Annotated in this window: 34 protein-coding genes; 33 read left to right on the plus strand and 1 reads right to left on the minus strand. The window is 34.0% G+C overall.

What is annotated here, in order from left to right; genetic code table 11:
- Nucleotides 1-610 precede the first annotated feature (610 nt).
- From AVL50_RS18035 to AVL50_RS18170, 29 genes are all read left to right on the plus strand, one after another.
- Nucleotides 611-1534, plus strand: a complete 924-nt coding sequence (locus AVL50_RS18035) for a hypothetical protein (protein WP_157491406.1) — start codon at nucleotides 611-613, stop codon at nucleotides 1532-1534.
- Between the two features lie 194 nt (nucleotides 1535-1728).
- Nucleotides 1729-2031 carry a hypothetical protein gene (locus AVL50_RS18040; RefSeq protein ID WP_062617888.1) on the plus strand — a complete coding sequence of 101 codons (303 nt, stop codon included), beginning with the start codon at nucleotides 1729-1731 and terminating at the stop codon, nucleotides 2029-2031.
- Nucleotides 1965-2303, plus strand: a complete 339-nt coding sequence (locus AVL50_RS33050) for a hypothetical protein (RefSeq protein WP_157491407.1) — start codon at nucleotides 1965-1967, stop codon at nucleotides 2301-2303. The genes AVL50_RS18040 and AVL50_RS33050 overlap by 67 nt, the downstream gene beginning before the upstream one ends.
- 518 nt (nucleotides 2304-2821) lie before the next feature.
- Complete coding sequence (locus AVL50_RS18045) at nucleotides 2822-3235, plus strand: hypothetical protein (protein WP_157491408.1); 414 nt, start codon at nucleotides 2822-2824, stop codon at nucleotides 3233-3235.
- Nucleotides 3236-3491: 256 nt separating this feature from the next.
- A complete protein-coding gene (locus AVL50_RS18050; protein ID WP_062617890.1) occupies nucleotides 3492-4229 on the plus strand; it encodes a hypothetical protein in 738 nt (245 codons plus the stop codon).
- Nucleotides 4219-4635, plus strand: a complete 417-nt coding sequence (locus AVL50_RS18055) for a hypothetical protein (protein WP_062617891.1) — start codon at nucleotides 4219-4221, stop codon at nucleotides 4633-4635. The genes AVL50_RS18050 and AVL50_RS18055 overlap by 11 nt, the downstream gene beginning before the upstream one ends.
- A 312-nt stretch (nucleotides 4636-4947) precedes the next feature.
- Nucleotides 4948-5445: a hypothetical protein gene (locus AVL50_RS18060; protein ID WP_157491409.1), complete on the plus strand. Its 498-nt coding sequence runs from the start codon at nucleotides 4948-4950 to the stop codon at nucleotides 5443-5445.
- A 284-nt stretch (nucleotides 5446-5729) separates the two neighbouring features.
- On the plus strand, nucleotides 5730-6155 hold the full coding sequence (locus tag AVL50_RS18065; RefSeq protein WP_062617893.1) for a hypothetical protein: 426 nt from the start codon (nucleotides 5730-5732) through the stop codon (nucleotides 6153-6155).
- A gap of 27 nt (nucleotides 6156-6182) precedes the next feature.
- Nucleotides 6183-6467 carry a transposase gene (locus AVL50_RS18070; protein WP_062617894.1) on the plus strand — a complete coding sequence of 95 codons (285 nt, stop codon included), beginning with the start codon at nucleotides 6183-6185 and terminating at the stop codon, nucleotides 6465-6467.
- A complete protein-coding gene (locus AVL50_RS18075; RefSeq protein ID WP_157491410.1) occupies nucleotides 6437-7414 on the plus strand; it encodes an IS3 family transposase in 978 nt (325 codons plus the stop codon). Before AVL50_RS18070 ends, AVL50_RS18075 begins: the two co-directional genes overlap by 31 nt.
- A 127-nt stretch (nucleotides 7415-7541) precedes the next feature.
- Entirely contained in the window at nucleotides 7542-7823 is a 282-nt protein-coding gene (locus tag AVL50_RS18080; RefSeq protein WP_062617895.1) for a hypothetical protein, read from the plus strand.
- A 147-nt stretch (nucleotides 7824-7970) separates the two neighbouring features.
- On the plus strand, nucleotides 7971-8477 hold the full coding sequence (locus tag AVL50_RS18085) for a hypothetical protein (RefSeq protein WP_062617896.1): 507 nt from the start codon (nucleotides 7971-7973) through the stop codon (nucleotides 8475-8477).
- A gap of 116 nt (nucleotides 8478-8593) precedes the next feature.
- A complete protein-coding gene (locus AVL50_RS18090; protein WP_157491411.1) occupies nucleotides 8594-8992 on the plus strand; it encodes a hypothetical protein in 399 nt (132 codons plus the stop codon).
- A 565-nt stretch (nucleotides 8993-9557) separates the two neighbouring features.
- Nucleotides 9558-10028: a hypothetical protein gene (locus AVL50_RS18095; RefSeq protein ID WP_062617898.1), complete on the plus strand. Its 471-nt coding sequence runs from the start codon at nucleotides 9558-9560 to the stop codon at nucleotides 10026-10028.
- Nucleotides 10029-10370: 342 nt separating this feature from the next.
- Complete coding sequence (locus AVL50_RS18100; RefSeq protein WP_062617899.1) at nucleotides 10371-11063, plus strand: hypothetical protein; 693 nt, start codon at nucleotides 10371-10373, stop codon at nucleotides 11061-11063.
- Between the two features lie 6 nt (nucleotides 11064-11069).
- Nucleotides 11070-11630, plus strand: coding sequence for a hypothetical protein (locus AVL50_RS18105; protein WP_062617900.1), 561 nt, complete (start codon nucleotides 11070-11072; stop codon nucleotides 11628-11630).
- Between the two features lie 357 nt (nucleotides 11631-11987).
- A complete protein-coding gene (locus AVL50_RS18110) occupies nucleotides 11988-12425 on the plus strand; it encodes a hypothetical protein (RefSeq protein ID WP_157491413.1) in 438 nt (145 codons plus the stop codon).
- A gap of 648 nt (nucleotides 12426-13073) precedes the next feature.
- On the plus strand, nucleotides 13074-13739 hold the full coding sequence (locus AVL50_RS18115; RefSeq protein ID WP_157491414.1) for a hypothetical protein: 666 nt from the start codon (nucleotides 13074-13076) through the stop codon (nucleotides 13737-13739).
- A 745-nt stretch (nucleotides 13740-14484) separates the two neighbouring features.
- Nucleotides 14485-14976 (plus strand): hypothetical protein, encoded by a 492-nt coding sequence (locus AVL50_RS18120; protein WP_157491415.1) that lies wholly within the window; start codon nucleotides 14485-14487, stop codon nucleotides 14974-14976.
- Between the two features lie 384 nt (nucleotides 14977-15360).
- A complete protein-coding gene (locus AVL50_RS18125) occupies nucleotides 15361-15645 on the plus strand; it encodes a transposase (RefSeq protein WP_062617894.1) in 285 nt (94 codons plus the stop codon).
- Nucleotides 15615-16592 (plus strand): IS3 family transposase, encoded by a 978-nt coding sequence (locus AVL50_RS18130; RefSeq protein WP_157491416.1) that lies wholly within the window; start codon nucleotides 15615-15617, stop codon nucleotides 16590-16592. The genes AVL50_RS18125 and AVL50_RS18130 overlap by 31 nt, the downstream gene beginning before the upstream one ends.
- Before the next feature lie 20 nt (nucleotides 16593-16612).
- Nucleotides 16613-17344, plus strand: coding sequence for a hypothetical protein (locus AVL50_RS18135; RefSeq protein WP_062617904.1), 732 nt, complete (start codon nucleotides 16613-16615; stop codon nucleotides 17342-17344).
- Between the two features lie 218 nt (nucleotides 17345-17562).
- Nucleotides 17563-17994 (plus strand): hypothetical protein, encoded by a 432-nt coding sequence (locus AVL50_RS18140; protein ID WP_062617905.1) that lies wholly within the window; start codon nucleotides 17563-17565, stop codon nucleotides 17992-17994.
- A 530-nt stretch (nucleotides 17995-18524) separates the two neighbouring features.
- Nucleotides 18525-20801, plus strand: a complete 2277-nt coding sequence (gene bglX, locus AVL50_RS18145; RefSeq protein ID WP_062617906.1) for a beta-glucosidase BglX — start codon at nucleotides 18525-18527, stop codon at nucleotides 20799-20801.
- Nucleotides 20802-20846: 45 nt separating this feature from the next.
- Nucleotides 20847-23810: a TonB-dependent receptor gene (locus AVL50_RS18150; RefSeq protein WP_063850789.1), complete on the plus strand. Its 2964-nt coding sequence runs from the start codon at nucleotides 20847-20849 to the stop codon at nucleotides 23808-23810.
- 10 nt (nucleotides 23811-23820) lie between these two features.
- The gene (locus tag AVL50_RS18155) at nucleotides 23821-25341 is read left to right on the plus strand and encodes a RagB/SusD family nutrient uptake outer membrane protein (RefSeq protein WP_062617908.1); all 1521 of its coding nucleotides are present in this window, start codon (nucleotides 23821-23823) and stop codon (nucleotides 25339-25341) included.
- A gap of 89 nt (nucleotides 25342-25430) precedes the next feature.
- Nucleotides 25431-26528: a LamG domain-containing protein gene (locus AVL50_RS18160; RefSeq protein WP_062617909.1), complete on the plus strand. Its 1098-nt coding sequence runs from the start codon at nucleotides 25431-25433 to the stop codon at nucleotides 26526-26528.
- Nucleotides 26528-27856, plus strand: coding sequence for a glucoamylase family protein (locus AVL50_RS18165; protein ID WP_082795905.1), 1329 nt, complete (start codon nucleotides 26528-26530; stop codon nucleotides 27854-27856). The genes AVL50_RS18160 and AVL50_RS18165 overlap by 1 nt, the downstream gene beginning before the upstream one ends.
- Nucleotides 27857-28535: 679 nt before the next feature.
- A complete protein-coding gene (locus AVL50_RS18170; protein ID WP_062617910.1) occupies nucleotides 28536-31325 on the plus strand; it encodes a triple tyrosine motif-containing protein in 2790 nt (929 codons plus the stop codon).
- 527 nt (nucleotides 31326-31852) lie between these two features.
- Here AVL50_RS18170 and AVL50_RS18175 read toward each other — a convergent pair.
- Nucleotides 31853-33205, minus strand: coding sequence for a PP2C family protein-serine/threonine phosphatase (locus AVL50_RS18175; RefSeq protein ID WP_172826877.1), 1353 nt, complete (start codon nucleotides 33203-33205; stop codon nucleotides 31853-31855).
- Between the two features lie 1250 nt (nucleotides 33206-34455).
- On the opposite strand from AVL50_RS18175, the gene AVL50_RS18180 reads away from it, so the two are divergent.
- The 4 genes from AVL50_RS18180 (at nucleotide 34456) to AVL50_RS18195 (ending at nucleotide 44534) form a co-directional block, all read left to right on the plus strand.
- Nucleotides 34456-35976 (plus strand): alpha-L-fucosidase, encoded by a 1521-nt coding sequence (locus AVL50_RS18180; protein WP_062617912.1) that lies wholly within the window; start codon nucleotides 34456-34458, stop codon nucleotides 35974-35976.
- A gap of 263 nt (nucleotides 35977-36239) precedes the next feature.
- Complete coding sequence (locus tag AVL50_RS18185; protein WP_062617913.1) at nucleotides 36240-37850, plus strand: sulfatase; 1611 nt, start codon at nucleotides 36240-36242, stop codon at nucleotides 37848-37850.
- Between the two features lie 124 nt (nucleotides 37851-37974).
- Nucleotides 37975-40494: a glycoside hydrolase family 2 TIM barrel-domain containing protein gene (locus tag AVL50_RS18190; RefSeq protein WP_062617914.1), complete on the plus strand. Its 2520-nt coding sequence runs from the start codon at nucleotides 37975-37977 to the stop codon at nucleotides 40492-40494.
- Between the two features lie 677 nt (nucleotides 40495-41171).
- On the plus strand, nucleotides 41172-44534 hold the full coding sequence (locus AVL50_RS18195; RefSeq protein WP_082795907.1) for a two-component regulator propeller domain-containing protein: 3363 nt from the start codon (nucleotides 41172-41174) through the stop codon (nucleotides 44532-44534).
- The last annotated feature ends 358 nt before the right edge of the window (nucleotides 44535-44892 follow it).

Here is a 44892-nt window from a genome sequence, read left to right on the forward strand (position 1 = left end):
ACTTTGGCTTTAAATTCTGAGGTGAATTTTCTTTTACTTTTCATAACACTGCAATTTACTTAATTATTAATTTAGATTGCAGTCCGTTTTGATGGGGTAACTATAATATATATGGATTTCAATTGTATAAAAATATTAAGCAAAATGATTTTTTAGAGAAGAAAAATGTATTCGGTAATAAAAAAACTGAGTTTATAAAATGGGTGAAATATGAATTTTTTAAATAAATTACCCACTGTTCGATGTGTTTAGTCGATAGGCGTCACTGCGAACTTTCTCACAGTTTAAGCTTGTAACTTATAACAACAAACCAATCTTCTTCTGACTCAAGTATTAAGCCGATACTTGTGTCTAAAGATCGGGAAAGTCTCCTGAATTCCGATCCAACAGAACTAAAAACTTTCACGATAGAATTACAAATTCCACAAAACCTTTCATCAGTAAAATATTGACCATTAATTTGTGGGGTAGGTAGTCAATCAGTTCTTTCCAATTTAGAGATTCAAGAAATTATATTACATTTACATTTGTATCCTCTTTTCTATAAGAATGACTATTCATTTCAAAAAAAGTAAGCTATTTATATATTTCTACTAAATCAACATCAAAAATGTACCGTCAACTACTCATCATTATTCTTCTATTTTCGTTAATGTCATGTGAGAAAACACAGAAAAAAACAACAGTTGTTTCTGCACAAATAGAAGCAAGTGTAGTACAGGAAGAAAAAAATATTGACACCATCACTTCTGTTAAGGAAGTAATTGAAATTATAGAAGATAGTACTGAGATTGAAGATGTGGTGGTTGAGGAAGAAATTAAGGAGAGGAAAAGGCTTGAGATTGATTCCAACTTTGTGGATTTTACTCCTAAATTACGCACGAATTCTTCTTTTAAAGTAATTATGCTAGGTTCTTATCATGGTGATGAATTAGATATGTCTTATGGAACAGAGCAGTGGATAGGTGTTTTTGCTGATTCTTCCAATTATTATTTAAAAAATGTAGAAGTTGATTTTAGTAAAGATATGGATCCTGTTATGGATTCAGAAGGAGATAGTTCTGCAATTAAAGTAAGTGTGAGTGAGGAAGATGAATGTTTATTCTTATTTTCTGGTTTTTCTTTAGAAGATAGGACTCTTCATTCGATTGATTCTTTGAAAGATATGAGATGCCCACTTTCGGGTGATTCTACTATTTTAAATTATAACGATACTAAAATAAAATTATATGCCACAGGTGATAAACAGCTTTTAGGTGGCGATTTTTATGAACTTGCCAATTATCGATTATTTATAGATAATGAGGACACTACCACAAAAACACCGCAGTTATTATTTGCTTGCACAAGTTTTGATGATGCTATGCCTAACTTACTGTGGGTAGGTGATATAGATAATGATGGGAAATTAGATTTTCTTTTTGATCTCTCTTCACATTATAATGCTACTTCTTTAAACCTATTTCTATCTAGTTTAGCAGATGACAATGAATTTTTAGAACTAGTAGCAATTTTAAATACAATAGGTTGTTAAAATAGAATAAAGCTCTTACCTCAACCGTTTCTCATTATTTTAGTATTAAGCCATAGGAATTTCTTAGAACTATTGAATTGAATAAGTTTGTAACTAGGACAACAAGCTACATACTTGTGGGGTTTACTCCAACTAGAGGTAAACTTATGGACCTCCAAAAAATGATTGATCAACACAAAAGAAACAAATAAGTTATGAGTAATTTAGATTTAACCTTATCAAAATTTAAAGATAACCTAAATAGTTATTTATCATTAGACAATGATCTAAAGTTTTTTGATGAAGAAACTAACTTAGAAAACATATCATATCTTAATGGTGAGATAAAAGAATTTTATGAAAAAGTACAAATTGATGAACCAATTTATATGGGTTATATTATTGGTCATAATATATTACCAATAAGTAAATTAGATATATCTCAGGAAGGTTGGAAGTTTATTTTTTTAATGGTGAGAGAATCGAGGATACTAAAAATTGGAATTCTGATTGGTTAGTTATCGGTTTCTATAATGAAGACGCAATCTTTGTTGATACTTCTAAAAAAAATTGTCCTGTATATGGATCAATACAAAAAAATAATTTTCTTTTGTCAGATAGTTTCTTTGAATATTTATCATTGCTTAATAAAATTATGGAAATCGAATTGGAAATACCAGATCAGTGTGGTTTTGATGAAGAGAGTTGTGAGCCAATTGAAGAAATAGTATTAAAAATTATAGATCTCAAACCTCAACAAGGTTTCCTAGAGTTTTTCTTATATAATTAGGGAATGCCTCCACTGTCCGTTGGTACTGCCTTAATAGTCACGTAAATTGATGTAATTTTTCTAAGATTGCCAAAAACGTTTCGTTACTGCTGGTTCCTCAATTTTTTTTGCAAAATGAACTTTGCTAAGGTCCCACATTGTTCGTTTTGTTCACCCGACAGGCGTCACTGCGAACTTTCCCACAGTTTAAGTTTGTAACTTATAAAACAATAAAGCTAACCAATCTATATGATGGTAGATTGACTTGGGCAATTAGTATTAGAATGTAATTTGAAATAAGCATAATCCCGAATAAAATAAATCCGTTTTGTAATAATTAAGGATTGAATTCATGCAGATGTTAGGACTTACATTATGCATGTAGATGCATGTATGTTTGTTCAAAACAAGATGAATAATAATATGAGAACTATTTTTACAACTGGCTATATTATTACTTTGACAAGAAAGTTGCTAGCAAGGTATAGGAAGCAAACAGACCAAATACCTTCCCAATTTTATAATTATTGAATGAAGAAATGAGTGTAATAAATAGTATATATCTTTTTTCAAAAAACTCTTTTGGAGGAATTGATATTTTGACAAACAAGTTTGAAGGAAAAGTGATTGAGTCTGGTATTCAAGCATCCTTCTATAATGATTCTTTTAAGCTCGATGAGGAATGGGGGTGTTACTGTAACGTGTTAAATATAGACGGGGAAACAATTTCAGAACCTTTAAACTTTGAGGTGAGATGTTACTTTGATGAGTCATTAATATTTTTGGTAACATTGGAGTCAGATTATTCTTCAACACCTATTTTAATGGGTGAATATGATATAGATTTACTTCTTAAACACTTGAAGTTTATTTTTGGAGCAGACGAAATAGATTTCGCGGCGGATGACGATAGAAATGTGAAGGAAGTCTACAAATTTTTTAAAGATAAATAATTGTGTTTTAAGTACTAAGTCAAAAATAAATCATAGTTAATTCTAATTTATTTTTTGTGAGTACAACGCTAAAAAATGTATTAATAGTGGTTCTATTAAAAGTTTTTTTGATGGAAGTAATCGCAAAACAATAAATAGAATTAGTATGAGATAATTTTGAATTTGTATTTAGTATTTATAGTAGTTCTCTAACACGAAAAAAAGACAAGCTATTCCAAATTTTAAATAACAAAGCAATCAGTAATAACTAATAATCATGTTTCAATATATCAGATTTTTATTATTAATATCTTTATTTTTATGGTGTTTTTTTCTGTGGGGAAACATCAGGTGGTTATTTCCCTATACAGGATTGGCAGGCCTCATCACACCATTTGTTGTTTTGATTACAGCAGTTATTTCTACTGCTCTATTTTTTCTATTGTCTGGTCGGTTAAAAAATGTGGTATATACTCTACTCTTGTTTATTGTATTTTTTATTTGTCAATCTTATATAGTTTTATCGACTTACCCACAAGGTTATGGAGGTGATGTTTTTTCACAGATGTTATCAGCCAAAAAGGCATACGATTGTTATGATTCTATTCAAAAAGATGACTTTATAAATTTAAATAGATTTAAGAGAGTGGTATATATCTATAAATTCCATGATGAATTACCAGATGAAAATGTACTTCTTTCAATATCTAAGAACGGAAAAAGTAATTATTATTTAATAGAGGTATATGATAATAAAATGACATATGATAAAAGCAAACTTGGAATTATAGAAACAGATAGTACAACAATAATTGAAGAATATCTAACAAATGGTCTAGTTCGATCTCATATTGCCTCTGAAGGTTGCTTGAGGCATCATGATGGAGGAAGTTTTAAAGAGCAAGACTTTATTATTTCTGTTTCAAGAGATGAATTGTCGGATAATTTTGACACAGGGATAGAGGAGCTATTATATGACCAATTAAAATCTAATCTAAGAAAAAATGATGGATGATATTTTTGAAACTATAGTGTATGCTATGGAAGAGAATGATGAAGATATGTTTCTAAGAAACATATGCGAAATTGACATAAATGCAAAAGGTTTTAACGGCTATAGTCTACTTACACATGCTTTTTGGAGTTCCAACTCTTTTTTTGTAGAGAAAATAGTTAAGCTTGGTGCTAATGTTAATAATAAAGTCAATGGAACGCCAGAGATTTTTCATTGTGTTGATGCAATAGTGCAAATTTCAAATAATAGTGATGCAATTGATGATATTGATAAATTAGAAATATTGGTAAATGCAGGAGTGGACCTTTCTCAGAAAGATGATAATGATGAATCAATATTGGATTTCACTAAAAATTATTCAGGTAAGTGTTATCTCTTTCTCAAACAAAAAATCTATAATACTTAACCTCTTTTTTTCAAAATAGTATACTCTACTAGAAGGATTTGTGCCTTATATTCATGTGAAACCCTTCCCCCTTATGACTCAAGTATTAAGCCGATACTTATACCTAACAATTAGGAAAGTCTCCCGAATTCCGATCCAACAGAACTAAAAACTGTCACGATAGAATTGCAAATTCCACAAACCCTTTTATCAGTAAAAAATGCTCATTAATTTGTGGGTAAAAGTCAACAGATATCTTCCAAATATAGCCAAAAGTGACACCTTTGGCTTTACACTTATGCCAGAAGGAATGTTTTAACAAAAAAAATGAAAATGAACTTTATAGAAGAAATTAATCGAATTAAACCCTCTAAGACAGAATTATTATCTAATTATGATGATAGGGAATATGTTGATTATCTTTTAAGTACATATGATTTTGCAACAAATGAAACTGATTACAGCTCTATAATTAGTCTGATTTCTACTAGCAATATATATAAAATTGATTTCGCTGGAGTGCATTTAAATAAGGTTTTGAATAGTGTAGAAGTAGAAGGCTCGAAGCTGATTTGTATAGCTTTATTTCAAGACAATTATTTATGTATTAATGATAATCATGATAAGCTTTTTTACATTGATCTAGAGATTTCAGCATCACCACTTTTTGAATGTGATTTTGATTATGAAAGTTTTATGAATTTACTTTTACTCTTTTTTAAGCTCGATGTATATATTTCATTCAGAGGGGGTGAAAAAAATGAAGTAACGTTTGAGATTTTACCTGAATACACTAAGCTAATAGATTTAATTAGAGAGCAATATGAGTAATTCCCCACTGATCTAAGCATCAGGCCGTAAAGCGTTATTTAGAGTTGTACAATTGAATAAGTTTGTAACTTAATAAAAATAAAAAGGAGTTTTTATCCCTTCAAAATATAAACATAAGTGGCATTTTTGATTTAACCATTTGGATTAATGGAGTGACCAAATTGAAGCCCAAACACATATAGGTGAGGGGGTGTTTTTTAGGTGAAGTTTTATAGTGAATCTTTAAAAGGGTGAGAAAAATTATTCTTCAGGTAATGTAATAGTATAAAAATATAACCGAAATAATGATTAAAATACAAACAAGAGATTTAGAAATTCAGCTAGTAAATAACTTATTGAAAGATGAACTGTTTAAAAATTTTGTGTACTTAAAGAGTAGACATTTATTAAAAAATAAACAAAATGGTTTTTCTATTGTCATGAATCCTAGAATAAGTATTCCAGATACTAATGGTGATGTTTTTATTACTGTACAAGTTAGGTTAGGTGTTAGGTATGATATTGTTCATCAATGGTTAGAAAAATTTTCTAATAAACATCAGATTAAGGATTTAAGAATAAAAGAAACACATTATGAATTTGTAAATAAGACAAGTAGTGATTGGGTGAGGGTAAATCGAAATGGAACTGATCTAAAATTAAAACTTGATTTATTGGTAGAACAAATAACAACTCATATAGTTACCCCATCAAAACGGACTGCAATCTAAATTAATAATTAAGTAAATTGCAGTGTTATGAAAAGTAAAAGAAAATTCACCTCAGAATTTAAAGCCAAAGTAGCTTTAGAAGCCATCAAGGATTTACAGACTACAACAGAATTAGCCCAAAAGTATGATCTTCATCCTACTCAGATCAGTACATGGAAAAAGGAATTTCTAGATGGTGCATCCAGTGTTTTTGAAAAGTCTAGAGAGAAAAAGAAGCTTCAAAAAGTGAGTGAAGGGAAAGAAGATGAGCTTTATGCAAAAATTGGTAAACTTCAAGTTGAATTGGATTTTTTAAAGAAAGCCTTGTCGTAAATAAGTCGTTATCAGAACGGAGAAAAATTGTCGACAAGGCTCATCCAGAGCTAAGCATCACACGTCAATGTCAGCTATTAGGTTTACAAAAATCTAGTTATTATTATAAACCAAAAGGAGAGTCCGCACAAAACCTTGAGTTAATGAAGATCATAGATCAGCAGTATACAAAGCATCCTCACATGGGGGTTCCGAGTATGACTACTTGGTTGCGTCTGGATCAGGGAATGTTAGTCAACCATAAGCGTATCGCTCGATTATACCGTATGATGGACCTGCAGGCGCTTGTTCCTGGCCCTCATACTTCAAAAGGTGTAAAAGAACACAAAAAGTATCCCTACCTCCTTCGTAATATGGTCATTAATAAAGTAAATCAAGTATGGGCAACCGATATCACCTACATTCCAATGGAAAAGGGTTTTATGTATTTAATGGCTGTAATTGATATACACAGCCGTTACATTGTAGGCTGGTCTCTTTCCAATACAATGGAAGCGGAATGGTGCAAAGAGACGATACAGGAATGTATAGAAGAGCATGGAGCACCGGAAATTGTCAATACAGATCAAGGGGCTCAATTTACAAGTGATGTATTTACAGAGTACTTGATTAGTCAAAGTGTAACCATCAGTATGGATGGTAAAGGAAGAGCAACTGATAATATATTTATAGAGCGTTTTTGGCGAAGTTTGAAATATGAGAAAATATATAAACATTCTTATAGTAATGGCCATCAGTTAGCTTTAGGGGTAATAGAATATATGTCTTACTATAATCACGAAAGACGACATAGTTCAATTGATAATCAAAAACCTTTCTATATCTTTGAGAAGGGTCGCCGAGACACAAGCTCAAAACCAAAAGAAAAACCACATTCTATGAGTTGTAAAGGCCAAGATGAATGGTCTGCCGCAGGCGCAACACAGACCAGCCTTGACAAATCATAAAATGGGTTTTAATAAAAGGTTTGAAGCTGAATCTCTCAAAAAAAGATAATTATCTTTTCCACTTAGACAGTCCAAACTAGTGGGGTAACTATATCATTTTCTAAATTTTTACGAAAGAAATAATTCCTTGGATAAATATTATTTAAATAATATCTATCCAATTAATAATAAAAATGACCTTCTCGAGCGTATTAAAAAACCCTTTGGTGGTATTTGGATGTTTGAATTATTGAAAGTTATCAGAATTGTTGCTTTTGAAGAGTATCCAAAAATCAAGAAAATTGTTTATGATTATTACAATGAATTGTTAGAAAATGAAGAAGTCGGTGCTGTTCTTCTGAGTAAAAATATCTGTAGTATAAAACATGAATTAGATTCATTTTTCACTGTTCGTAATATGAAAGTTTAACTTCATTACGAACCATTCTTATGTATCAATTTATCACTTATTCTATTTATAAAAAAAATAAAAATACATAACCTCCTCTTTTCAAAATAGTATCCTTCTCACTGCATATCAAGAGCAGAAGAAAAAACAGACAATTATATATTAAATATGGAAAATTACATTGATACGTTTGTAAACACTTATAATAATTATTTGACACTTGAGATGAATATATTTGATGATGTGAAATTAATTATTAAAACTGATTATGAAGGCGATAAGACAGCAATTGAATACTTTAGAAATGGTTTTGAGTTTCCGGCGAAATATGGATTTGTTGATTTTACTTTAACATTTTCAGAAATGGATTTTAATCATCAATATTACCACTTTGCTAATCATAATAACTATAATTTATTTTATGTCTTAGATCGCCAATCAGGGGGTGTATATCTTTTGGACCTATCAGGGGAAATTAAAATGTGTTGTGGTATTGATGCAGAATCTTTTTTTCGTTCAATGATAATCGTTATTGAAGCTGAAATACAAAAAAGCACATTAGGTGTATATGAACTCGATAGCTCTATTGTTGACAAATATTTCAAGGAATGTCTTGCATTGAATAATAATGATCCGTCAGTATCTGAGTTCTATGATTTAATATTATGTGTATGATCATTGTTGCAGTCTGTAAAGTTAAGTTGATACTTTTAATTATTTAGAGTTATGATTTAAATGTCTTTCTAATATCACCTAGAACAGAGCAGAAATTAAAATATATATTAAGAATAATGAGTCAATTAAAATGTAAATGTGGTAACGTGCTATCTGATGTGTCAGATAGCTTACCCTATAAAGGTGAGATAATACCAGATCGAGCTTTTTATAATTTCTTAGATAAAGTAGAAAACTTTATTGAGACATTAATTGAGGCAACAAATTCAGGTAAAAGGATTGAGTGGATAAGAAAGCATTTTTCATCCCTTTCTTATCCAGAAGATTTAGATGACACCCAAATGTTATGTGATATTCATGGCAACTATTATTCAAAGATTAAAAAAGATATTTATCAGTGTGATAAGTGTAACCGTCTCTGGATTCAACAAAATAATACGGAGACATTTATTTCATTTGTCCCTGAATCTGATGGTGATGAATGGAGTAATGTGTTGCTTCCTTCATCTACTTGATTTTGAGTGAAATATGGAGTTTTAACTTAAAATGTTTGTAACTTATTACAATAAAAAATTCAATTTCAAGATCAAATGAACTCTCAACTCTTCAATATAAAGCATCAGATAATAATAACTTTTAATGTTAATTCTGTGATACTTTTATTTATAAAATATAGTTTAGGGAATAAGAAATCAAAAGATGTTTTAACTGGTAAAAGAAGCAATTTAGAACATGTTGGAGTTAGCTATTCTTCTCTAGTAAAAAACATCTATCCAATATACCACTGAAATAGTGATAAAATAGGTTGCTTTTTGATCGTATCAGGTGTGAGTTATAGCCATTATGAATTTTTTTTAGTTAGTTATTTCATCAAATTAAGTAGTCAAGAAGTTGAAAATGTAGTGTTTTTGTATTTTAAGTCTCAGACATGAATCAGTGTGGAAGTTCTTAGTGAAACCTTTCGGCTTAACACAAAGAATAGTGAGGGATGATCATATTCACAGTGGATTAAATCATTAATTTTCAATCATTAAATATTTGAATATGTTTATATTAATAATAATATCTCTATTTTTCAATGTGAAAAATTATACACAAAATGATTGTGTTTTAAACCTGAAAAATTATCATGTTAAAGAAATTTCTACCGGTGAAATAAATGTTATAAAATTTAACTTCAAAAAAGAGGAAATACATAAAAAAGATTATTGTAGTTTTTTCCAAAAAAGAGACATTTCACTTAGAAATGGTTACCTTTTAGGTAAACTTAGTACACTTACAGACAATACCGTTTTATTAATATATGATTACTATGAAGGGAGAGCATCAGACATTTATGCTTATTCTTACGATAAAAAAGGATACTTAATAGATATTCTTAATCTTTCAAGTGAAGAATATGAAAAATATGATTATACGTTAATAGATTACGACTCACAAAATTTCCAGGTGATAACAGTCCATGAAGATTATATCAAAGGAATAGAGGTTGCTCGTGATACTACAAGTTACACCTTAAGTGTTGATGGTTTATTTATAAAAAATAAATAGTGAACCCTTCTTCTGGCGCAAGTGTTAAGCCGATAGGCGTCACTTGTGTCTAACAATCGGAAAAGTCTCCCGACTTCCGAGTCAACAGAACAAAAAAACTTGGAGGATAGAATTACAAATTCTATAAATCCTTTTATCAGTAAAAAATTGACCATTAATTTGTGGGGTAGGGAGTCTACAGACTCCGTCCAAATATAGACACAAGTGACGCCTTCGGCTTAACACTTGCGCCAGTGGGGGTATTGCAAAGGAAAACAATGATGTAACTTATATATTGTAAATATGAATAGACTCTTATATTTAATACTAATCTTATTACATACTCAAACTTTAAACTATAGTATGGCTCAAACAAAATTGAATACTGATTCTAGATATTCTATAACTATCTTTGATAAGGATAAATTTAATACTGATTATTTAAACCATATAAAAGAAGTAATAGATGGTAAAGGATTTTCAGAAATAACCAAAATGCACGGTTCCTTAAATAATCGTGATAATGATTATATAACTTTTTTGAATCATTATAATAGAAGGTATAGTGAAGACCATAAAGAATTTTTTTTGGCTAGTTATGAAGATATAATGTATAAAACTCAACAATCAGGTTGGAGTATTTCAAATCCCAAAGATTCATTTTTATTATGGTCTATTGTTGAATATGGTCGATACTATCATGCCTCTTATTTTCAGGAAAGTTGGTATTGCGAACCTTCAATTGAATTTTCTCAAGATTTTTTAGAAAAGATATTTACAGAACTTCAATTTGAAATGTACTTTAAGAATCCATCTAGTTGTCAAAATGATTACACCAATTTGTATCATGGTTATATGGATTTTGATGTTGATGGTATGATGACTTTTATTTATCAGCTAACGCCTGAGATGGCTATAGAATTAAAAGAGCAATTACAAAAGAATAAACATTTAGTTGATGAATATTTAAACTTTGAAGTAGAAATGCTTGAAAAAATATTAGATCTAACGATTGAAGATGAAAGTATTATTTTAGTGTATGAATATTTTGATTGATCTAATATGAATTTAAGGGAACTTTCACAGGAAATTTATAGCAATGCTTCAGAAAAAGCATATTTTTATCCGGTTGATAGAAATTTTATACAGATCTATTTAGGTCGCATAAGATTATGCAATAATTTTGAATTTATAATATACAATCTTAATAATTACCCCGAGACTTATTCAGTTCAATTACTGACTTGTATACCTGAAATATATGAAGAATTTTCTTTGAATGATTGGAGCGAAATATTAACTAGATCCTCAACTTTTGGCGTTTTCTCAGCAATCGAATTTTTATTTAAGTATCTAGAAATAAATGCATTTAAGTTATATTTTGATTTGCCTCAAGTATCAATTAAAGATAAAAAAACAGTTGTCGATTATTTTGTAGAATGTGGAATGTTCTTATTTAAGGATGAAGATGACTATCAAGATTTTGAAGAAGGATATTTGGCTGAACTGAATACATTAATTTCAATAAAGGAAAAAATGTTAATTAATAGTAAACTATATTCAGCATTTACTCAAAAAAAAGATTTATATACATATTTAGATGATTATAAACAAAAGGCATAGTCTCTCTATTCTGAGGTATTGCCTTTCTTTGTTCGTCATGTGACGCGTTTAGGTTATTACGAACACCTCCTCAATAAAATAAATGCTTTTACTTTTGAACTAACAGAACAAAAATCTTCAAGATAGAATTACAAATTTTATAAATCCTTTTATCAGTAAATATTGACCATTAATTTGTGGGGTAGGGAGTCTACAGACTCCTTCAAAATATAGACACAAGTGACACTTTCGGCTTAACATTTGTGTCTTTTGGAAGAGATGAAATTTTTTTATTCAGAAGTTAGTGACCATTTGATACAGTATATTTTTTACTTGTAGTAGATCATAGTCATTCTGAATTGTAAAACTATTATGCATATGAAGTTTATTTATTCTCTCGTAATCCTTTTAGCAATATTTTCAAGTAGTTCTGCATTCAATCCATATATCCCCCCTTGGGTGAGAATACTAATAAATGAGAAGGAAATAATATTATCTGAAGAAGAGAAACTTACAATTAGCTTATTAGATATCGATAATGATAATAAGATGGAAGCAGTTTTTTTTAGAAAGAATAGCTTTATCCTTTTAAAGAAAAATGGAGAAGTAAAAGAATATACAAGTATTGTTGATTTTGAAGGAAATATTCTAGATGATTTTAGTTGGGTAGATTTTTGGTATGTAGATGATCAGTTACATGTTGATTATGATCCCTATTTCACTTCACAAGGACAAGTATTACATTTGATAAAAGAAAGTAGTGGGACAATAACTATATATTTTGAAAATAATGAAATTAGGTGGTACGGAATTTAGTTCCTTCACTGTTTTAGGGTAAAGTGTTAGTTTCCTCCTGAACTATGGTTTTCGAATAGTTTCAATTTTTAAATAACCTCATTGGCACATGTGTTAAGCTATTACTTCTGTCTAACAATCGGTGAAGTTTCCCTATTTCCGAGCCAAAAATCTTCAAGATAGAATTACAAATTCCATAAATCCTTTTATCAGTAAATATTGACTATTAATTTGTTGGGTAGGGAGTCTTCAGACTCCCTCCAAATATAGACACAAGTGACGCCTTCGGCTTAACACTTGCGCCAGTTGGATAGATAGTATAGAATTTATCAGGTTGATAAAAAAGGAAATCAAATATTTTTAGATATGAAAATAAGAAAGTTTTTAAAAGATATTAATCTTTTAAAAAGTCAATTGGATGAGAAATATAATCATCAAAAATCACTTAAGGATTGGAATATTGACTATTAATTTGTGGGGTAGGGGGTCTACAGACTCCTTCAAAATATAGACACTAATGGCAACTTCGGCTTAACTTACTCTCCGTGTAAATGTAGCTATTCCATTTATTTTTGTAGAGATGTTTTTAATCAAAGTTTAGAACTTAAAAAGTTCTATTGTTATAAACCATGATAAAGTCTATTGCACAGGATAAATTTAAAAAAAATTATGAAAAATATAGTTCTATTTCAACTAATGTTAATGTTGTTTGTTATTAGTTGTGTTAATGAATCACATGATAGCAAAAGACGTACAATAAATATCAATAGACATGTAAATCCAATGTATAATAGAATCTCAAACATAGTTGACACATTGGATATTGAAAACATTAATACGTTTTTTGATTTATCTAAATATATAAATGACCCTACTTATTTTAATAAATATCCTAAACTATCAGAAGAAGAAATTAATACACTTAACCTTGTAAAACTTAAAGATGAAAATCACTATTACTGTTATTACTCTACATTAGAAACAAATTCTGATTCATTAATTGCATTTACGGTAATAAAAAATACATTTAAACATAAAAATTCAATTCATCAAACTTTGCATACTCTTCATAAGCATAATGATGTAGTGACTAATTTAGAGCTTAGTGCTTTTGGAGCCGATTTTTTATGGTCTCTGCAAAAGTCGTCTATATTGAATTTAGATTCAACTTTAGAAATATCACAAACTGAGGTTCTAGAATCTGAGAAAATGAAAAATGGAAAAGATATTATAGAACAGGAAATAACAAAAGACTATTATAAATATAAAATGAATAAAGATTTTTCATTCACTCTACTAGAAGAAAAAGCTGATACTATTTTAATATCTAATTAAGTAGGGATCGCTACTGTTGGTCAAGTCTAGTGATAGCATCATTTCGAACTCGTGTATTGTTATAGTCTTTTACAAACAACAATAAAACTCAAGCCAATCAACCCTCACATAGATTGGCTTGTTTGTATATAACAATTAGCATATGGTTTGAAATAAGCATGCTACCGAATAAAATCAATCCGTTTTGTAGTAATTACGCATTAAAACCATGCAAGTGCTAGGATTTAAACCATGTACGTAGTAGCACTTACAGTGTGTAAGTCCTAGGACTCACACTCCGTACGTCCCGGCATGTACAGTGTGTACGTGCTGGGATGTACTATTGCAATACTTTATCTGCTAGAAAGAAGTTGTCCCATACTTATGGGAAAGAGGGTATCATAGTAATGGGAAAAGGTGTCCCCTATATATGGGAAACTCTTTCCCATGTATAGGGGAATGAGCTTTCCCCTCTGACTCAAGTATGAAGCCGGTACTTGTGTTTAACAATCGGGAAAGTCTTTCGACTTCGAGCTAACAACACAGAAATCTTCAAGAAAGAAATGTATTCCATAAATCCTTTCATCAGTAAAAATTGACCATTAATGTCTAAATTAGGAAGTCAACGCACTCCTTCCTAATTTAGACATTAATGGTAGCTTCAGTTGAGCAGTTGTGTTGGGGGTAACTTGATGTTTAGTCAAATATAGTAGGCCCACCTTTATATTATTACCTTGGCTGATGATGATATTTGAACAAGTATGATATGAAATTAACGCAAAACAGTATTAGTATAATTTTAAATCCTCAAGGAGAAAAAACGAGTATAACTTTTTTAGAGAGAGAACAAGCTATTTTATTACTAAATGTTGAAAGTGGCAGTGTATTTAGTTATAAATGTGAAAGACCAATCTACAAATTAAAAAATAATAAAATCTTATATGTTTATTTTATTGACGGTTCATCTATCTTATTTGATAATGTTGATGATTTTAAGAAAGTATTTGGCAACAAAATTAAATATGATTGCACATTAGTTAGTGGTACAAATAGACAGGTTATCAGTTATTTCTACGAATTAAAAAAAGAATTTTTGGTTGAAATATTTGATGAATTTGATTTTGTTGAATCAGATGGTTTTGAAGAAATTTACCAGAATAAATCCAGAAACTTTTTAATAAAGCATAAAGGTAAATGGATTATGAGTTTATGGTTTCCAGATACTAAATCTTTAGAATTATATTTAAACCAAGCTTAATTAAGCCGATACTTGTGCATAACAATTGGGGAGACCTCCTGACTTTTGAGCTAACAGTACAAAAATTTTCAAGAAAGAATTACAAATTTTATAAATTCTTTTATCAGTAAATATTGACCATTAATTTGTTGAGAAGGGAGTCTGGAACCCTTCGAGATATAGACACTAATGGCAACTTCGGCTTAACATTTGTACCTGTGAGATAATTAGTAAAAACACACTCAAAATAAAGAAAGCAAGCAATAAAAACTATATTAAAAGAACTCATATAATTATGGAGTGGAGTATTAAAGAAGCGATCATTGAACAATTAAGAGCAAGATTATAGTTACCCCATCAAAACGGACTGCAATCTAAATTAATAATTAAGTAAATTGCAGTGTTATGAAAAGTAAAAGAAAATTCACCTCAGAATTTAAAGCCAAAGTAGCTTTAGAAGCCATCAAGGATTTACAGACTACTACAGAATTAGCCCAAAAGTATGATCTTCATCCTACTCAGATCAGTACATGGAAAAAGGAATTTCTAGATGGTGCATCCAGTGTTTTTGAAAAGTCTAGAGAGAAAAAGAAGCTTCAAAAAGTGAGTGAAGGGAAAGAAGATGAGCTTTATGCAAAAATTGGTAAACTTCAAGTTGAATTGGATTTTTTAAAGAAAGCCTTGTCGTAAATAAGTCGTTATCAGAACGGAGAAAAATTGTCGACAAGGCTCATCCAGAGCTAAGCATCACACGTCAATGTCAGCTATTAGGTTTACAAAAATCTAGTTATTATTATAAACCAAAAGGAGAGTCCGCACAAAACCTTGAGTTAATGAAGATCATAGATCAGCAGTATACAAAGCATCCTCACATGGGGGTTCCGAGTATGACTACTTGGTTGCGTCTGGATCAGGGAATGTTAGTCAACCATAAACGTATCGCCCGATTATACCGTATGATGGACCTGCAGGCACTTATTCCTGGTCCTCATACTTCAAAAGGGATAAAAGAGCACAAAAAGTATCCCTATCTCCTTCGTAATATGGTCATTAATAAAGTAAATCAAGTATGGGCAACCGATATCACCTACATTCCAATGGAAAAGGGTTTTATGTATTTAATGGCTGTAATTGATATACACAGCCGTTACATTGTAGGCTGGTCTCTTTCCAATACAATGGAAGCGGAATGGTGCAAAGAGACGATACAGGAATGTATAGAAGAGCATGGAGCACCGGAAATTGTCAATACAGATCAAGGGGCTCAATTTACAAGTGATGTATTTACAGAGTACTTGATTAGTCAAAGTGTAACCATCAGTATGGATGGTAAAGGAAGAGCAACTGATAATATATTTATAGAGCGTTTTTGGCGAAGTTTGAAATATGAGAAAATATATAAACATTCTTATAGTAATGGCCATCAGTTAGCTTTAGGGGTAATAGAATATATGTCTTACTATAATCACGAAAGACGACATAGTTCAATTGATAATCAAAAACCTTTCTATATCTTTGAGAAGGGTCGCCGAGACACAAGCTCAAAACCAAAAGAAAAACCACATTCTATGAGTTGTAAAGGCCAAGATGAATGGTCTGCCGCAGGCGCAACACAGACCAGCCTTGACAAATCATAAAATGGGTTTTAATAAAAGGTTTGAAGCTGAATCTCTCAAAAAAAGATAATTATCTTTTCCACTTAGACAGTCCGAACTACTGGGGTAACTATAGATTATCTCATTATGGATTTAAGGAGAAAAAAAATAAAAAAAAATCTGAAATACTGTTCTCATTTAAATTTAGTACCAAAATAATATATACTTTTCAGCTACAGTTTAATAGATATTTTAACAGGTGTACTGGCCATTTAAAGTGTGAATATAAAGATATAACAAGTTTATTAAAAAAGTTAGATAACAGTATACCTTATAAAACCTATGTAATAGATGCTGATTTAGGGGCTTATATAGAAGATGAAAAAAATGAAGGCACTTACCTTTTTTCAGATACAGTTATGTTGAAATTTGATAATACTGATGAATCTTCTGTAGAGTTATTGGTTGAAAATATTTATAATAGATATTTTTTGGAAGGTGTTGTCAAAGTAATTGAGTCTACAAATTCAATTGTAAAAATTAATGATTTACTTAATAATAATCCATCTATTGTATTAGATGATTCAAGTGTTTATTTTTCTAATATCCAACACAAATTTTGTATAGCATTAATTTCATCATGGTTGTGCGATGATCGTAACAAGTTTAAGAATTTAGAGATATATTTTAACTTTATAAAAAATGAAACAAATATCGAAAGTAATTTCTCTAAGCTCTATTTTAAACTATATGATTATTTTAAAAATGAAGGTTTATATCCTACAACATTTTGAGTTTTCCATTTTCTGAACTAACAGTACAAAAATTTTCAAGATAAAATTACAAATTCCATAAATCCTTTCATCAGTAATAATTGACCATTAATTTGTGGGGTAGGGAGTCTATAGACTCCTTCAAAATATAGACACAAGTGACGCCTTTGGCTTAACACTTGCGCCAGTGGGGGAGAAATTCCTATTGAAAAATTAAAAACAGTTATTTTAGAATAAATATGATGATAGAACAAGTTAATGTTGACTTTGAAGAAATTGATCTTTCTAATTCCTTATGTGGTGATTTAATTTTTGATAAAAATGATATTATTATCCCTGTATATGCATCTTTATTAGATAAGAAGTTTATCCCTTCTAATTTACAAGGTGGATATTTAGATTTTTCTTTTTTTAAATTCTCAAATTACTCGTCTATTCATATTACTGACTATTCTATTAAAAACCCAAAAGAGGTATCGATTATTAATGATAAAATAGATACGATTTCTATTACTCAAGATATATTTTTATTTGGAAGCGATAATGTCATAACAAGTAATTATTTTGAGTTTAAATTATGGGGAGAGAAATTTTCTTTATTGTTAAATGACAATTTTAACTTTACAAAAGAGCCCGTATATCCAGAAATACGAGGAGTTAGTAAAAAATAGTTTCCTCACTGTTCGTTGTGTTAAGCTGACAGGCATCACCACAAACTTTCTCACAGTTTAAGTTCTCAGCTTAAAACAACAAAACAAGCCAATCTACCCTCACGTAGATTGGCTTGTTTGTATATCAGAATATGGTTTGAAATAAGCCATTATATAGACTAAAATAAATCTATTTTGTAGTAGTTATCCATTAATACTTCTACCAATGGGACATCACCCACATGAATCATGTTATTTTCCTTGTCTTTCTAATTTTTAAAGAAAATACCTCCATTTCATTGATGTGATTTTATCACATCATACCATCTTATCATTGTAGTAAAATGTGACAATTAACACTTTCAAAGTGCAGATAAACAGTGTTTTATGTTTTTTTTAGAATGATGATGTCTTTTTGATGATATATAAAATTACATTTTTACACTTAATCCCCTCCATATTTGTAATCACAAAACGATCGTTAAACTGAATTTTATTTTTCGCTAAGCAAATCGTCTGAATTAGTGAAAACAACTTACTCACTTATCTGTATGAGATTTATTAATAAGACAATATTATTACTTTTTGGCTGTTCCATTTTTTTATCGTGTGAACAGAAGAAAAAAGACTTCGATTGGGAAAGTTATAGTCAAGATCCTGTGATTGAAGGGAAGGTGGACTCGGTGTTATCTTTGATGACTTTGGAGGAGAAGATAGGACAAATGACGCAGTTCTCTGGACATGGTACATTGACGGGACCGCAGATCAATGACGACTTTAAAGAGTACTTGGAAAAGGGACAAGTAGGAAGCATGTTCAATGTTTTTGGAGCGGAAGGATTACGCAAACTGCAGGAGCAGGCAATGAAGCATTCTCGTCTTCAAATTCCGATTTTATTTGCGGCGGATGTGGTGCATGGTTATAAGACAACGTTTCCAATGCCATTGGCAGAGTCATGTAGCTGGGATTTGGAATTGATGGAGAGAAGTGCTAGAATTGCCGCTATTGAGGCAACTTCGGCAGGGATCAGCTGGACGTTTGCACCTATGATTGATATTGCTAGAGACCCACGTTGGGGGAGAGTGATGGAAGGTGCCGGTGAAGATGTTTTCTTAGGAAAAGAAATCGCAAAGGCGAGAGTCAATGGTTTTCAAGGCATCAAAAGTTATAAGGATTTTGGTGATATTCATACTATGTTGGCTTGTGCGAAGCATTTTGTAGGGTATGGTGCGGCAGAAGCAGGGAGAGATTATAATACGGTAGATGTTTCGGATAGGGTATTGAGAGAAACGTATTTGCCTCCTTTCAAAACTTCAGTTGACAATAAGGTAGCCACATTTATGACTTCGTTTAATACCATCAGCGGTGTACCTGCCACTGGCAACAAATACTTGTTCAAAGATATTTTGAGAGATGAATGGGGTTTTAAAGGTACGGTGGTAACGGACTATACGGCCATCAACGAAATGATTCCTCACGGGTATGCTGAAGATCTTAAGCAAGCGGCAGAGAAAGCCTTGAATGCAGGGATTGATATGGACATGAATGGTGCGGCTTATATTCAAAACCTTAAAAAATTGGTGGATGAGGGTGCTGTAACGGAAGGTCAAATTGATGTTGCTGTTGCAAGAATTCTGGAATTGAAATTCTTATTAGGATTATTTGAAGATCCTTACAGATATATGGACACCAAGCGTGAAGCTGAAAATACCATGACTGATGAGTTTTTAACAGAAGCTTTAAAAGGTGCGGAACGTTCTATTGTATTATTGAAAAATGAGAAGGAGGTATTACCGTTAGCTGAAAATACAAATAAGCGTATTGGTTTGATTGGTCCGATGATCAAAGAAAGAAAAAGCTTAAATGGTGAATGGGCTATCAAAGGTGATCGCTCCAAGAGCGTAACAGTGTATGAAGGTGTTACAAACCTTTATTCAAAGGCTAAATTCAGCTATGCTAAAGGAGCGGACCTGATGGGAGAAAGTAACGCCAAAGAAATTCAGAAGGCTGTAAGAGTGGCACAAAACAGTGATGTTGTTTTCTTGGCTTTGGGTGAAGATTTCAACTGGTCGGGAGAAGCGGCAAGCAGAACGGATATTCGTATTCCAAAAGCACAGCGCGAACTGATGCACGCGATAAAGAAAACGGGAAAACCTATTGTTTTGATCTTATTGAATGGAAGACCATTGGATTTATCATGGGAAGATCAAAATGTGGACGCCATTGTTGAAGCTTGGTATTTGGGGATTAAAACAGGTGATGCTATTGCGAATGTATTGGCAGGAAAATACAATCCTTCAGCAAAATTGACCATGACATTCCCAAGGAATGTAGGGCAAATTCCAATCTATTATGATGCGTTGAATACAGGTAGACCGTTTGATCAGAACAATCCTCAGGATTATAAATCATTCTATTTAGATGTGGAAAACTCTCCGCTCTATCCATTTGGCTACGGCTTAAGCTATACATCATTTGAGTATGCTGATTTGCAATTGTCATCTGATGAATTAAAAGAGGGAGGAGCAATTAAGGCTTCTATCACAGTGAAAAATACTGGTAAATATGACGGAGAAGAGATCGTACAACTTTACACTCAAGACATCTTCGCATCTGTTGCTCAACCCGTAAAACAGCTGAAAGGCTTTCAAAAAATTAAACTAAAGAAAGGAGAATCGAAAAAAGTAACTTTCGATATCACTCCTGATATGCTATCAATTCTTGATATAAACAACAACATAGTAACTGAAGAAGGGAAGTTCAAAGTTTGGATCGCCCCTAACTCCTCAATTGTTCAGAATGAAGCTATTTTTTCATTCAAAAACTAAAATGAAGTTACTGCAATAACTATTATTATTTTTAATGAAATGACCATGAAAAAGTTATTACTAACACTATTTATTAGTATTTCTTGTATGTCTTTGTACGCCCAAAATGTACTTTCTGGGAAGGTGACAAGTAGTACAGGGGATGGCGTAATCGGAGCTACAATCCAGATTATTGGAACACAAAAAGGGTCAATTACTGACTTCGACGGAAACTTTAAACTCGATGGAATCCAACTTAACGATTCCATCCAAATTTCATCCATCGGCTATGTCACGGAGACAAGAGTAATTTCTAGTTTTTCACCTATTCAAGTGGTCTTGAATGAAGACATGGAACAACTTGAAGAAGTGGTGGTAGTCGGTTACGGTGTCATGAAAAAGAGTGATCTGACAGGTGCCGTATCGAGTGTGAAGAGTGAAGATGTGGAGAAAATTCCAGCTTCAAACCCTTTACAATCTTTACAAGGTAAAGTATCAGGTGTTCAGATTACTTCAGGCAATACGCCAGGTAGTTCACCGAAAGTACAGATCAGGGGTGTCGGCACCACGGGTAATTCAAGCCCGCTGTATGTTGTGGATGGAATGCTTCTGGATGATATCAATTTCTTGAGTTCTAATGATATCGAATCAATGGAAGTCTTGAAAGATGCCTCAGCAACTGCAATTTATGGTTCAAGAGGTGCCAACGGTGTGGTGATCATCTCTACAAAACAAGGTTCGAAAGGAAAAGCAAAAGTGACTCTAGGATCTTATGTAGGTATGCAACAAGTAGCGGCACGTCCTAATATGGTGAATGCACAGCAATATGCCATGCTTCAAAATGAGATCATGCACAACCAAGGTTCTGATTTGGTTTATACAAAAGATCAAATCAACAACATGGGCAACGGTACAAATTGGATTGATGAAGCCACAAGAAACGCACCGATTCAGAATTACCAAGTAGGTGTTTCAGGTGGATCAGACAATGTAATGTACAATATCACAGCAGGTTATTTCAATCAGTTAGGTGTTGTAGAAGGATCAGGTTTCGACCGTTTCAATTTAAGAATTAACAACACGTATAAGTTGTCGAAGAGAGTAAAAGTAGGTCATAATATTGCTTACTCTACTTACAATAGTGTAAGTGAAGGTGTTGATTTAGGAGATGCTTATAAAGCAGATCCAACAATGCCAGTATACGATCAGAACGGTTACTTCGGTACTTCTAATAACAATGATATTGGTAACCCTATCGCTTCTTCTTATTACAAAAATGATTTCAGTAAAGGCGATCGTTTGGTAGGTAACTTCTTCTTGGATTATGAAATTGCCAAAGGATTGATTTTCAAATCGAACTTAGGTGTTGATAGAGCAACAAATAGAGGAACAAAATATACTCCTGTATTCTTCGTGAATGGAAAACAATTCAATGATGTAAGTAGATTACAGCAAGAAGGAAACCAATATAATGCATTGCTATGGGAAAATACGGTGAGCTATATGAAGCAGATTGGTAAGCATAGCATCAATGCTGTAGCCGGTGTAACCACTCAAAATAATACCATGCAAAAGTTTGAAGGTTCAGAAAATGGTGTGCCTAATAACAGAGATATGTGGTACTTGGGTACTGGATTGGTAGACAGTAGAAATATTACACAAGAAGGAGCTGCCAACTCTTACTTATCATTCCTCGGTAGAGTGAATTACACTTACGATAATAAGTACCTTGCAACAGCCTCATTTAGAGCGGACGGTTCATCTCGTTTCGGTAAAAACAACAAGTTTGGTGTCTTCCCTTCATTGGCTTTAGGTTGGAGAATTTCAGAAGAAAACTTCTTGAAATCTAGTGAATTGATCAACAATATGAAGCTAAGAGCAAGTTGGGGTAGAATTGGTAACGACAAAATTGGAGACTATAGCCAGTACTCATTGGTTGATAATGACTTAAACCCAGTATTTGGTCCTGATCAAGGATTCCAGCCAGGTGGAACTGTAATTAATATGGCCAACTCTAACCTTCGTTGGGAAACTGTAGAGCAGTTCGATATTGGTATAGAAGTAGGTTTCTGGGATGATAAATTAACGATCGATGCAGATTACTACCACAAAATGACCAAAGACATGTTGGTGTATATCACACCTCCAGGCTTAGTTGGATCAAAAGGTGCTGTGCCTTCTAATATTGGTGAGATCTTGAACAAAGGTATTGATTTGAGTATCCAATGGAATCACAAAATTGGAGAAGTACAGTACAACATTGGAGCAAATATCTCAACCATTCACAACGAAGTAATCGCTTTAGACCCTAACAACCCTTATATTTTTGGAAGCAGCTTAGGTAACGGTCAACAAGCATCTTTAACTACGCCAGGTCAAGCAATTGGAGCGTTCTACGGTTATAAAACGAATGGTGTATTCCAAAATCAAGAGCAGATTGATAATATGCCATCATTGCCAGGGGCACAGCCAGGCGATATCATCTATATGGATATCAACGGGGACGGTGTGATTGATGAGAACGACAAAACGTTTATCGGAAGCCCTATTCCAAACTTTATTTATGGTATCAACTTAGGTATTTCTTACAAAAACTTTGACTTGTCAGCCTTATTCCAAGGGCAATCTGGCAACCAAATCTACAATGCAAAGAAAGCAGTACGTTGGGGTACGACGAACTTCGAAGAGTCTTTCTTAGGAAGATGGACAGGAGAGGGCACAAGCAACAGCGAACCTAGAGTAACCAATGGAGGTGTAAACTATGAAGTATCAGACCGCTTTATTGAAGACGGGTCTTACCTCAAACTAGCAAACATCACATTAGGATATACTTTGCCAGAGCATGTAACCAACAAAATTTTCATTGAGAAATGTAGAATTTTTGCAGCCGCATCCAACATTTACTTATACCAACCTTATCAGTCATACAGTTCAGAAATCGTGACAAGATCACCACTTGACGCAGGAATTGATTTCAATACTTATCCATTGACTGCCACTTACACATTAGGTATTAACGTGAACTTCTAATTGTACTGAAATGAAAAAATTATTCTTATATACCGTTACACTTTTACTTTTAGGTTCTTGTTCAAACCTACTAGAAAAAACACCTCAGGGACAGGAAACATCTGCGGATTATTTCAAAACTCAAGATGGAGCCTTAAAAGCCACAAATGCAATTTACGAAAGCTTGAGAGGTTGGAACACTACCGCTTGGGGTCCAATCGGGTTAGCAGACATTGCTTCTGATGATGCCGACAAAGGATCAACATCAACGGACAGTTATGATATGATTGAATTGAATAATGCTTCTTATTTACCCAACAATGGCACCATCCAAGGGTATTACAATGAGCATTACCAAGCAATCAACCGTGCCAATCAAGTGATTGTCAATGTACCTGAGGGTGAGTTTGATGAAAAACTAAAGGCAAGATATATTGCTGAAGCGAAGTGTTTGAGAGCATTCTTCTACTTCAACCTAGTAAGAGCGTATGGTGGTATGCCTATCGTGGACCGATTATTAAATCCAGAAGAGTACAAAGTAGCACGTTCGACAAGAGAGGAAACGTACGCTTTTATCATCAAGGATTTGGAAGAAGCAGTAGAAATTCTGCCCACAAAATCACAATATGATTTAGCTGAATTAGGCCGAGTGACCAAAGGAACAGCACAAGCATTATTAGCAAAAGTATACCTTTTCCAAGCATCATTTACAGGTTCAAATGAAGATTACCAAAAGTCATTGAACGCGGCGGAAGCTTTGATTCAGTCAGGAGAGTACAACTTGTACCCGAATTTTGCGGAGATCTTCAGATTGGAAGGAGAAAACTGTTCAGAGTCTATTTTTGAAGTACAAACACATGACTTCCAACAAGGAGGCGGTAGCAGTCAATTTACAGAAATTCAAGGTATCCGTTCAAATGTGTTGAATAAAGGATGGGGTTTCAATATTCCATCAAAATCACTTAGAGATGCTTTTGAAGCTAACGATCCACGTTATGATGCAACGATCATCACAGCAGGTCAGACATTGTATGACGGTGAAGTAGTACCAAGACCAGAAGACGGTATTTTCGGTGATAATTCAGATCCTGTAAGTGAATTCTATAGCTATAAAGTGTATGCTCCATCACATAATGGCGGAAATAATAATAGCCCAATGAACATCAGATTGTTGAGATATTCAGATATTGTTTTAGTGGCAGCAGAAGCTTCTACTGCTTTAGGCAACTCATCAAAAGCATTGGGTTACTTGAACAGCGTAAGAGCGAGAGCACGTGCAGGCCAAAACGTTTTACCGGACGTAACAGTGTCTGATCCAGCACAATTAAGAGAAGCGATTTGGAATGAAAGACGTGTAGAATTGGCCATGGAACAGCACAGATATTTTGACTTGATGAGAATGGATAATGTGGCTCCGGGATACGCCAAAAGCAAATTAGTTGAAAATGGCGATAACGTTTTTGATGCTGCTAAAAATAAAGTCTACCCAATTCCACAAGCTGAGATTAATGCTGTAGGAAGCGACATTTTAAAGCAAAATCCAAATTACTAATAAACACATGTAAAATGGCGTGCACCACTTCTGTAGCAAGTATCGGTTAATACTTGAAACATCGGTGCACGCTCCAAAAAAGAAATATCATGAAAAAGCAACTCTTATTTTTATTCATTATAGCCTTCGCCGCAGGTTGTGGTTTAAATCCAGATGATGTAAAAACAATTGCTTCACCGCCTACAGATGATGCAAGAGACACGATCAACGTAGAACCAGAACCTATTGAAGGCATTCAATTAGTTTCCCCTTCCAATACACAAACTCATATTACTTATGACAAAGAAGTACAACTAACTTGGACTGCCGAAAAATTAGGCCTTACTTATGAAGTGTTTTTATGGAAATCTTCAGAAGAAATGCCAGAGGCACCGTTAGTAAGCGACCTTCAAGATGATTTCTTTGTGATCACAGACCTGGAAGAAAATACAGAATACAGCTGGTTGGTGAAAGGAAATGATGTAGCCAATAATCTTATTTCTGACCCGTCCGTATTTACTACTTCTAATGTTTCATTAAAAACTGTTTTTGAGAGAAAGGTAATTGGCTTATCCTTCAATAATACCGTTGAAGATGATGACAATTTATATGAAGTGGAAAATCACAATGCAAGATTTACAACGGATAGATTTGGTAATACAAACAGTGCTTTCAACAGTTCTGATGCAACAGAAGCAGGCACAGCTGCCATTGTAACATATGACGAGAATCTTAAACCGGGTAAAATGACTGTTTCGATTTGGGTAAGACCTACTGACCTATCCAATGCCGGGTGGATCTATTCAATGCAACGTTGGGAAGGATTCAGTATGAAAAGAGAAGGTGACGGCCGAATCAAAAACATGTATTTCCACGAAACTTCGAATTGGGGTGCTGTTGATTTCTTTACAGATGAAATTGAATTTGAAAAATGGACCAACATCACCATTACAGCAGATGGCTTAGTGAGAAAAGTCTATTATAATGGTGAAAAAGTAGATGAGATCGAAGCGTTAGGTCCTGTTCACTTTAATGCAGGAATTGGCTCAAACCTGATCATTGGTGCTCAAGTAGAGAACAATAATACCAATTTACAGGAGTCGTTTAATGGAGGAATTGATGACTTCAGAATCTTCCAGGAAGCAATGACTGATGAAGAAGTAAAAACATTCTATAATTACGAATCAAACTATAACGCTAATTTATAATGCAATACATAAATATTAAAGCCCTTTTGACCTTATTATTACTCTCAATGATGAGTTGCTCAGAGGCCATCAATGTATCTCCAGAATTACCGATCTATGATGATGAAGAGGAGAAAGTACCCTTAACGGATGAAGAGTTAATGGATAAAGTACAGGAAACGACCTTCAAATATTTCTGGGATTATGGACACCCTGTATCTGCTTTGTCAAGAGAGAGAAGTAATGGAGATGATGAAATCGTGACAACTGGAGGAACAGGTTTCGGAATCATGGCCATCATTGTAGGCGTAGAAAGAGGTTATATCACAAAAGCAGAAGCTGCTCAACGCTTAGTGAAGATGTATGAGTTTTTGGAAAAAGCAGATCGATTCCACGGCGCATTTCCTCACTGGTATTATGGTTCAACAGGTAAAGTAAGGCCTTTCTCTCAAAAAGATGATGGAGGAGATTTGGTGGAAACTGCTTTCTTGATTGAGGGGATAATCACTTCAAGAAACTACTTTGATGGTGATAATGAAACAGAAGAAAAGTTACGTACGCTTGCCACTGCACTTTGGGAAGGCGTAGATTGGGATTGGTACAGAAACGGAACCGATAAATTGTATTGGCACTGGTCTCCACAGTATGATTTCCAAATGAACATGCCGCTTTACGGTTTTGATGAAACACAAATCACACACCTTTTAGCAGTCGCTTCCCCAACGCATCCCGTTCCAGCTTCTACGTATGAAACATGTTTTAAAAATGGAGAGGACAGTTACAAGCACAGCCTCACGGTAGATACAGCAAAACCATTATTCTGGGTACATTATTCATACATCGGCTTGGATCCTCATTTCACAGATGGAACAACAAGCAAAACTTACTTCGACTTATTCAAAGAACGTACCTTAGAAAACCGTCGTTGGTGTATCAAACAGCAAGTGAAGTTCCCTTATTACGGAGAAAACGCTTGGGGCTTAACAGCAAGTGATGATCCATTTGTAGGGTATATGGCACATGAGCCATCACAAAATCTAGACAATGGTACCATCACACCTACTGCCGCTTTATCTTCGATTGTGTATACACCAAAAGAGTCATTGGCCGCTATGCGTTATTTCTATGAAGAACAACCAAAATTGTGGGGTGAGTACGGCTTCAAAGATGCTTACAATCTTTCACAAGGTGACTGGTACGCAGAGTCTTACTTAGCCATTGATCAAGGACCAATCATCACTATGATTGAGAATTACCGCTCAGGTGTACTATGGAAATATTTTATGATGGATAAAGACGTCCAAAAAGGCATTGAAGCCTTGAATTGGTCTTTTTCTTCGGTGAATTAATTAGGAAAAGTGGTTTTGAGGGTGTCTCAATGTAGAGCCACAAGGCATTGTGGCTCTACATTGAGACACCCTTTCAATTTAGCATTGATGTAAACTGTAGAGACGTAATGCCTTACGTCTCACGTACCACAACACGAACCACCCTAACCGTTTTTTCTTCAAAATATACTTTAAAATAGGACCTTTTACAACATCTCACTACGTTGATCCAACAACCATAATTTTATTAATTAATTCTTCAATTCGTAGTGTGTCTTAATTGTGGGAAGTGGGATGCTATAAAAGGTTTCTTGAATAAAGGATATGATAACCAACAACCATAATTTTATTAATTAATTCTTCAATTCGTAGTGTGTCTTAATTGTGGGAAGTGGGATGCTATAAAAGGTTTCTTGAATAAAGGATATGATAAGAAAACTTTCATCTATTAGAAATCAGGAGATTTCTGATGATCAATAGGACACGAATGTCGCTGACGCTTAACATTCGCGCCAGTGGTTGTACTACATTTCCCTGGCGCAAGAGTTAAGCGTCAGCGTCTCTTGTGTTTATTAGATATTTGGAAGTCTCTGACTTCTAGAGAAAATGAGGTGATTGATTTGTTATCAATTGAAAATAGATTTTAATCAATTTAAAATTATTTATAGTTTAGCTTCAAACTATTTTACGTGAAAAATAAATGGCTTTACTATCTAAGTTACTACTAACCGCTTTATTACTTATATCTACTTCAAGTTTCGCACAAGAAACTATTGAGTTATTTACATCAACAAAGATTACCAATTACAGCAAATCAGATTATAATGCTGAGAGTCAAAATTGGTATATCACACAATCTGATGATGGTCTGATCTATACAGCCAATACTTTGGGGTTGTTAGAATTTGACGGTGAAAGTTGGAATCTTTTTCCTACCAATGAACCGTTAAGGTGTTTATTGATTCATAAAGACAAAATCTTTGTGGGAGGGATGAATACCATAGGTGTTTTTGAAAAGGAGAATGGTGTATTGAAGTTCAATTCTTTAATGCCTCAAAAGTCTTTTCATGATGAAATATGGAAAGCCATTCAGATCGGAAATAAGATTGTTTTTCAATCCTTTAATACTTTCTATATCTACGACCTCGACACGAAAGACCTTACCCGTAAAAGCCTTACAGAAGGAAATATTTCTTATGCGTTCAAGTCAAAAGACGAAACTACTTTTTACTACCAAGTTCTTTATAATCATATCAACATCACAAAAGGTTTGGTGGAGACCAATAATATCATTCACCCAGACTTAAAACATTGGATGGTGAAATACATTCATGAGGTAAAAGAAGGACTTCTAATTGGCACTTATAAAAACGGCTTATTCCTTTGGAATGGGAAGGGTTTTATACCTTATGAAAATAAGATATCAACCTTTCTAAAAGAAGCAAGACTAAACGTTGCCCAGCCTATTGATGATCAAGGAGGTTTTGCTTTCGGAACATTAGATAAGGGGATTATTATTGGAAATATTAATACAGGAGTGATTGATTATTATATCAATTCCAAAAATGGATTGCCGAGCAATAGAGTACACGCTTTACATTACAATGAAGGATTACTTTGGGTAGGTAGCGAAGAAGGAATTACTAATGTAAATCTAAAATACCCCGTTCGTTTTATCAATGATCCTTTAGCTGAAATAGGACCAATCTATGACGTTGCTATCTTTCAAGGAAAACTCTTTATCGGTACAAATCAAGGACTGTATTATACCACAGATTCTATCAATGCACCAATTCTCAAACTCCAATTATTCCCTCGCTCAAAAGGGCAAGTCTGGAATCTTTTTGTCGCCGATGATCAATTGTTCTGCGGACATAATGAGGGTATTTTTGAAGTAGGTGAGACGTTCAAAAAAGTCTATAATAACGGTGGCGGTTATACTTTCCTGAAAAGTAGACTTAATGATGATGTGATGTTTCAAACCTCTTATTATGGATTGAATATTTGGAATAAGATCAATGGGCAATGGGAGTATAGTCACACCATTAAAAAGATCAATTCACTAACAAGAGATATTATTGAATTGAATGACGGTACTATCTTACTGACTGATTCATGGAAAAATATCTATAAAATCACACTCTCAGAAGATTTAGAGTCCCTCAAATCCATTGAAAACCTTTCCACTAAAAAGTCACTAGAAAATAGTTACAAATACAGACTTTTTGATTTAGGGGATACCAAACTCTTGACCACTAATGATACTGTTGTAACCTTTAAAAATAACTTGCCAGTCAATATAGATTTAAAAGGCTTGACTTTCATTTCTCACCCTATTGATGAAGTTTCAGTTATGAAAATTGAAGGACAATTGATGCTTTATGACGCCAAAGAGGACCATTCTATTCATGTACGAAAATCAATTGCAGAATTGGGCAATAATCAAATCTACAATTACGAAAATATCATCAACATCAAGGATAATTTCCTGATCACTTTTACTCAAGGGGCAGGGTTCTTCTCAACGCCTTCCATCGAAAAATATAATTTTAAACAGCATCAACCTGACATTAGAAAAGTCACGTTTTGGTACCATAGAAATCAAGAACAACTCAGTAATATAGAAGATAAAATCCCTTTTGATTACAACTCCGTTGAATTCCAATTCAGCTCTAAAAATTACTATGAAGAATCGAATTACGCAGTTCGCCTGATAGGCTATGACAGTAATTGGGTGGAGATAGGAGAAAAGAATGAAATCGCTTACCAAAACCTTCCGTATGGCAAGTTCACTTTTGAAGTAAAAGACACCGCTTCCAATAAAATTTCGCATTATAAATTCGAAATAGACAGACCATTTTATTTGTCCAACTTAATGCTAATACTTTATGTTGTAGCCGTTTTATTATCGGTAGGGAGCCTTCATAAGTTTTATAGCTTAATGTTGAGAAAAGAGAAAATGGCCCTTCTTTTGAAAAAGAGAGAAGACCTTAACCATCAAAGAGATCTCAACGAAAAAAGAATCGCTATCCTTCAAGCCAACGAACTTCAAAAAGAGCTTCAAGATAAAAATGAAAGCTTATCAGAGTTGCTCGTTCAAAGCTCAAAAAACAAAGACGTCATCAAACAACTAAAGCATCAGGTAGATAACGCTAAGCATTTTGATTCCGCCAATAAAAGCCAAGTGATCCGCAAGCTTGACCATATCCTTACCACTGAGTTTGATGATAAAAAAGACTGGCTCACTTTCGAATCTACTTTCAGAAAAATGCATCAAAACTTCTTCTCAGACTTGAAGAAAGCACATCCTGCTCTTACCAAAGAAGACCTTAAACTTTGTGCTTATATCAGAGTAAACCTTTCCACAAAAGAACTCGCCCCAATCTTCAATATCACTCCTAAAAGTGTAGACTTAAAGAGGTATAGATTGAGAAAGAAAATGAACTTGGTGAAGGGTACTAATTTGTATGATTATATTAATCAGTTTTAGAGTGATGTCTTATTATATTTAGCACACCGTAAACTAAGTTTTCGTTATTTATGGTGTTTAGAAATCAGGAGATTTTTGATGATATGAAGGACACGAATGATGCTAACGCTTAACATTCGTGCCATTGAGCTTTCTTCCATTATAGTTTGGTAGTAGTGCTCCCCGGCCTTGAAGGGAAAAGCGTTAAGAATTTCATGAATTGAGCCGTTAAAAATGATTTTCTTGTTTGAGCAGAGCGAGTTTAAAATCATTTAGGCGAAAGGAATGGAATTTAGCTTTTGACTTCTAAGCCTTGAATTTTTTGCTTCGTTTTTGTTTTAAGACAAAAATGAAGAAGAAGGAAGGTTGAAAGTAGAACCTTCAAAGCTTATAGAAATGTTGAGTGAAAGTTGACGATAATTTAGCTAGATAAGCATAGTTTCAAGTGTTTTGGTGTAATAGTATTTATCCTGTAGCCATAAAAAAAACCATTGAAAATCAAGCTCTCCCAATTTCCAATGGCTGTGTATGAAATAGGTACTTATGCTTTAATTCAAATTAAAAGCAAGTACAGTAATGTCATCTTCTTGATCATCAGCGATTTTTTCACTGATATATTCTTCAATATTTTCGGTCCAATCCTTTTCGTATTTCCCATAGAAGTTTTGTGTCATTTTCAATAAGTCTTCCGTTTTTTCAGAACCGCTGATTTTCGTTAAACCATCGGTAAACATCACAATAACATCATCTGGAGATAAGGCGTATTCGACGTCTTTGAAATTCTTAATCAAGTTGAATCGATCTCCAATAGGGGTGTTGGTATATGGAAGTTCGTTGACATGATCATCCTGTACCAATATACCACGCCCATTTGCTGAAGTATAGATCATATTACTTCCTTGGAAATAGGCAATAGACAGGTTGACTTCATGCTTGAATTGCTCTTTGTCATCGATCTTGTGATTGAACTTATTGATAAGATAATCATGTAGGTTATAGATCAACAAACTAGGGTAGAAAGGCAGTTCCTGAAGGGAGTCAAAATAACCAGAGATAACCATGGTCAATAAGGTTGCACTTATGGCATGGCCTTTACAATCTCCTACAACTACTAAAGTTGTTTTATTATAGTCGTTGACATAGTAAAAATCACCACTGATGGACTCTTTTGGCTTGTAGATCAATGTATGTTCATTGAAGAAATCTTTTAAGGTCTCATTTCCAGGGAGGGTGATTTGTTGTATTTCAGAGGTGTATTTTAATGCTTCTTGAATCACAAAAAGGTCATTTTCCGCTTTAACCCTTCGCTGTTCCTCTTCCAATGCTGTGGTTTTTGTTCTTTCTAGCACCAACTCATGTTCACGTGTCGAAATCAACTCTTCTTGTTGCTGACGTAACTCTTCTTCTTGTTGTAAAATTTCATCATTATATGCTTGAATTTCCTGATCTGCCTTATTACGTGCTCTTTCGTATTCGAGGAGTGTCCAGGCGACATCCAAACTTACCCCAATAAACACTAACGTAAAGAAAAGATACCCTTGAGAGGACTCCATATCCAAAGGTGTGAAAGGAGATAAATTGTAAATGGATGAGACAGTTAAGCCTATCGCGAGACATAAAATCATAAAAGAGTAGATGGTGCCTGTTTTGATATTAAAAAACAGAAATCCCATACTCATTGGAGGAATAAAGAAGAAAACCACTGGGGAAATAATACCGCCTTCCATAAAGCAGAGAACGGTAACAATGGTAGAAAGTAATAATACCTGAACGTGTAATATCCATTTCCGTCTCTTGGGTGGAAATAAGACAATGGCAACCTGAATCAGCGACAAACTTGTCAAAACTATTGCTTCAGACTTTAAATCAAAAAATAAATGTACCCCAATAAAAATGATCATTAAAACTAAAAACACACGGCTCTTAATCTTAAAAAAATTGTATACATCAAATTTCATATTTACTTAATACTTTAGTGAAGTAAGTGATAATAATTAAATCGGCAATACGCAGTAATAACATCTAGAGCTCTCATAACGTTCTAGCGTTGGTCATAGTAGTACAATAGCGTAATTAGCAGTAATAAAATTGAAATACTATTTAAAAATAAGAATGACAGTATTGCACCAAATTTTTAAGAAGTATCGTTAATCTTTCAAATTTCAGCTTCAAATATAATATTGTAAAGTTATTGTTGTAAATATCTAAGAATATTTTGTTGCTTTTAAAATGGAAAGTATTGGTAATCTAGTATTTAAAATTGTATTTCGATTTTCTAAAAAGTGAATATATACTCATTTTTTAAGGCTTTTTTATGAAAAATTGAAAATAGAGCTGTTCTTTAAAATGGTATAATAAGATATACTATGCTTTTTAATTTTCTGTTTTGAAGTCTTATTCTTAGAAGAATCTATAAAGTAATACTAATCTATAATCATCAATTAATACAATTTTAAGAGTAGCTCATTTTCTAATGAGTGAAAGACAATTTTTAGGAAGGAAGACTAACTTTTAAAAGGAGGAAGTTGTAACATCTTTAAAGTGATTTTTCGTGTAAAATGAAAACGCAAAATTGTACCTGTGGGTAATCAGTATCTTTTTTTGAAACGTTATAGAAATTCTAAGTTTAACGAGATGTCGTACTGTCTATATTAAATCTATTAATGAAGAGTGTAAATTTTATTGTTTATATGGGGTGTAATTTTTTTACCACACTTCTAATACCTTAAAATTGATTTAGTTTAAAGTATGAATTAACTGATGGTGATTTTTTACACAACTATACCATCAAAATGAAATGAAACAACTTCTATCAATTCTCTAAACTTTTGGAGTAAAAAGTAGAGTTAAAAATGAATTCTTTAAAGAAGATCGAAATCAATGAATAGGTTTATATTCTTCACATATATTTTTTTCAATCTGTTCAGTGTTTCTCAGGTAACGGCTCAAGTATTACCGGAGGCATCCACGAATCCAATTGTTTCTGGGTTTCACTCGGATCCATCAATTTACAAGGTGGGTGATAACTATTGTATGGGTTATTCAAGGTTACTTCACATGGGAAGAAAAGTAATAACACGGCTTCTTTTGAATGGTTTGAGAATAAAAATTAGAAATAAAATTAACTGAATTAATAGATATAACTACAGAAATGAATCGAATTAGATTAATTACACTATTTGTCTTTGCACTGTTCATAGGAGCATGCAATAAACAACAAGAGCAACCTAAAGAAGCTAAAAAACACTTTGAGCCAAATTGGGAATCACTAAGTCAATATGAGTGTCCTGAATGGTTTAGAAATGCCAAATTTGGTATATACACACACTGGGGTGTTTACTCGGCTTCTATGGCTACGGGTAATTCAGATTGGTACGGTAGAAATATGTACAATGACTGGCACCCGAATTACAAATTCCATAAAGAAACGTACGGAGATCAGAAAGAATTTGGCTATAAAGATTTAGTGCCGAAACTGACAGGCGAGAAGTTTAATGCTGACGAGTGGGCTGAATTGTTCCAAAAAGCAGGGGCACAGTTTGCAGGACCGGCTGGAGAACATGCTGACGGTTTTTCGATGTGGGATTCTAAAGTGAACCCTTGGAACTCTGTGAAAATGGGTCCGAAAATCGATGTGGTTGCGGAGATGAAAAAAGCGGTAAAGAAGAGAGGAATGAAATACGTGGTCAGTTTGCATCACTCTTGGCTTTGGGGTTGGTATCCTACTTGGGATGAAAACACCGATTGTGCTAACCCAGAATTTGCAGGTTTATATGGTCCTAAAATCCCTGAAACTTCTCGTCTTCTTAAGATTGGAGATGAAAAAGGATCTTACCCAATGCCTAGTCCTGAGTTTGAAAGAATTTGGTTAGAAAAAGTAAAAGAAGTAGTGGATGGTTACTCTCCTGATTTACTTTGGTTTGATAACAGAGTTAGAATTTTGTCGGAAGATATCAGAAAGCAAATGGTGGCCTATGTACATAATCACAGTGCTCAAAATAATGTAGAAAGAGTATTTACGTTTAAGCGCCCTGACTTCCCATTGGGTGTAGGAACGGTAGATTTGGAGCGTGAACGTATGCCGGATATCTATCCTGATCCATGGTTAACGGATACATCTATTTCAAAGTCTTCTTGGTCTTATGCATCAGACTTAAAATGTTATCCTACGAACCGTTTGATTGATGATCTTGTGGATATTGTCAGTAAAAATGGTTGTCTGTTACTGAATGTTGCACCACATCCTGATGGTACAATTCCTCAAGAGCAAAAGGAGCGTTTGTTGGAGATGGGTGAGTGGTTAAAGTTAAATGGAGAAGCAATTTACGATAGCCGTCCTTGGTTGATTTTTGGAGAAGGGCCAACGAAAACAAAAAGTGGTCACTTAGCCGATCAGAAATTTGATGGTTTTGGAGCTGAAGATATCCGTTTCACCACAAAAGGAGATCAGTTATATGCTATTGCATTAGGCTGGCCTGAATCAGGAGTATTGCCTATCAAATCATTAGGTTTAATTGCTTATAATTCAAAAGTAAAAGATGTAGAATTGATTGGTCACAAAGGGAAATTGCAATGGGAAAGAACGGAAGGTGCATTGAATGTAACGCTTCCTAAAGATAAGCCATGTGATTTTGCTTATGTATTTAAGATCAATTTTAAAGATAATAAATAACCTGGAATTGGTTTTTATAATGGATTTTGTCATGGTTCGTGAGCCACAAGGCATTGTGACTCTACAGGGCGATAGATTTTCAATTTTTAGATTTAGATGAATTGAATCCTTTGTAGGGACGTTGCATTGCAACGTCCTCACGAACCATTTTACGGATCATATCACAATCCATTTTATTCATAAATACTTATTACATAAACTGGCTCAAAACAGACTGAGCACCATCATTAACATTAGAAATAGACATTATAATAATAACTGAAATGAAAATATCTATTCTTAAAACACTCACAAAAACAGGAATATTACTCACATTCTTGTTGTCTTCAGCAATCTCTTTTGCTCAAAAAAAGCAACCTAACATCATTTATATAATGTCTGACGATCATGCGGCACACGCCATTGGCACGTATGGAGGAAGGTTGTCATCATTAAATCCTACGCCCAACTTGGATAAGCTGGCAGATGGCGGTATTCGTTTTAATAATGCTTTTTGCAACAATTCAATTTGTACACCAAGTAGAGCCTCTATTATCTCAGGACAGTATCCTCAAACCAATGGCGTTTTGGATTTGGATATTCATTTAGATCCTGAAAAGCAGTATTTGCCTAAGGAAATGAAAAAGCTAGGGTACAGCACGGCCATCATTGGTAAATGGCACTTGCATATTGAACCGACTGCTTTTGATTACTATAAAGTTTTGCCGGGGCAAGGAAAGTATTTTAATCCAACATTCCATGAGAAAGGAAAAGGAGAGTGGCCTAAAAACAAAGTAAAAACAGAAGGTCATTCAAGTGATGTGATAACAGATGTGACGATCAATTACTTGGAAAATAGAGATAAATCGAAGCCTTTCTTCCTAATGCACCACTATAAAGCACCTCATGATTTCTTTGAGTATGCACCACGTTATGAAGACTACTTGGCCGCTACTGAAATTCCTGAACCTTCAAGTTTATATTATCAACCCAACTGGGGTTCAGAAGCAACTAGAGGTGCCAATGATTCTTTGATCAACTATATTGGTACATCGGTTTCAGATCGTCATATGTATAGAAATTACAATAAGTTCTTCCATGAAGATTCTTTAAAAGGACAGCAATCGGCGCATGTAGCGTATCAAGATTACCTCAAAAGATACTTGCGCTGTGTGAAAGGTGTGGATGACAACTTAGGACGTTTATTTGATTATTTGAAAAAAGAAGGACTTTGGGAAAATACAATCATTGTCTACACGGCAGATCAAGGAATGATGTTGGGAGAGCATGATTTGCAAGACAAACGTTGGATCTATGAAGAATCGATGCGTATGCCTTTTATTGTACATTATCCTAAAGGAATTGAAGCGGGAAGAGATACTGATCTTTTGATTAATAACACCGATTTCGCACCTACATTAATTGAAATGGCAGGAGGGAAAGCACCAAAGTATATGCAAGGAAAAAGCTTTGCTCGAACACTAAAAGGGAAAGAAGAAAAAGACTGGAGAACGGCAACTTATTATCGTTATTGGATGCACATTATCCATCATTACGTGCCGGCTCACTTTGGCTTGCGTACGGAAGACTACAAATTGGTATTCTATTATGGAAAACATTATTTGCCGGAGTCTGAGTTTGCGAAGCACTACTGGGCCAAGCAATATTATGGAATAGAGAGAGAGACGCCTCCGACTTGGGAATTCTATGATTTGAAAAACGATCCTGAAGAATTACACAACCGCTATAATGATCCAAAATACCAAGAGATCATTGCTCAATTAAAATCAGAGTTGAAAAAACAAAGAGAAGAGCTGAATGAAACGGATGAGAACTATCCGAAGATTCAAGCGATTGTAGAGAAGCATTGGGATGCAAAAACGTTAGCAGAATAAGAACATTTTCTTATCTGTGAGATAAATACCCTCTCTTTTGATTAAATTTTTTTACTCAAAGAGAGGGTATTTCTTTTACCTTGAATTTCAAAATTCATAAACGCAACTAACAGATAGAAAAGGTATGAAACCATTCATAGTATTACTTATACTATTTTTTACGTTTTCCTCTTGTTCTCAGGTCAGGAGAAGAACGGTCGATGATTTTAATTTTGGTTGGAAATTCTCCAAAAACGACATCAGTAATGCACAAAACATTACTTTTGATGATACTTCTTGGGAAGACATTCGATTGCCTCATGATTGGAGTATTTTAGGGGGTTATCAAAAAGATAAAGGAGCTTCCAGTACTGGTTTTACTGAAGGAGGAATTGGATGGTACCGTAAGACATTTACGGTGCCGGCATCGGATAGAGACAGAGAAATTTGGATTGAATTTGATGGGGTGTATTGTAACTCCACAGTGTATATCAATGGCGAAAAATTAGGGTTTAGACCGAGTGGTTATGCAAGTTTTTCGTACACATTGTCAAATCACTTAAAATATGGTGAAGAAAATGTGATCGCTGTAAAAGTAGATCATTCCAACTTTGTAGATTCACGTTGGTACACAGGTTCAGGTATCTACCGTGATGTTCGGTTAGTGAAAACAGCAAAGACGCATATTCCTCAATGGGGAGTGCAGATTACGACACCTGAAGTAACAGTTAAACAGGCTTTTGTGCGTGTGAAAACCACTATTAAGGGGAAAACGGATCACACTTCTGTGAAAATTACATTGATGGATGAAAAGAACACGGTAGTTGCAGAAAGTGAAGCCAAAGCCATTACGGGAGATATTGTAGATCAGAAACTACAAGTACTGCAACCCAAGCGTTGGGGAATTGAAACGCCACATCTTTACACGGCAAAAATTCAAGTTTTGAATAACGGCAAAATGGTAGATGAAATCGTGGAGCAATTCGGTATTAGAGCTTTTAATTTTGATGCCAAAAAAGGCTTTTTCTTAAATGGAAGAAACGTAAAGATCAAAGGCGTCAATCTGCATCATGATGTGGGAGCAGTGGGAGCTGCTGCAGTAAGAGACCACTGGTTATTCCGTTTGAAGAAATTAAAATCAGTAGGCGTAAATGCGATCCGAATGGCACATAATCCACATTCTCCATTATTAATGGATTTATGCGATGAAATGGGCTTCTTGGTGATGAATGAAGCTTTTGATGAATGGTATGTTCCTAAAGCTAAAATGATGAATTGCCTAGGTGGTAAAAAAGCTTCAAAAGACATTTCAGAAGGCTACCCTGAAGTATTTAGAGAGTGGGCAGAACGTGATCTTAAGGATTTAATCAGAAGAGATTACAACCATCCTTCAGTGATTATGTGGAGTATTGGTAATGAGATCGAATGGACTTTCCCTGCATATTCTCAGACCTATGCAAAGCTTAAAAAAGGGATCAGAGAATATGAAGATACACCTACTTTTGATACTACTGTGATTAAGCCCGTATTTGAAGAGGTGACAGGTGGAGTAGATTCATTGTCTATTATAGCACATCAACTATCGAAATGGGTGAAGGAAGAAGATACAACCCGTCCGACGGTATGTGGAAGTGTGCGTCCTTCCATCGCTTTTGCCAGTGGATATGCTGATGCTGTAGATATTTTAGGTCTTAATTACAGAGAGATTGATTATGATGCAGCACATGAGGCATTTCCAAATAAAATGATGTTAGGTTCTGAAAACTGGGTAGCTTATTCTGAATGGAAAGCAGTGCAGGAAAGAGACTTTATCCCAGGTATTTTTGTATGGACAGGTTTCGCTTATTTAGGAGAGGCAGGGCTATGGCCAAGAAAAGGCTTGAATATTTCTCTCTTTGATTTTGCAGGCTTTAAGAATCCAAGGGGACACTTTTTTGAATGTTTATGGAAAGAAGACCCTAAAGTATATATGGTGACAACGCCGGTTGATGCATCAGAATATTCTTACACTAAGAAAGACGGTTGGAAGTTCGATATACAGTTAAGAAAACCTCCCGTGTGGGCAGAGTTGAGATTGTGGGAATGGTATAATGTCAACGAACATTGGAATTACAAAACAGGAGAAGATATTGTGGTGCAAACGTACACCAATTGCGAAGAAGCTGAGCTTTTCCTTAATGGTAAAAGCCTTGGGAAACAATCTCTTGCTGATTTTTCTGACAGTGATAATATCATCAAATGGTTAGTGCCTTATCACAAAGGAGAGTTGAAAGTGGTGGGTTATAACAATGGTCAGAAGGTAGAAGAATATGTGTTGAATACTGTAGGGGAAGTTGCTAAAATAGTCCTGGCATCAGATCAAACTCAAATGAAAGCCAACCAATACGATGTGGCACATATCACTGTAAAAATGTTTGACGAGGAAGGTTATGAAATCAAAAACGCAGAAAAGGAAGTGACATTCCATGTGTCTGAAGAGCTGGATTTGCTTGGTGTTGATAACGGCTCAGAAATGAACGTATCGCCACATAACACTAATCACGTAAAATCTCATAAAGGCAGAGCATTGGCTATGGTAAGGTCTATGGATCAGAAAGGTGATGCTACTGTGTATGTGAGTGTTGGAGATGTAAAGAGTAATGAAGTGGTAATAGAATTGAAATAAAAGGTCTGTTATTCGTTAAAAGCTCATGATTAATAGTCATGGGCTTTTGTTGTTTTTAATGATTTGAAAGGTACTGTTGATGCTATCACTTAACATTCATAAGTACTAAGACAAAATTATATAACACTTATTCATATTATTTTTTCTGATTACTGCCTTTAAAAAACTTTAAATAGAACCACTATTTATACGTTTTTCAGCGTTGTTGCCTTTAAAAAACTTTAAATAGAACCACTATTTATACGTTTTTCAGCGTTGTACTCACAAAAAATAATGAAGAATTAATTATCATTTATTTTTGACTTAGTACTTATCAGTGGATTTTAACCATTTTGTTTAGTAGTACTTTTCCTTTCAATACTTTGAATTTTTGTTTCATTTTATTTCAAAACAAAGCGAAGAAGAAGGAAGTTTGGAAGGGGAAATTTGAATGCTAGCAAAACGTAAATTAATAGTTAATGTTACATCAGGCGACCTGTACAAAGAAAAACCTACCTTCAGTTTTTACCTCAAAAAGCATAAAAACAGGCCTTCCTTGTTAATCTTATGTCAAGAAAATCCAAACATATGTTAATTCGGTGCTATAAAAATAAGAATTACGAAAATGGACATCATTATTGTATAGTTGAAATTACTTTTAAACTTTCATATTTTTTTGACTTTCGGTAAACTACCTTATGAAAAATAAAATCGTAAGTATTTTTCTACTTTTATTCATTTTATCCACCTCTTTAAAGGCACAACTAAGGAACACTTCCCAGTTGTCACTTTCTCAATATAAGATGAAGGTGTACACTGACAAGGACGGGTTACCTAACAACGGTGCTTTATTTGTTAAGCAAACTAATGATAAATACATTTGGATCGGAACGTACAACGGATTAATACAATTCGATGGGGTTCAAAAAACATTTTTTACGCCTTCCAATACCAAAGAGATACACGGCAGAGTTTTTCAGGCCATGCTTGAAGATAAAGATACGTTGTGGATCGGTACTCAAGGAGGTTTGAGTAAAGAAACGGATGAAGATTGGAGCTCTTTCCGAACACAAGAAGGGCTTCCAAGTAATATTATTGCCTCTATCAGTAAAGATCAAAAGGGCAAGATTTGGGTGGGAACCTCCAACGGATTGGCTTTCTATGCTCCTCATGAAAATAAATTCATCACAGAAGGCATTACTCCAGAATTACAGAATACGCATATTTCAACCATCTATTCAAGCAAGAATGATGTGCTTTGGGTAGGTACAAATACAAAAGGTCTGTATGGTGTAGCGGATAATAAATTAATCAATTTCAATAAGAACAATTCAAACTTCACCTCCAATCAGATCAACGCGGTTTTTAAATCTGCAACAGGTAAGCTTTGGGTAGGTACAAAAGAGGGATTGTTTTTTATAGATCAAAATGAGAAAGTACAGCCTTTCCCGCTTCAAGACCAACTGCCCAACAAACATGTAACGGCGCTTTATGAAGATCAGTTTGGAGCCTTATGGATTGGTACAGAATCAGGATTGTCTAAGTTTTTTGATGGCAACATCAGCCATATCGTCAAAAATGATAAGATTGATAAGCATATTGTGCTTGATATAACGGAAGATCATGAGGGAAGTATTTGGGTTTCCACTTATCATTCGGGTATTTACCTATTAAACCGCGGAAAGTTCATCACTTACCAAGAGGAACAAGGGGTGATTGATGATGTGATTTATTCTATCAGAAAAGGACATCATGAAGGAGAGTTTATTGTGGGTACTGATGAGGGAATTAGTATTTACAAAGATGGAGATTTCTTTACGCACCGTATCACCAAGCACTTGATCACACCAGTGGTGAAAGATGCATTTGTAGATAGCAAAGGTGTGATGTGGGTTTGTTCTAAAAAGGGATTAATCAAAAGTACTGATCAAGGGCACACTACAACGGTGCTTACTACGGCCAGCGGTTTATCGAATGATTATGCTCGTCAGGTGTTGGAAGACCATCAAAATAATATCTGGGTTGGTACAGCCAATGGCTTAAATGTAATTCATCCAGATGGCTCTATTGAGAAGTTCTTTATGAAAGATGGTTTGATTGACAATTTTATTCTGTCAATGTACGAGGACAGCCAAAATCAATTGTGGATATGTACTCGTGAAGGTATGACGACCTATAAAGATGGGAAGTTTGAGAACTTCATGAAGAAAAATAATTTGAAAAATCAGATTGTATTTAAAGTATATGAAGATAAAGAGGGGACGATTTGGTACGGAACAAACAATGGTATTTTCTGCTATAAAGACGGAAGTGTTTTTGAGTTTGGCAACAAAGTAATTGGTATTACCACCACCGTTTTTGATTTAGTAGAAGATAAAAACCAGACGTTTTGGGTGACCTGTAATAATGGTATTTATACCGTTTCTAAGCGTGATTTATTGGCTATTCGTTCTGGAGAGAAAGAAAATACAGAAATTAAATTATACAACCACAATGATGGTTTAGCATCAAATGATGCGACTGCCAATGGTGTTTCATTAAAAAGAGAAAATGGCGAAATCTGGTTTCCAACGTTAGGAGGTATTGTTGTAGTGAATCCAGAAAACTTATACGTCAATCCCTTCCCTCCAAATGTATTGATCAATGAGGTCTATATTAATAACGAAGAGCAAGATTTCAAGAAATCAAATGAAGTGACTATTCCTGCAGGAAATGAACGTCTTGAAATTAAATTTACAGGTTTAAGTTTTGTCGCTCCTGAGGTGGTTGCCTTCAAATATAAATTGACCGGTTATGATGAGGAGTGGATTGATAGCCGTTCATCACGAAAAGCATTTTATACGAACATTCCTCCAGGTGAATATCAGTTTGAAGTGATTTCATGTAACAATGATCAAGTGTGGAATACAAACTCCGCAAAAGTGACCATTATCAAACTGCCATTCTGGTATGAGCGCCCAATTGTTCAGCTTCTTATTTTACTTGGCTTAATTGCATTGGTTGCATTAGGGTATAGAGTGAGAGTAAAGCAATTACAAGCACAGCAAGTAGAATTAGAACAGAAAGTAGAAGAAAGAACAATTGAAATTAAAACGCAGGCTGACGAAATTCAACAACAAGCGGAAGAGTTACAGCAACAAGCAGAGGAGCTGGAGATTCAAAGAGACCACTTGTCTGAAACAAACTTGATCATCTCTGAAAGAAATCAAGCACTTTATGATAAAAATGAAGAGGTTTCTAAACTAATCGAACAAGTGCAAGAAGCCAATTTAGATATCACGAGAAAGAATAAAAAGGTGACGGATAGTATTCGTTATGCAGAAACGATGCAACAAGCTATCTTACCGGAAAAAGACCTTATTTATTCTAACTTCAGCGACTTCTTCGCAATTTTCCAGCCCAAAGATATTGTATCAGGCGATTTCTATTGGATCAGTAAAAAAGCAGGAGATACATTATTTGTAGCTTGTGTAGACTGTACAGGACACGGTGTACCTGGTGCATTGATGTCGATGATTGGTACCAACTTGCTTTCAAAAATTGTCAACGAAAACAATATTCACGAACCGGACTTGATTTTAAAAGAGTTGGACTTAGGAATTAAGTCGGCTTTAAAACAAGAAAAGTCAAATAACAAAGACGGTATGGATTTGTCTGTGATGCGTATTGATCCATTCGTTGATGGAAAAAGCAAATTACATTTCTCAGGAGCAAAAAGTTTTATTTTCTATTTCAATAGAGAAAAAGGCGAGCTAGAGAAAATCAACGGTAACCGTATTGCGATTGGAGGTATCCGTAAGAAGAAAGTAGAAAAGAGTTTTGATGTTCATACAAGATCTATCGAAAAAGGTGATAGAGTTTTCTTGATGACAGACGGTTATATTGATCAATGTAACGATGAGAGAAAGAAATTCGGCTCTACGAAATTAACCGCTTTGCTAGAACAAACGGTAAGTCAGTCATTAACCTATCAGCATAATGCCTTGATTGATAGCATGAAAGATCACCAAGGTCAAACTGAACAAAGAGACGATATAACTATTTTAGGTATTGAGTTCTAAAAGCTATCGTTTTAATTAGAATGTAATGCCCTGAAAAAACGATACAGTTTTTTAGTGAATTAATTTTGATATAAGACTCAATAATTTAAAAATTATTGGGTCTTTTTTATAGGTAGCCTTCAGTTTTTATTTCGCTACCGCGAGTTCCTCAAATTTATTGATGCAAAATTGATTCGCTTCGCTGTCAATTTCACCTCAATAAATTTCGAGGCTTATTGTGTGACTTTTACTGTCCGATAAGTCCTTCGTTTCTTACCTCTTGTTTTATGCATCTGAATAGGAGTTCTCATATAACATGACATGTGTGGTCTTATAAAGTTATATGTTTTTATACATTCTTTTAAATAGGCTTCAAATA

Source organism: Flammeovirga sp. SJP92, from assembly GCF_001583495.1.
In the GTDB taxonomy this organism is placed as follows: Bacteria; Bacteroidota; Bacteroidia; order Cytophagales; family Flammeovirgaceae; genus Flammeovirga.

Excerpts from the sequence above, each read along its gene's own strand:
- AVL50_RS18035 (WP_157491406.1), top strand. The coding sequence starts at position 611 with ATGTACCGTCAACTACTCATCATTATTCTTCTATTTTCGTTAATGTCA.
- AVL50_RS18040 (WP_062617888.1), top strand. The coding sequence starts at position 1,729 with ATGAGTAATTTAGATTTAACCTTATCAAAATTTAAAGATAACCTAAAT.
- AVL50_RS18045 (WP_157491408.1), top strand. The coding sequence starts at position 2,822 with ATGAGTGTAATAAATAGTATATATCTTTTTTCAAAAAACTCTTTTGGA.
- AVL50_RS18050 (WP_062617890.1), top strand. The coding sequence starts at position 3,492 with ATGTTTCAATATATCAGATTTTTATTATTAATATCTTTATTTTTATGG.
- AVL50_RS18055 (WP_062617891.1), top strand. The coding sequence starts at position 4,219 with ATGATGGATGATATTTTTGAAACTATAGTGTATGCTATGGAAGAGAAT.
- AVL50_RS18060 (WP_157491409.1), top strand. The coding sequence starts at position 4,948 with ATGAACTTTATAGAAGAAATTAATCGAATTAAACCCTCTAAGACAGAA.
- AVL50_RS18065 (WP_062617893.1), top strand. The coding sequence starts at position 5,730 with ATGATTAAAATACAAACAAGAGATTTAGAAATTCAGCTAGTAAATAAC.
- AVL50_RS18070 (WP_062617894.1), top strand. The coding sequence starts at position 6,183 with ATGAAAAGTAAAAGAAAATTCACCTCAGAATTTAAAGCCAAAGTAGCT.
- AVL50_RS18085 (WP_062617896.1), top strand. The coding sequence starts at position 7,971 with ATGGAAAATTACATTGATACGTTTGTAAACACTTATAATAATTATTTG.
- AVL50_RS18090 (WP_157491411.1), top strand. The coding sequence starts at position 8,594 with ATGAGTCAATTAAAATGTAAATGTGGTAACGTGCTATCTGATGTGTCA.
- AVL50_RS18100 (WP_062617899.1), top strand. The coding sequence starts at position 10,371 with ATGGCTCAAACAAAATTGAATACTGATTCTAGATATTCTATAACTATC.
- AVL50_RS18105 (WP_062617900.1), top strand. The coding sequence starts at position 11,070 with ATGAATTTAAGGGAACTTTCACAGGAAATTTATAGCAATGCTTCAGAA.
- AVL50_RS18110 (WP_157491413.1), top strand. The coding sequence starts at position 11,988 with ATGAAGTTTATTTATTCTCTCGTAATCCTTTTAGCAATATTTTCAAGT.
- AVL50_RS18115 (WP_157491414.1), top strand. The coding sequence starts at position 13,074 with ATGAAAAATATAGTTCTATTTCAACTAATGTTAATGTTGTTTGTTATT.
- AVL50_RS18120 (WP_157491415.1), top strand. The coding sequence starts at position 14,485 with ATGAAATTAACGCAAAACAGTATTAGTATAATTTTAAATCCTCAAGGA.
- AVL50_RS18125 (WP_062617894.1), top strand. The coding sequence starts at position 15,361 with ATGAAAAGTAAAAGAAAATTCACCTCAGAATTTAAAGCCAAAGTAGCT.
- AVL50_RS18140 (WP_062617905.1), top strand. The coding sequence starts at position 17,563 with ATGATGATAGAACAAGTTAATGTTGACTTTGAAGAAATTGATCTTTCT.
- bglX (WP_062617906.1), top strand. The coding sequence starts at position 18,525 with ATGAGATTTATTAATAAGACAATATTATTACTTTTTGGCTGTTCCATT.
- AVL50_RS18150 (WP_063850789.1), top strand. The coding sequence starts at position 20,847 with ATGAAAAAGTTATTACTAACACTATTTATTAGTATTTCTTGTATGTCT.
- AVL50_RS18155 (WP_062617908.1), top strand. The coding sequence starts at position 23,821 with ATGAAAAAATTATTCTTATATACCGTTACACTTTTACTTTTAGGTTCT.
- AVL50_RS18160 (WP_062617909.1), top strand. The coding sequence starts at position 25,431 with ATGAAAAAGCAACTCTTATTTTTATTCATTATAGCCTTCGCCGCAGGT.
- AVL50_RS18165 (WP_082795905.1), top strand. The coding sequence starts at position 26,528 with ATGCAATACATAAATATTAAAGCCCTTTTGACCTTATTATTACTCTCA.
- AVL50_RS18170 (WP_062617910.1), top strand. The coding sequence starts at position 28,536 with ATGGCTTTACTATCTAAGTTACTACTAACCGCTTTATTACTTATATCT.
- AVL50_RS18175 (WP_172826877.1), bottom strand. The coding sequence starts at position 33,205 with ATGATCATTTTTATTGGGGTACATTTATTTTTTGATTTAAAGTCTGAA.
- AVL50_RS18180 (WP_062617912.1), top strand. The coding sequence starts at position 34,456 with ATGAATCGAATTAGATTAATTACACTATTTGTCTTTGCACTGTTCATA.
- AVL50_RS18185 (WP_062617913.1), top strand. The coding sequence starts at position 36,240 with ATGAAAATATCTATTCTTAAAACACTCACAAAAACAGGAATATTACTC.
- AVL50_RS18190 (WP_062617914.1), top strand. The coding sequence starts at position 37,975 with ATGAAACCATTCATAGTATTACTTATACTATTTTTTACGTTTTCCTCT.
- AVL50_RS18195 (WP_082795907.1), top strand. The coding sequence starts at position 41,172 with ATGAAAAATAAAATCGTAAGTATTTTTCTACTTTTATTCATTTTATCC.